Here is a 55,094-nt window from a genome sequence, read left to right as displayed (position 1 = left end):
CTGGTGCAGCACATGCTCGGGGTGCGCCACGGCGACAAATTCCACCGTGCTCATTTCCGTGCCCAGATAGCCTGGGATATTGAAGCCGCTGATTGCCAGGTCTGCCACGCCTTCGAGCAAGACTTCTTCGACACCCGACAATACTTCTTCGCGCAGCCGCACCCGACAGCCCCGGCTTTGCGGCATGAACGCGGTCAGGGCGCGGACAATGCGCGCGGTCGGGTAGGCGGCATCGACCACCAGGCCCACTTCGGCTTCCCAGCCTTGCTCCATGTGGTGGGCAAGGTCTTCCAGCTGGCTGGCCTGCTTGATCAATTGCCGCGAACGGCGCAGCAGCACGGCACCGGCTTCGGTCAGCACCGCCTTGCGCCCGTCGATGCGCAACAGCGGGACGCCGAGTTGCTCTTGCATGCGCGCCACGGTGTAGCTCACCGACGACTGCGAGCGGTGCGTGGCCTCGGCGGCCTGGGCAAAACCGCCGTGATCGACCACCGCCTGCAAGGTGCGCCATTGATCGAGGGTTACACGCGGGGCTTTCATCGGCTCGGACTCCAGTGTGGGGAGAGGGAAATGTCTGGGTTGTAGGCCGGCAGGTTAGTCCAATAGAACAGATTGTTCGATGGGTTTAAGCCGGTTTTTGCGCTTTTTTATCGATAGGTCGATGATTAAGCTGTGCTCCATCAACTCGACACTCATTTAGATAGATGGAGCACTTCACATGTCCCGCGTACTGATCATCGAAAGCAGCGCCCGCCAACAGGATTCGGTCTCCCGCCAACTGACCCGTCAGTTCATCGAACAGTGGAAAGCCGCGCACCCTGGCGATGCGATCACAGTACGTGACCTGGCGGTTAACCCGGTTCCGCACCTGGACGCGACCCTGCTGGGCGGCTGGATGAAGCCTGAAGATCAACGCGACGACACCGAACAGGCCGCGCTTGAGCGCTCCAACCTGCTGACCGATGAACTGCTGGCCGCCGACGTCGTAGTGCTGGCCGCGCCAATGTACAACTTCGCGATTCCCAGCACCCTCAAGGCCTGGTTCGACCATGTACTGCGTGCCGGCGTGACCTTCAAATACGGCGAAACCGGCCCGCAAGGCCTGCTGACCGGCAAACGCGCCTTTGTTCTGACCGCTCGCGGCGGCCTGTACACCGGCAGCAGCCTGGACCACCAGGAACCGTACCTGCGTCAGGTGCTGGGTTTTGTCGGCATCCACGACGTGACCTTCATCCACGCCGAAGGCCTGAACATGGGCGGCGAGTTCAGCGAGAAAGGCCTGAACCAGGCGCTGGCCAAACTGGCCGAAGTGGCTTGATGGGTTCCTGATTCAACGTAACGACTCCCTTTGGTACCTGTGCTCCTGGGTACGTAACCCGATCAATCGCCTGCTGGCGGTTGATCGGGTTTTTTGTTGCAAGGGCCAGTGATTGTTCATGGACAGCGCCTTGCCCAACCCGCTAAGGTCGCCTCCGTTCATCCGGGGGCACTCATGATTTATCTACTTATCGTCACGCTGATCCAGGCGTTTTCCTTCAGCCTGATCGGCGTTTATCTGGCCGGGCATGTCGACAGTTACATCGCCGTGCTGATCCGCGTGCTGCTGGCGGGGCTGGTGTTCATTCCCCTGACGCGCTGGCGTCAGGTCGAGCCCGGTTTCATGCGCGGCATGCTGTTGATCGGCGCCTTGCAGTTCGGCATCACCTACGTGTGCCTGTACCTGAGCTTTCGCGTGCTGACGGTGCCGGAGGTGCTGCTGTTCACCATTCTGACGCCGCTGCACGTGACCCTGATCGAAGACGCCATGAACCGGCGCTTCAATCCCTGGGCGCTAGTCGCGGCAATGGTAGCGGTGCTGGGCGCGGGAGTGATTCGCTACGACGGGCTGGACGGCGATTACCTGGGCGGCTTCCTGCTGCTGCAACTGGCTAACTTCACCTATGCCGCAGGGCAGGTGCTGTACAAGCATCTGGTCGCGCGCTATCCCAGTGACCTGCCGCATTACCGGCGTTTCGGCTACTTCTATCTGGGGGCGCTGGCGGTGGTGCTGCCGGCGTGCCTGGCGTTCGGCAACTTTCAACATCTGCCGGAGGCGCCGCAGCAGTGGCTGGTGCTGGTATTCCTGGGGCTGTGCTCCACCGCGCTGGGCATGTACTGGTGGAACAAAGGCGCCTGCCTGGTACACGGCGGCACCCTGGCGGTGATGAACAACCTGCATGTGCCGCTGGGGCTGTTGGTCAACCTGCTGATCTGGAACCAGCACGAGGACTACACCCGCTTGCTGATCGGCGGCGCAGTGATTGTCGGTTCGGTGTGGATCAGCCGCCTGGGCGTACGCCGCGAGCCGGTGGCGTCGCGGCTGTCCTGAAAGACAGCCGCGACTTGAAGCGCTATCAGCGATAGCGTTCCAGCCAGTGCGCGTACGGCGCCGGCAAGGTCCAGGAAGCCTTGTCGACCCCCAGCTCTTTAGCGGCAAAGTAGGCCCAGTGCGGATCGGCCAGGTGCGCGCGGCCTACGGACACCAGGTCCAGCTGGCCGGCCTGCACGGCTTCGTTGGCCAGTTGCGGGGTGCCAAAGCCCCACGCCGAGGTCACCGGGATACCGGCTTCGCGGCGTACTTGCTCGGCAATCGGCCCCATGAACGCAGGCCCCCACGGAATGTTGGTTTCAGCGATGGTGAAACCGACGCTGACGCTGAGCAGGTCCAGGCCGCCGGCCTTGAAGCGGCGCGCCAGTTCGATGGACTCGCTGAGGGTCTGCTCGTCGCGACCGTCGTATTCGATCACGCCGAAACGGGCGGTGAGCGGCAGGTTTTCCGGCCACACTTCACGCACCGCCGCCAGGGTTTCGAGCAGGAAGCGGCTGCGGTTGTCGAAGCTGCCGCCGTAGGCATCGGTGCGCTGGTTGCTGTGTTCCGAGAAGAAGCTCTGGCCCAGATAACCGTGGGCAAAGTGCAGCTCAATCCACTCAAAGCCGACATCGCGAGCGCGGCGGGCAGCGTCGACGAAGTCCTGTTTGACCTGAGCGATGTCATCCAGGGTCATGGCGCGTGGCACGTTAGGCAGGTGGTGACCGAAGGCGATGGCCGACGGCGCAATGGTCTGCCAGCCGCGTGGATCGCCTTGGGCGATATGGTCGTCACCTTCCCACGGGCGATTGGCGCTGGCTTTGCGACCGGCATGGGCGATCTGGATGCCCGGCACGGAGCCGGCGGCCTTGATGGCCTTGACCGCCGGAATGAACGCCTGGGCCTGCGCGTCGGTCCAGATACCGGCACAGCCCGGCGTGATACGCCCCTCAGGTGCTACGGCCGTGGCTTCGACCACCACCAGCCCCGCACCGCCGCGCGCCATGCTGGCCAGGTGCACGTGGTGCCAATCGTTGACCACGCCTTCTTCGGCGCTGTACTGGCACATAGGCGGGATGGCGATTCGATTGCGCAGGGTCACGTCTTTGAGCTTGAAGGGCTCGAACAGTGCAGACATGTAAAACTCCAGGGGTCAGGTTTGATTCGGTAGTTCGATAGTATTCGAAATATGGCGCGGATTGAACCCCCTCGTTATCATGGCGCCCATGAGAACCTTCAAACACCCCGCCATCCAGGACTTCGTCCTCGAACGCTTGCTCTATGCCTTGAGCGATCCGGTGCGCATGGACATCGTCCGCCATCTTGCCCGCGTCGATGAAGCCAGCTGCGGCGAACTGGACGGCGGTCGGCCCAAATCCAGCATGTCCCATCACTTTCGCGTGCTGCGCGATGCAGGGCTGGTGCACACGCGCAATATCGGCACCACGCACATGAATTCATTGCGCAAGGACGAATTGAGCGAGCGGTTTCCGGGGTTACTGGACGCGATTTTGAAGCAGCGATAAGGCCTCGGGCAGCGTGGCGTGCCTGACCTGAGTGCGCTGATCTGTATGAAGCTGATCTGTATGAAGACAGACGCGACCCTCTTGTCGAGGGCCGCCGTCATCAGGCTTCAGACACTCTTCAACTGCCACCGCCTGCACCGCCACCTGCGCCACCACCGCTCGAACCGCCGGTGCCGCCGCCACTTGTACCGCTACCACTGGTGCCGCCCATGCCGTCACCGCCATTGCTGGAGCCGCCCGCGCCGGTGGCGCCGCCAGGGCCTGCGCTGCCGGCATCAGTGGCGTTACCTGCGCCAGTGCTAGGGGCAGTGCTGCCGCTGCTGGTCCCGTCGGTATTGCCACCGTTATCAGTGGTCGAACTGGGGTTCATGGTGCCAGTCGGCGCACTTGGATTGACCGTGGTCCCCGGCGTCTGGGTACTCGAAGGGCTGGTGCTTGTGCCGTTCATGTTAGTGGCGGCAAAGCTCAGGGGGGTGAAAACGCCCAGGCATAACGCCAGGGCAAGGTGTTGAGGACGAATCGATTTCATGGTGAGACTCTCCTTGTTAATCACCTATGATTCGGCCGTTACCGTGGCCTGCGGTGCCGTGCAGGCGACGGATGGTCATGTATTTATATCGCGCCCGCCTATGAACCAATGCGCTGCAAATGACTCCATCCCAGCCTCAGGGACGTGACCATTGGCGTAATAAAGACCATGCAGATCAAACTTAAAGCGTTGTGCCGTTTTGCCGCCTTCGCTGTTATTGCATTGCCCCTGTCAGGCTGTGTGTCAGAGCTGATCAGTGCCAGACAACAGGCGATCGACCCGCCGTTGCAGATCACCATTCGGGTACTCGATGATGATGGCCAGCCCATTGCCGATACGGTCGCACTCGCCACACAGTCTCTTGATGTAGGAGAGAAACTGTTCTGTATGAACCTGTTTGGCGGGACCTGCAGAAAGTTCTGGAACATGCACGTTTTCAAAGGTGAAGTAGGCCCTGATGGTGAAGAGACGTTTACCGTGAAATACGCCACCCAGATGACTGTCCAAGTGGCCCTTCCTTGTGCTGACCCCAAGGGTTATCGCGGGTATTTCACCCGCCATATCAAATGGCAAGATCTTTCAACGCAGCGAGTCTTCATCATGGAACGTGATTGGGATCCTGCAAGAGGCTACTACGTCGGCTCTCTGCCTTGCGCCACAACAACTCCGCCGCTCAAGGGCTGGAATGATTATTTCTGATATAACTCCGTCCCCCCTTCTAGGGCGTGACCACTGGCGTGATAAAGACCATGAAGATCAAACTTAAAGCGTTGGGCCTCTTTGCCGCCTGTGTGGTTATCGCCGTGCCCCTGGCAGGCTGTGTGTCAGAGTTCATCAATGCCAGAAAGCAGGCGATCGACCCTCCTGCGCAGGTCACCCTTCGGGTACTCGATGAAAATGGCCAGCCCATTCCTGACACGATTGCGATGGTCAAACAGGATCTTGTGGTGGGGCAACAGCTGTTCTGTCTGGGCATACTCGGCACCCATTGCGACAAGTACCGCGACATTTACATTTTCAAGGGCGGTCTCGGCAGTGATGGCGAACAGCATGTTGAAGTGAAGTACGCCAGCTTACTGACTGTCATCGTGGCTCTTCCATGCCGTGATCCCCAAGAGAGTCGTCGGTATTTCAGTCGCCAGATTGAATGGAAGGCCGCTTCAAAAGAGCGGGTGTTAATCCTGAGTAATAATAAGGACCCGCAAAACGCAACGCGCGTCAGTTACTTACCCTGCTACAGCACGCCCACGCCCTTTGAAAGCGGGAGTGATTATTATTGATGCCTGTTGCCCTGGCGCCTGACCGGCGTCAGATAAGCCTGATGACAACTTTGCCCTTGGCCCTGCCTTGTTCCACATAGCTCAACGCTTCGGCTGTGGCGTCGAAAGGGAAGGTTCGGTCAATCACCGGTTTGATGATTCCAGACTCGACAAGCGCGGTGATTTTCTTCAGTTGTTCGCCGCTCGCCCGCATGAAAACAAAGGCGTATCTGACGCCTTGTTTGCGCGCTTTTCTGCGCACGCCGCGGCTTAACAGGCGCATCACCCAACCCAGTCCCCAGAACAGTTTTTGCTCCTGCGCAAACGCTGGCGTCGGTGGTCCCGAGATGGACACAAGCTGGCCTTCCGGTTTGAGAGTCCTGAGTGATTTTTCAAGTTCGACAGGACCGAGACTGTTCAGAACAACGTCGTAGTCGCGCAGGATGTCTTCGAAGTGTTGCTGCTTGTAGTCGATGACGACATCCGCGCCCAACGCTTTGACCCACTCCACATTAAGCGTGCTGGTGGTTGTCGCCACGAAGGCCCCCAAGTGCTTTGCAAGCTGGATGGCAACCGTGCCGACGCCACCGGAACCTGCGTGGATAAACACTTTCTGGCCCTTTTTCAATCGGGCTGTTTCAACCAGCGTCTGCCAGGCGGTCAGCGCAACCAGGGGCAGGGCGGCGGCTTGTTCCATGCTGATGTTTTCAGGTTTAAGCGCAACGGCGCTTTCCTCTATCGCAATGAACTCGGCAAACCCGCCGATGCGCCCTTGTGGCGGCCGGGCATACACTTCATCGCCCGGTTTGAAGTCGCGCACATTCGGCCCCACACCGACCACGACGCCGGCCAGGTCATTACCCATGATCAACGGCAATGCATACGGCAGGATCAGTTTGAATTCGCCTGTGCGAATCTTCGAATCCAGCAGGTTGACGCTTGCGGCATGCACTTGAATCAGGACGTCATTGGCGCCTGTTTCAGGCACCGGCAACTCGGCAATACGTCCTTGGGTTTTTCCGTAGCGGTCGATAACAAAGGCTTTCATCGTGATTCGGCTTGATAGCGCGGGGCAACAGTCGATTGCCGGATATCAGCCAGCAAGCCCTGGCGAGCAGCCTGCAGGGCATCCCAATGAGCGGCGTCTTGTAGCGGTGGAATGGTCACTGGTTCGCGACGATCAAACCCGGCCAGCGCTGCATCGACCAGATCGCTCACGTCCATGATTTCGCTCAAGGTGTTGATATCGATACCCGAGCGCTCCCAGATTTCCGTACGGGTGGCGGCTGGCAGAACGGCTTGCACGTAGACGCCTTTGGGCAAGAGCTCAAGGCTCAGCCCTTGCGACAGGAACAGCACAAACGCCTTGGTCGCACCGTAGACGCTCATGCCGAATTCCGGTGCCAGGCTCACGACCGAGCCAATGTTGATAATCGCGCCGTTCCCTGCTTGTGCAAGGCGCGGGGCGATGGCGCTGGCGAGTCGCACCAGTGCGGTGGTGTTGAGCGCGACCAGGTTGGCAACGCTGTCGGTGGATTGCTCGATGAAGTTGCCGGATTGAGCGGCCCCGGCGTTATTCACAAGGATGCCAATGCTGGCGTCATCACGCAGGCGAGCTTCGACGGTCGACAACTCACTGAGTTGCGTCAGGTTCGCCTGAATCACATCAACGACAACGCCGTGTTGTTCGCGCAGCCGCGAGGCAAGGATATCCAGGCGGTTCTGGTCGCGGGCAACCAGCACCAGATTGTGACCGCGCTGGGCAAAACGCTCGGCATAAACAGCGCCGATACCAGTCGAGGCGCCGGTGATAAGAACGGTTTGAAGAAGGCTCATGAATGGATGCTCTGGAGTGGTGGTCGGTAAGTGATTTGGCCTTATGATGTTGATCATCATCTAAAGTGTCAATCTTTTTGATTATGACTGACATCAAAAAAGGCTCGGACCGTTGTCTGACGCAGCGAAGAGGAGAGTGAGGAAAATGACCAAGACGCAATCGCTCGCCAACCGGACGCCTGGCGTACACATGGTTTCAGAGCGGTTTCATGAGCTTGGTCGGGATGGCGGGAGAAGGGCGGAACTGATGGAGACTGCGCATGCAATCGGCGCAGTCATGCGCGGATGAAGCGCCTTTGGCAGGTGAAATACCTGATGTTTGCTGTACCGGGATCCAGAGGCAGAACAAGTCAATCAGACGGGCGCCCTGCTCAAAGGACGCTTGAAGCCGGAAACAGGATGCGCCCCTGTAGGGCTAATGCCGATCAGTTAAGACGGTTTTCGCCGATATTTCGTCTGGCACCGAATCTGACAGATCGCGAACAGATAAGGAGCGAGCGTAGAGCTCGCGAAAGGGCCCGTGAAATCCACATATCCGCCGTGTCTGTACCATAGCATTCGCGAGCTTGCGCTCACTCCTGCGAGGCCGTGTTGTCTTTAACTGATCGGCATTACCCTTAACCCTGCCGCACCAGATGCGGCGCCTCAGCCTCGGTCTTCTCCAGCGTCACCTCAGGCGCCGGCAACGCCAGTCCGCCCACCGCAGGCTCCCTTCCCGACAGCCCCATGCGCATGTCCGCGCCGCTCGGCTGTTGATACAAGCTCAAGCCAAACTCCGGCAGCACCGCCAGCAGGTAGTCGAAGATATCGCCCTGAATCCGCTCGTAGTCAGCCCACACCACGGTGCGGCTGAAACAGTAGATTTCCAGCGGCACGCCGTGTTCGGTGGCGGCCATCTGGCGGACCATGCAGGTCATGTCCTGGTGCACTTCGGGGTGGTTTTTCAGGTAGGCCAGTGCGTAGGCGCGGAAGGTGCCGATATTGGTCATGCGCCGGCGGTTGGCCGATAGCGCTGCGACGTTGCCCTGAGCGTGGTTCCAGGATTTGAGTTCGGCCTGTTTGCGCAACATATAGTCGGTCAGCAGGCGCACGGTGGAGAACTTCTGTTCTTCTTCATCGTTGAGAAAGCGGATGCCGCTGGTGTCGATGAACAGGCTGCGCTTGATGCGCCGGCCGCCCGATTGCTGCATGCCGCGGTAGTTGCGAAACGACTCCGACATCAGTCGCCAGGTGGGAATCGAGACGATGGTTTTATCGAAATTCTGCACCTTGACGGTGTGCAGGGTGATGTCGACCACATCGCCGTCGGCGCCGACCTGCGGCACTTCGATCCAGTCGCCGACGCGCAGCATGTCGTTGCTGGTCAGTTGCACGCTGGCCACGAACGACAGCAGGGTGTCTTTGTAGACCAACAGAATCACCGCCGACATTGCACCCAGACCGGACAGCAACAGCAGCGGCGAACGGTCGATCAGGGTGGCGATGATAATGATCGTGGCGAAGATGTAGAGAATCATCTTGGCCAGTTGCACATAGCCTTTGATCGAGCGGGTTCGGGCGTGCACGGTGCGCGCGTAGATATCCAGCAGCGCATTGAGCGAGGCGCCGATGGCCAGGGTCATGAACAGGATGGTGAACGCCAGGGCGATATTGCCGATCACGTTCTTGCCGGCAGCGCTCAGGTCGGGCACCAGATTGAGGCCGAACTGGATGACCACCGACGGGATCATCTGCGCCAGGCGATGGAAAACCTTGTTGTGGCGCAGGTCGCTGATCCATTGCAGCGCGGGTTTGCGGCCCAGCGCCTTCATGCTGTAGATCAGCATGAAGCGCGCCAGACGGCCCAGCAGCAAGGCGGTGATCAGCAGCAGCGCCAGTGACAGGCCGGCATTGATCACGGGGTGCTTGTCGAGCAGATCCCAGAGTTTCTGCAGGCGCAGGGTAAGGGTTTGAATCTCCATTGCGGCAACACGATTCCGGTGGTGAAAGAAGGGTGACGATTAGAACATCCATAGCGCCTTGATGACAGGCGAGGGCCTGCAAGGTCATACAAACGTCATGATCGCTCAAGGTTTTGCCTTTTCAGGCAGGTGCGATATGGACTACTTTCTGGCCTGGATGCTCAAACCAGGGACTGTATTTTGTTCAACGTTCGACCTGCCTGTGTAATCACCCTTGCGTTACTGACGCTGACGTCTGCCAGTGCCGACGATCATTCCTCTGCGCCTGAGCAATTGCCACTGCCGCCCGAAATTGCCAGCGGCTATCGGTCAGACATGCTCGCCGTGCAGTCCTCGAAACACATGGCTGCCGCCGCCAACCCGCTGGCCACTGCGGCAGGCCTGCAAATGCTGCGTGCCGGCGGCAGCGCCATCGATGCGGCGGTGGCGATGCAGGCGGTGCTGACCCTGGTCGAGCCGCAATCGAGCGGCATTGGCGGCGGTGCTTTTCTGATGTATTCAGACGGGCAGTCGGAAGGGCAGCGAGTGCAGGCCTTCGATGGCCGTGAAACCGCCCCTGCCGGCGTCGACGAAAACCTGTTCCTACAGGCCGACGGCAAGCCGATGGCGTTCAACCAGGCGCGCATCGGCGGGCGTTCGGTGGGCGTGCCCGGCGTGCTCAGGGCCTTGAAACTGGCGCATGAGCAGCACGGCAAGCTGCCTTGGCGCGACTTGTTCGAGCCGGCCATCCGTCTGAGTCGCGAGGGCTTCCCGATTTCCCCGCGCCTGTATACGCAGCTCGCTGCCAGCCGCTTCATCAAGGACTCGCCCGAGATGGCGCGCTATTTTCTTGATGCCAATGGCGAGGCAAAACCGGTCGGCAGCCTGCTGAAAAACCCGGCGCTGGCCGAGACCTTCGAAGCTATTGCCAAGGACGGTCCCGATGCGTTCTATCGCGGCGCCATTGCCGAAGCGATCGTCAGCAAGGTTGGCAGTCATCGCAACCCCGGCACACTGAACCTTGCCGACCTTCAGGGTTATAAGGCCAAAGAGCGCACGCCGGTGTGCGCCGACTACAAGCGCTGGAAAATCTGCGGCATGCCGCCGCCGTCCTCGGGCGGCATTGCGGTGGTGCAGACGCTGGGCATCCTTGACGCGCTGCAGCGTCAGTCGCCGCGGTTTGATCTGGCGTCCATGCGGCCCACGGCCAGTGATTCTGCGGCGCGCCTTGAGCCTGCGGCAGAGGCGGTGCACCTGCTGGCCGAGGCGCAGCGCCTGGCGTTTGCCGACCGGGCGCTGTACCTGGCCGACAGCGATTTCATTCCGGTCAACGTACAAGGCTTGACCGACAGCGGCTATCTGGCCGGGCGTGCCGCCCTGATCGGCAACCAGAGCATGGGTCGGGCGCAGGCCGGGACACCGCCGGGGCTGAAGGTGGCCTACACACCTGACCGCTCGCCGCTGCGCATTTCGACCTCGCACCTGACCGCTGTCGACGATCAGGGCGGCGCGATTGCCATGACCACCTCGGTGGAGGCGGGGTTTGGCTCGCACATCATGGTCAACGGCTTTTTGCTGAACAATCAGTTGACCGATTTCTCGTTCATCCCGCGTGAGGCCGGTAAACCAGTCGCCAACCGCATCGAGCCCGGCAAGCGGCCGCTGTCGTCCATGGCGCCGACGCTGGTGTTCGACAAGGCCAGCGGCGAACTGCTGGCCACGGTCGGTTCACCTGGCGGCTCGCAGATCGTCGAGTACGTCAATAAGACCCTGATCGGCCTGCTGGACTGGCAGCTCGATCCGCAGGCGGCGGTCAACCTGCCCAACTTCGGCAGTCGCAATGTCGGCACGGAAGTGGAGGCCGAACTGATCAGCGACGGCGTGATCGAGCAACTCAAAGCCCGTGGCCACGACGTCAGGCCCATGCACATGACCAGCGGCACCCAGGTGATCATGCGCACCGCCAACGGCTGGTCAGGCGGCGCCGACCCGCGTCGCGAGGGCAGTGCGGCGGGGGATTGAAGGCACAATTCACGGCGGTTCGGGCAACAAAATCCACCTGCGGCACTAAAGAAACTCGGCCCCGAGGCTCGAAACCGTTACGATACGCGACTGTATTTTTGTATTCCGTCGAGGTAGCACCCGTGTTTTCCGAATTAGCCCTGCACGAACGCCTGCTCAAAGCTGTGGCCGAGTTGAAGTTTGTCGAGCCTACGCCTGTGCAGGCAGCGGCCATTCCCCTGGCCTTGCAAGGGCACGATCTGCGGGTGACGGCGCAAACCGGCAGCGGCAAGACCGCCGCTTTCGTACTGCCAATCCTCAATCGCCTGATCGGCCCTGCCCGTGTGCGGGTCGACATTCGTGCGCTGATCCTGCTGCCGACCCGCGAGCTGGCGCAGCAGACCCTCAAGGAAGTCGAGCGCTTCTCGCAGTTCACTTTCGTCAAGGCCGGCCTGATCACCGGTGGCGAAGACTTCAAGGTTCAGGCAGCGATGCTGCGCAAGGTGCCGGACATCCTCATCGGTACGCCGGGGCGCATGCTCGAGCACCTGAATGCCGGCAACCTGGACCTGAAACTGGTCGAAGTGCTGGTGCTCGACGAAGCCGACCGCATGCTCGACATGGGCTTTGCCGAAGACGTCGAGCGTCTGTCCCAAGAATGTGCCCAGCGCCAGCAGACCCTGCTGTTCTCGGCCACCACCGGCGGCGCCGGCCTGCGCGAAATGGCGCAGAAGGTTCTCAAGGACCCGCAGCACCTGCAGCTCAACCGGGTCAGCGAGCTGGCCACCGGTACGCGCCAGCAGATCGTGACGGCCGACCACAACGTACACAAAGAGCAGATCATCAACTGGCTGGTGGCCAACGAGACCTACCAGAAGGCGATCATCTTCACTAACACCAAGGCCATGGCCGACCGTCTGTACGGGCGTCTGGTCGCACAAGACCTCAAGGCCTTTGTGCTGCACGGCGACAAGGACCAGAAGGACCGCAAGGCCTCCATCGAGCGCTTCAAGCAGGGCGGCGCGAAGATTCTGGTCGCCACCGATGTCGCGGCCCGTGGCCTGGACATCGACGGCCTGGACCTGGTGATCAACTTCGACATGCCGCGCAGCGGCGATGACTACGTGCACCGTATCGGCCGCACCGGTCGTGCCGGTGGCGAAGGCCTGGCCATCTCGCTGATCTGCCATGGCGACTGGAACCTGATGTCGAGCATCGAGCGCTACCTCAAGCAGACGTTCGAGCGCCGCGTGATCAAGGAAGTCAAAGGCACCTACGGCGGACCTAAAAAGGTCAAGGCCTCGGGCAAGGCCGTTGGCGTGAAGAAGAAAAAGACCGACGCCAAGGGCGACAAGAAGAAAACCACCGCCAAAGGCCCGAACAAGCGCAAGACGGTCAACCGTCCAAAGCCTGATTCGCTGGTCAGCGAAGACGGCATGGCACCGCTGAAAAAGCGCAAGTCCCCGGCGCCTGCCGCTGAGTGATGTCGGGCGGCATACGCCGCCTGCCATCCGGCAACCCGCTTGAACGCCGCGCATTCCCCTCTGTCACAACCCATGAGGCCACCCATGACCGGACGTCATGGGGCCATTAATCCATGCGGGACGGAGGGTTTGCACCATGGCTTACAACTGGGACCTTATCGAACGACTGCTACACGAAGTACAGAATGGCGCCGACGAAGCATTCAAGCCGCGCCAGTACGCCACCGATCATGCCCAGGCTCAGGCCGTACAGGGCGAGCCGCAGGACAACCTCGACCAGCTCAAGGCCGAAGCCTCGCGGCTTGAAGCGTTACTGGTCGAACGTGGCTATATCGAATCCAGGCCTCAGGAAGAGGGCGGCACCGGCAGCAATTTCATCCTCACCCCGCGCGGTGCCAGCCTGTTGGCGATGATCGACAGCAGCATCCCCGGTAACGACCACCCGCGTCAGGTGCTGGATGAGCAGGCCGATGCCCTGGACCCTGCGACCTTCGACGAAGTCGCGACCAAACCACAAGTGGCCTGATCAGGAAGCGCGTGCGGCCTTCAGGCAATCCAGGTCGTTGAAGTCCTTGCGCATGTCATCGATACGCCGCAGCAGCCGTTGACGCTGCTCCGGCGTGCTTTGCGCATACACATCCACCACCAGATTGATCGCCGCCTGTTCGGTGCGGTCGTAGGCTTCGCGGTAATCCTGGGTCCAGAAGGTTTGCCGGTCTTGCAGCAAGGCGGTAATGCGCGGGGCGAAGTCGCTCTGGTTGCGTTGTTGCACGGCGGTCAGGAAGCGGCTCTGCCAGCTGGCGCGGTTAGCCAGCCAGGCCTGGTTCTGCTCGCCCAGTGACGCCGACCATTGCTGCACGCGGGCTTTCTGCACGGTATTGAGCGAGCCCATCCATGGCGACAGGCGTTTTTCCATGCGCTCGGCGCGCTCGGCGATCTGCTTGTCCAGCGGCTGGTTCAGGTATTGCTTCTGGCGCTTGGCCTGGTCGCGCTCGAACGCTTGCTGCATCTCCTGTACCTGGCGGTCGTCCAGCTTGCCCAGCAATTCCACGGCCGACGGCGTGACCTGCTGTGCAATGCGGGCGATGGCCTGTTCCGCTTCACGGGTGCGGGCCTGCAGCCCGGCGGCGGTCACCTGATCGTCGCGAACCATCTGCTCCAGGCCGTCGAGCCAGGTCAGGTAGCCGGGCAATTGCGTGCTGCAATGCCATTGCAGGTGCTGCTTGAGGCGTTCGTCGAGCCAGTCTTTCTGCTCGCCCCGCACCTTCAGATAGTCATTGAGCGACCACGGAATGATCATGTCCAGATTGCGGTAAGCAAGGCTCACCTGGCTGCAACCGGTCAGTAACGACACGGCGAGCAATAACGTAACGAGGGCTTTCGACAGGTACTCCATGACCGCTCCTTGATCGACTGGCTGTCCAATAGAGGGCAGCGCACACAAGGCAGTTCCATGGATCTCAGAACAGCGCGCGTACCGCCTTGATGGTGAAGGTCTGCTCGCAGCGCGGATTGTGTCCGCTGTAGACGTTGCAGCTGTCGCCCGACAGGCTCGAGCCGCTATAGATCAGGTTCATGTCGATGCCCAGCCAAGGCCGCGACAGCTTCAGCGACCAGTCGTTGAAGCCGCCGATCAGGCTGCCGTCGCTGGCGATCTGGGTGGTGTCGAACTGGTGAGTGGCGTACTGCATGCGCACGTTCATGCCCAGGCGCTCCAGGCTGCCGAGGTCGACGAACAACGTGCTGTTGCGCACCCCGACGTCGTCGCTGTAGGCAGCCCCCAGGCGACTGTCGAGTACGCGCAGGCCGGCGTAGAACTCGTGGCTGTCGATCTGGCTGGTTTCGGGGTAGCTGTAGCGAATCATCCCCAGTTCGTAACCCAGGGTCTGATCGAAGGGCTTCTTGAAGCCCATGTAGGAATCCAGTTCCAGATCGCTTTCAGGCACCAGGCCCATATTGGGCGACCACTGACCGATGTACAGGCCGCTCTCGTGGGTCAGGTCCAGACCGCCATGAAACGCTTCGGAGCCGCCGCTGGGCGCCACCAGGCCCTGGGCCATGGTGCGCGTCGGCGTGGTGCCGACTTTCAGGCTGAAATCGCCCAGGCTGCGCTCTAAAACCTGAGCAGCAGCGGGCTGACTAAGCAACAGGGCACCCAACAAGGGCGCCAGTGATCGAAAAACGAGCATGGCTCACTCCAGGAGAGGGCAAGGAGTGGAAAAAGAAAGCGGCAAGTTATGCGCTGCAAGCCTCAAGCTAGAGCCGTGCCAGCATACCGGCGAAATATTGCAGGGTATGACCGTTCGTCGATCCGCGTTTAAATCAGCGTTTAAATCAGCGTTTAAATCAGTGCGACGCAGTCATCTCGGTGCGGGGAATCACCAGGCCGCGAATCACCACCAGCGCCTGCTCGAACGACGGATAGCCGCTCTTGGCCACATCCAGTTCAGCGTACTGGTCGCGCCAGTAGGCGGCCTGTTTTTCGTCACGGGTCGTGAGTTGTTGCGAGAGCAGGGCGATCGCCAGTGGATGGCGATGCCTGGCCGCAGTTTCCAGCAGCGCGATGATGGGTTCTGGCTCGGCCTGTTCACGAATCAGCAGCACGGCCTGGTAAAACTGGGCCTCGCCCGAAGCATCGGTCAGGGCGGCGCGGCGCAGCATCGCCTCGGCCAGTTCGTAATTTTCGCGGTCGGCCTGGCTGATCAGCAGCTTGGCCTGGAGCATGTCGTTCTGGTACAGCAGTTGTCCTGCCCGGCACTGGTCCGAGGGTGCGTCGCCGGCGGCGGCCTGGTCGCGGCCGTATTGGCAAGGCGACGAAGCACAGCCGCTCAACCCGATCAATGCAGCCAACAGCATCCAGTTTTTCATCACACAATTCCGCCGAGGAGATTGCCGAAAGGTCGTGTGACCTTTGCTTCCTGTTTCCTGACCAGCAGATTAGCAGCCTGTACGGGAAAGTCGCCAGCGCAGTGCCATACTGCGTGGCCATCAGATGCGCAGAATGGCACCTCAATGAAAATCGCCTGGCAAAACCGGTTAGAATGCGCGTCACGCAATCAGGGTATCGGCACATGGCTTTAATCGGGCGCTTCAACAGCTTGCAAATCGTCAAGCACACCAACTTCGGTCTGTATCTGGACGGCGGCGCGGACGGCGAAATCCTCCTGCCTAACCGCTACATCCCGAAGGACACGCCCACCGAGGTCGATGACTGGCTGAACGTCTTCATCTACCTGGACAGCGACGACAAGCTGATTGCCACGACCTTGAAGCCCAAGGTTCAGGTCGGCGGCTTTGCCAGCCTCAAGGCGGTGCAGGTCAACAATATCGGGGTGTTCCTCGACTGGGGCCTGCCCAAGGACCTGCTGCTGCCGTTCTCTGAAGAAAAGCGCCAGATGGAAGCCGGTGAGTATTGTGTGGTCCACGTGTATCTGGACAAACACACCAAACGTATCACCGCCACCTCGCGGCTGGACCGCTATCTGGACAAGACCCCGGCCAACTACAGCGCAGGGCAAGCGGTCGACCTGTTGGTGGTCGAGGCCACCGACATGGGCTTCAAGGCGATCATCGATAACCGCCACTGGGGCCTGATCCACAAGAACGAAGTGTTCAAGTTCCTGCGTCCGGGCATGCAAGAGAAAGGCTTCATCAAGCAAGTGCGCGATGACGGCAAGATCAGCCTCAGCCTGCAACCGGTGGGCAGCGAGGCGGCCGACGGCTTGTCGGGGCAGATCCTGGCGCGCCTGCGCGACAATCAGGGCGTATTGCCGGTCAACGACAAGAGCGACCCGAAGGTCATCAGCGATCTGTTCGGCGTCAGCAAGGGCAACTTCAAGAAAGCCATTGGCGGCTTGTACAAGCAGGGCCTGATCGTGATTCATCCAGACCGTATCGAGCTGGTGTAAAGCGCTTCACTGCAAGAGCGCGTCGATCTCCCGGGTCAGGCGTTGCAAGGGCAGGGTGCCATTGAGCACCTGAGCCTCTGCCAGCGGCTGATCGGCGCGGCGCAGCAGCAGCGCCGGCACGGCACGCAGGCCCAGGTCATTGGCCAGGCCTTCATCGGCCAGTACGCTGGCGCTGTATTGTTCCTGTAGCAGAGCCTCTTGCAGCGCATGTGAATCCAGCCCGGCCTTGTCGGCCAGTCGCAGCAGGATGTCTGTCTCGCCGATGTTTTGGCCCTGCTCGAAAAACGCTCTGAACACCGCCCGGTTGAACGCCTCGAAACCGCCGTGGGCGCGCGCAAAGGTCGCCGCTTCCAGCGCTTTGCGGCTGTGCGGTTGTACCGGCGGAATCTTCATGTGCAACTGACGCTTGTCGGCCATGGGCAACACCGCCCGTGACCAGGTCATGCGCAGGTGTTCGGCGCACGGGTCTGGCGTATCAAGGGGCTCGGGGCGCAGTTCGAATGCGTGCCAGGACCATTGGATGGAGGTGCCGTAAAGCGTCTGGAGCTGTTCGAGCACCGGCAATTGCAGGTAGCTGAAAGGGCAGACGTAATCACTCCATACGTCGACCCTGAGGGTATTAGGCGTACCGATGTTCATGGGTAAGGCTCCGTGGCGGCTCCTTACGAGTGACTGCCTTGTTCCGGGAAAAGTCCGGTTATTTGCAAGATTGTGTTACGAACGGCACGGGCGGCGCTTTCACACCTGCACAAACACCGCAAATCCGAGCTGAGTGCCTGACGGGCGCAAATCCTTGAGGTAGGAGTCACGGTCCGCGCTCAGCTCCAGGCTGATGGTCGCCTTGCGCTTGCCCTCGTTGCGCACTTCAAGCCCGGCAATACGGGCGCGCAGGAACGAGGTTGGCACCTTCACATGCAACAACTGCTCAGGCTCTGGCGTGTGCAGCAGCAGGTTCAGCCATTCGAGGCTTTTCAACTGGCTGACGGGCAGGTCGAACCACCAGATATTGCGCCGTGGGTCGAGCACGGCAAAGTAGCTGTTGTCGGCGTTCAGCACGGTGCCTGCCTGTTTCTGGTTCTCGGCAAGTTGCTGGTTACGGCGATCAATGGCCTGCTTTTTATCGAGCTTCATAAGGTTTTCCGGAAAATTCATACAATCTGTGCGGGCCCAAGCGCCCGTCGCTGGCGCGTATTGTGGCATAAGCGCCTGCATGAAGTTGTCGCCGTCAGCGGATGAACGGAAAACGGATCGTGCAAATAATTGAAACTCTGTGCGAAGGCCTCGGGTCCATGATTTTGTCGGCTTCATAACGACATCCTTCTTACGATGCGGGCCCAGCGGCCCAGGAGAGTCCTCATGAGCAGCACCAGCGATAAAGCCAAAGGCCTGGCCAACGAAGCGATCGGCAATGTCAAACAGGGCGTCGGTAAAGTGACTGACAACGACAAACTGCGCGCCGAAGGCAAAGCCCAGGAAATCAAGGGTGAAGGCCAGCAGATCAAAGGCAAGGCTAAAGACGAGATCAAGAAAAGCGTTGATCGTTAATACAGCCGGTCGTATACACCAACCGTCACGGCCGCGTGCAGGCGCCGTGACGGTTACCCTTGCTTGAAACCTTTTGCTGTTATTCAAGTCCATGTGTGCGCTGAAGCTGAATCAGGATGCAAGCGTCCCGACTCAGATAATGCCCGGGCCTTGATCAAGACAACGCCAATCGTCGTGAAGACGTAAAGTATCCGGGTCTGTTCGCGAAAGGAGACGCCATGAATTTTCCCCACATGCACAATTTGTCATTCAGCAAAGTGATGGTCCGTACCGTCAGCGAGTTCATCGATGACGAAATGTCGACCTACGCCTCAGCCCTGGCTTATCAGGCACTGTTTTCGCTGTTCCCCTTCCTGCTGTTCCTGATTGCCCTGATCGGTTTCCTGCACCTGCCGGATTTCTTTTCCTGGCTGCGTTTGCAGTCCGAACTGGTGTTGCCGCCCCAGGCGCTGGAGCAGGTCAACCCGGTGATCGATCAGTTGCAGCAATCCAAAGGCGGGCTGTTGTCGATCGGTATCGTCGTCGCGCTGTGGACCGCCTCGGCGGCGGTGCGCTTGATGATGAGCGCCATGAACGCCGCTTATGACGTGGTTGAAGGCCGCCCGCTCTGGAAGCGTCTGCCACTGTCGATTTTCTACACCATCGGTATCGCCGGCATGTTGCTGGCCGCCGCTGCGTTGATGGTTACCGGCCCTCAGGTCATGAACTGGTTCGCAGCCCATCTGGGCATCGAGGAGTTCATCGTCACCTTGTGGACGATCATGCGCTGGCCGTTGATCATCCTGCTGATGATGATTGCCGTGGCCCTGATCTATTACGTCATGCCGGACGTCAAACAAGAGTTTCGCTTCATTACTCCAGGTTCGGTATTGGCGGTGGTGGTGTGGATTATCGCCTCGCTGGGCTTTGCCTATTACGTCAAGACCTTTGCCGACTACAACGCTATGTACGGCAGCATCGGGGCAATCATTGTGCTGTTGCTGTTTTTCTATATCTCGGCGGCCGTGCTGCTGTTGGGTGCAGAGATGAATGCGGTGATCGAGCACATGTCCCAGGAAGGCAAGGACAGTGGCGAGAAAGTGCCTGGCGACGGCGGCTTAGAGGCTTCCAGCCCTGAAGAGCCAGGAGTGGGCGGCGCGCACACGCAACCGCATGCCTGAGCCTGCAATCGACGCCCGGAATGTGTCAGGATTGCGCTTTGTCTTACAGGATGTTGCCTGATGATCCGCGAGATTCTGAAAATGGGCGATCCGCGTTTATTGCGTATCGCCCCGCCCGTTCCTGAACATCTGTTCGGCAGTCAAGAACTGCAAACCCTGATCGATGACATGTTCGAGACCATGCAAAGCGTGGGCGGCGTAGGCCTAGCCGCGCCGCAGATCGGTGTCGACCTGCAACTGGTGATCTTCGGCTTCGAGCGCAGCGAGCGTTATCCGCAAGCCGAAGCGGTGCCGCGCACCATTCTGCTCAATCCCTTGATCACGCCACTTGAGCCGACCCTTGAAGCCGGCTGGGAAGGCTGCCTGTCGGTGCCCGGCCTGCGTGGGCTGGTCGAGCGTTATGACCGTATTCGCTATGAGGGCTTCGACCCGCAAGGTCAGCCGATCCTGCGTGTTGCTCAGGGCTTTCATGCCCGGGTGGTGCAGCATGAGTGCGATCACCTGATCGGCCGGCTGTACCCGTCGCGGATTACCGATTACAGCAAATTCGGATTTACCGAAGTGCTGTTTCCAGACCTTGACCCCAACGCCGACGACTGACCTGTTGCAAGGACGCTGCAGATGCGGGCACAAACGCCGCTGATCCTGTCGACCCGGCGCCTCTGCTTGCGCGCCTTTCATCCCGACGATTTGCCTGAACTGTCAGCCATGCTTGCCGACCCGCAGGTCATGCAGTATTCGGTGCGCGGGGTCATGAGCGCTGCGGCCAGCGCCGAGTTCATGCAGCATTGCCGTGACGCCTTGCCGCGCGAGGGTTTTGCGCCGCTGGCGATGATCGAGCAGGCCAGTGGCCGGTTGGCCGGGTTCTGCGGGTTGAGCCTGGAAACCTTCGAGAATATTCCCGAGGTCATGCTCGGTTACCGGCTGTGCCCGGCGTTCTGGGCGCAGGGGCTGGCCACTGAAGCGGTGCGGGCGGTGTTGGCGCATGGCTTTGACGTGCTGGAGCTGGGCTCGGTGATCGCCGTGGTCCAGCCCGAAAATCGGGCCTCGGTACAGGTGCTGCACAAGGTCGGTTTCAGTGGCTACCTCACGGCGATGTATCACGGCATGGGCGTACGCATTTACCGGCTCAACCGTGATGAGTGGCTGAACAGGCGTTGCTGAGAACGGCATGTTCGGGCTGGATGCGACCTTGTGCATGTCAATGCGTCGCATTGGCTGCTAGCGTCAGGTCTACAGCCAGTCAATCAGCCGGGAGGAGCAATGAAAGACTGCACTGCAGCGTTCTTGCCCGGTGTGCTACTGGTGCTGGCCGTCCTGAGCGGTTCGCTGCCGGCGCGTGCGGGCGAGGTCGACGATACCGCGCTGGCCTTTGTCCGGGAGCGGCAACTGGGCGATGGCCTAGGCTGGCTGGGCTATCAGGTGGCGTCGCGCACCGTGACCTTTACCGATCTGGTCGAGCGCCTGGGCAAGACCCAGGCGCAGACGCTGGTGCAAGCCGAACTCAAACGCCTGCAACCGCAGTATCAAGGGCAATGGGAGCGTAATCTGGCGGCCGCGTATGCCCATTCATTCAGCGTCGACGAGCTGCGCCTGCTCAATCAGGGGCAAGGTTCGACGGCGCTCAAGAGTCGCTTCAAAGTGCGTAACAACGAAGTCGGCCAGGAAATGAAAACCAGCTCTTCGCAGCTGTTGTCCGAGTTTGTGGCGCAAGCGCTGACTAACGCGCAGAAGACCCCGACACCCTGATTTTTTATATTTGACGAGAGAGTTCCAATGGACCCATTCATGCAAGCTGCCATCGATGAGGCGCAACAAGGCCTGGCCGAGGGCGGTATTCCGATCGGCTCGGTCATTGTCCATAACGGCCAGATCATCGGTCGTGGCCACAACCGGCGGATTCAGGAGGGCAGTGCCATCAAGCATGGCGAGATGGATGCCCTGGAAAATGCCGGCCGCCAGCCGGCCAGCGTCTACCGCGATGCGGTGCTGTACACCACCTTGTCGCCTTGCTCGATGTGCAGCGGGGCGATCTTGCTGTACGGCATTCGCAAGGTGATCGTCGGCGAAAACCAGACGTTCATGGGCGAAGAGCAGCTTCTGCGCAGCCGCGGTGTGCAGGTCGATGTGCTTGGCGATGCCACGTGCGAGCACATGATGCGCGACTTCATCGCCAGTCAGCCGCAGCTGTGGAACGAAGACATCGGCGAGTGAGCCTCACTCGCGGCTGATCAAGATCGCCACGCCGAACAGCGCCACTTCATGCAGCGCGCCGTCGCGCTCGGTCAGGCGCAATGGCGCGGTGCCGCCCGGCATCGTCACCAGCACTTCACCGGCCACCACCAGCCCGGCGGCCCATGCCGCACAGGCCACCGCGCTGGCGCTGGTGCCGCTGGATGCGGTGGGCCCTTCGCCGCGCTCGAACACCCGCGCTTCAAGCTGGCCCGGCGCCGTACGGCAGGCCCATTGCAAATTCACCCCGGCGGGGCAGGGCTCGCCCGCGCCAAACTCGCCTTGGGCAAACGCAATGCGGGTCAGCGCCTGATTCAGTTCGGGCTCATGCAGTTGCGCAAATGTCGGCAACTGTCCTGCGTCGGTCAGCAAGGTCACGCAATGCGGATTACCGACCCGCACAAAGACACTGTGCGCCCAGGCGCGATGGAGGGCGGCCAGAGACAGCACCCGCGTGGCCGGTCGCTGGTTGAATTCAACCGTTTCGACGCAGGATGCCTGCGCCTGCACGGCCTTCGGGCCGAAATGCGGTGTACCCAGGGTCAGCCAGAAGCCTTGATCGCCTTGCCGTGTGGCGGGCTCGATCACCGTGTTGACGGGTGAATCCGCCTGCCCGCCCGCATGGTGAACGCGCAGGGTAAAGGTGGCATCAGGGGCAAGGCCGCTCTCGGTCAGCGCCTGGGCAAAAATGGTCAGGCCATTGCCGCTGCGCTCGGCCAGAGTTGCGTCGGTGTTGACGATCAGCAGGTCGAACGGGGCCTGATCCTGAAAAGGACCGATCAACAGCCCGTCGCTGCGATGTGCCTTGGCCCCGGCTGGCTGTTGCCCGGCCGGCCAGTTGCACACCGCCTCGATGGCAGCTGCGGCCCAGTGTTTGTGTTCGCGTGCCGCCATGGCGGCATCAAGGTCGATCGGCACGCCTTGGGTGCGCAAAGCCTGGGGTGTGATAACGGCATAGCGATTGCCGCGGGCGTCGAAAATTCGGGTCATGTTGAAGCCTTCATCAAAAACAGGGCAACGTGCCATGCATTTTGCACTGTCTGGTGCGGTGAACGATGCTAATCTCGGCGCATTGTCGTGGCTGCGCATTCCGTTGTGCGCGGCTCTGGGGCGGGAGCTAAGGATGCCGGTGCAACAACGCAACAATGTGCATGTGATAGGCGACGGGCCTGTGACGCTGATCTTTGGCCATGGATTTGGCTGTGACCAGCGCATGTGGCGGTTCGTGGCGCCGTCTTTTGCCAACCGTTACCGGGTGGTCCTGTACGACCTGGTGGGCAGTGGCGGTTCGGACCTGTCAGCGTATTTTCGGCACAAGTACGAGCGCCTTGATGGCTATGCCCGGGATTTGCTCGAGATTATCGAAGCGTTCGGCCAGGGGCCTGTGGTGCTGATCGGGCATTCGGTCAGTTCCATGATCGGCGTGCTGGCCGACCGCATGGCGCCTGGGCGCATCAGCGGCCACATCATGGTCGGCCCGTCGCCACGCTACATCGACGACGAAAGCTATGTGGGCGGTTTCAGCCGCGCTGATATCGATTCCCTGCTCGACACCCTCGACAGCAACTATCTGGGCTGGTCGAGCAGCATGGCGCCGTCGATCATGGGCGCCCCTGACCAGCCAGAACTGGGCCAGGAGCTGGCCAACAGTTTTTGCCGCAGCAACCCCGAGATCGCCCGGCATTTTGCCCGGGTCACGTTCATGTCCGATAACCGCAACGATGTGCAGGGCCTGACGACGCCTGCGCTGATCCTGCAATGCAGCGATGACCTGATCGCGCCGGTCGAGGTCGGCGATTACCTGCATGCAGTGATGCCGGGCAGCGTGTTGCGCCTGATCGAGAATATCGGCCATTGCCCGCACATGAGTGCGCCACAGGCCTGTACCGAAGCCATCGAAGAATTCTTGCAGCCTTTTGGACACACCCCTGATGCCGCTTGAGCTACCTGACAGTGACACGCTGTTCGATGAAGCCCCCTGCGGTCTGCTGCTGACCCAGGGCAATGGCAGCATCGTGCGCGTCAACGGTACGTTTTGCCGCTGGCTGGGCCGTGAGCCCGAAGCGTTGTCGGGCTTGCGCTTCCAGAACCTGCTGACCATGGGCGGCAAGATTTTCAGCCAGACCCACTGGTTTCCGATGCTGCAGATGCAGGGCTCGGTGTCGGAGGTCAAGCTTGACCTGCTGCATGCCGATGGCCATCAGGTGCCGATGATGCTCAATGCCGTGCGCCGCGAGCACGGTGGCGTCTTCTATCACGAGTTGGCGCTGTTCGTGGCCGAAGAGCGCAACCAGTACGAGCGCCAGTTACTGGAAGCGCGGCAGTTGGCCGAAGAACTGCTGCAACAGCAACTCAGCACGCAAAAAGAGTTGAGCCTGGCGCAGAACCGCCTGCGTCTGGCGCATGCCGAGGCGCAGATTCGCGCCAATTTTGCCGAGCAGATGGTCGGCATCGTCAGCCACGACATGCGCAACCCGCTGTCGGCGATCAAGATGGCCGCCGACCTGTTGCATCGTGGCCCGCTCGATGAGCGACAGAGCCGGGTGGCGGGGCATATCTCGCAATCGGTCGACCGCGCAGGCCGCTTGATCGCCGATTTGCTGGACTTTACCCAGGCCCGGGTCGGGCAGGGCCTTTCGGTCAATTTGCAAAGCATTGACCTGCATGCGGTAGCCGAGCGCAGCATCGAGGAGTTGCGCATGGCCTTTCCCGATCGCACGCTGCTGCACGTGTGTGAGGGCGAAGGGGCGTGCAATGCCGATGCCGACCGCTTGTTCCAGGTGATCGGTAACCTGGTGGGCAATGCGTTCAGTTATGGCGCTGCCGGCGGCGTGGTGACTGTGACCTCGGCCTTCGATGCCAAAGGCAGCTACCTTGCGGTGCATAACCATGGCGGGTTGATAGCGCCGGAACGTTTTGAAGAATTGTTCGAGCCGCTGGTGCGGGGCGACACCCATGACTTCAGCCGCAGCGTAGGGCTGGGACTGTTTATCGTCCGCGAAATCATGCGTGCCCATCTGGGCGATGTGACTGTGCAATCGAGTGTCGAACACGGCACAACCTTTACCGCCCGCCTGCCGCGAGCCTTCTGAACGGCGCTCGCGGACCAGTCTTGTTACAAACTCCCTCCCTTCAATATTTGCCTGAGGGCCTGTGCGGGTCGAACCTGTACGGGCAATCGTCCTCAAAGGCGTGAGCCTTTACCTTTTATTGGGTAGGAAAATGATCAATCGTCTTGTGCAATGCCTCGCCATGGCCCTGCTGCTGGCGGGGGCTGCGTCTGCCAGCGCCCAGTCCGCGACCGCTACCGATCGCGGTGCCAACAGCAATCCCTATAACAGCCCGATCAAACGCGCCAACCCCAATAGCCGCCAGGGCACCGCGCCGGCGACGCCGCCGGTGCGCGGGCCGAGCACGGCGCCCACGCCACGCCCGCCAACGCTGGAAAACGGCGGTATCGGCAACGGTTATCCCACCCGGCAACAAGCCCCCGTTCGGCCGACCATCGACCCGCGCCCCAGCGCGCCGGTGCGCGGCAACTGAGTTTTACCGACCTTTACGTCCATGCATAAGGAATCGCCCATGTTGAGAAAAACCCTGATCGCAACGCTGTGCGCCGGCGCGTTTGCCAGCTTGCCACTGCTGGCTTCGGCCGACGGCTTGCCCAAGCCCAAGGAGTACAAGAGCGAGCTGGGCAGGGTGACGGTGACTGAACTGGCCGGCAGCCTGGATCACCCTTGGGCCCTGGCCTTTCTGCCGGACAAGAAAGGCATTCTGATCACCGAGCGCACAGGCGACCTGCTGCTGGTTGGCGTTGACGGCAAGCTGTCCAAACCCATCTCTGGCGTGCCACAGGTCTGGGCCAACGGGCAGGGCGGTTTACTCGATGTGATGCTGTCGCCCGACTTTGCCAATGACCGCATGGTCTACCTGGCCTATTCCGAAGGCGATGGCAAGACGGCTGCCGAAGGCGACAAGGCCGGCACGGCGGTCGGTCGCGGGCGGTTGTCGGCAGACCTGAGCACGCTGGAAGACTTCAACGTGATCTTCCGCCAGCAACCCAAGTTGTCGGTGGGCAACCACTTCGGTGCGCGGCTGGTGTTCGATCGTCAGGGCTATCTGTTCATCGCGCTGGGTGAAAACAACGACCGCCCGACGGCCCAGGACCTGGACAAGCTGCAAGGCAAAGTGGTGCGCATCTTCCCCGACGGCAAGGTGCCTGAAGACAACCCGTTTGTCGGTCGCGAAAACGTGGCCCCGGAAATCTGGAGTTTCGGCCACCGCAACCCGCAGGGCGCGGCGCTCAACCCATGGAGTGGCACGGTATGGCTGAACGAGCACGGGCCTAAAGGCGGCGACGAGATCAATATTGTCGAGCGCGCACAAAACTTCGGCTGGCCACTGGCAACCCACGGCGTCAACTATTCGGGCCAGCCGATTCCTGAAGCCAAAGGCAAGCTGGTCGAGGGCACCAAGGCGCCGTTTCATGTCTGGGAAGTTTCGCCGGGTGTCAGTGGCATGGCGTTCTATGACGACGGCCGCTTCAAGGCCTGGGACCACAACGTATTTGTGGGCGCCTTGAAAACCGAAGAGTTGATTCGCCTGCAGTTCGAAGGCGACAAGATTGTGCATGAAGAGCGCTTGCTGGGGGATCGCAAAGAGCGCATCCGCGATGTACGTCAGGGACCGGATGGTTATCTGTATCTGCTGACCGATGACGACAAGGGCAAGTTGCTGAAGGTGGGCCTGGAATAACGTAGGAAATATTGCATTGATTAAATTTCGCGGCTAAAGCCACGCCCATGCAGGCGCTGCTTTAGCCGCGAAGCATCAATTAACGGTCTTCTTTATCCAGCAACACGGCGCCGGTCTTGGCATCGACGTGGTAATCCCACTCTTTCTTGTTGGCATCACGCAGTTCGATTTCATAGACATATTGGCCGCTGGCCTTGTGGTCCAGTTCGGTGTCATGAATGGTAAAGCCGGGGTGCGCTTTCAGCGCTTGTTCATTGAACTGTTGCAGGTCACCGATGGTGCCGGCCTTTTGCAGGCCTGCAATTTCATCGGGGCGTACATCGGCCTGGGCAACACCGGCAGCAGTGGTCAGGGCAATAGCGGCAAACAGGGCAGGCATCAGTTTCATGAGGGTCTTCCTTTATCAGGTAGGGAATCTGTGTGTATAGATACACGTTCAACCGAGGGGTTCAGTTGTTTCGTTGAAGCCAGATTATCCACGCTGACTTAATTCACCCTTAAAAGCGGATTCGTGACGTTGTAGTTGTTTTTTATTCAACGCGCAGCGCCAAGGGTTGTAAAACCGCTGGCATAAACGTACAAGGTTGCCCCCCGCCGATTCCAGGAGTAACCGCCTCATGAGTACGCCGCACCGACTGGCCTGGCCCTTGTTGCCATTGGGCATGGCTGTCGCCGCCCCTGCGTGGGCAGCGGAGCCGGTGAAACTCGACGCCACGCAGATCAGCGGCGCAGCCACTCAGCCGGCCGCCGACGCTTATCAGGCCAGCCGCGCCGCTGTGGCAGGGCCTGGCGATGCGCCGTTGCTCGACACGCCGGCCTCGGTGTCGGTGTTCACCGAGGCCTTGCTTCAGGACCGTCAGGCCAGGCTGCTCAGCGAAGTGCTGCGCAACGACGCCTCGGTGGGCGAGGCCTATGCGCCGGTGGGTTACTACGAAAACTTCCTGGTGCGCGGCTTCTCGCTCAACGCCGGCAACAGCTATCGCATCAACGGCCGCAGCATTGCCGGCGAGCAGAACGTGGCGCTGGAGAACAAGCAGCAGGTCGAATTGCTCAAGGGCGTTTCCGGCTTGCAGGGCGGTGTTGCCGAGCCGGGCGGGGTGATCAATTACCAGACCAAGCGCGCCGAGGACGTACGCTCGGTCACCGTGGCCACCAATGAACATGGCGAGCGCTACATTGCCACCGACGTCGGCGGCTGGTTCGGCACCGAGCGCCAGTTTGGTCTGCGCGCCAACCTGGCCCATGAAGACATCCGCTCTTATGTCGAGCACGCCGACGGCCAGCGCGATTTCGCCTCGCTGGCCTTCGACTGGGCCATCAGCGAGCGCGCCACTCTGCAACTGGATGCCGAATACCAGACCCGCGAACAGCGCTCCGTTCCCGGCTATCAGTTGCTCGGCGGCAACCAGCTTCCCCATGACGCCTCGCCGCGCAAGCGCCTGGGTCATCAAAGCTGGTCGAATCCGGTGGGCATCGACTCGCTGAACCTCGGCGGGCGCTTCGAGTACCGCTTCAACGACGCCTGGACCGGCAGCCTCAGCGCCTCGCGCAGCCGCGTGGTGATCGACGACTACAGCTCGTTTGCCTGGGGTTGCTACGGCGCGGCCAGTTGCGCGAGTGCGGCGGTGCCGAACTATTTCAGTCCCGAGGGCGACTACGACATCTATGACTTCCGCAGCCCGGATGACACCCGGCGTAACGACGAAGTCGAAGCGGCGCTGACCGGACGCTTTGCCACCGGCGCGCTCGACCATGAACTGACCGTGGGTACCAGTGCGTTCCGGCGCACGGTCGATACCCGTGGCACCTTCAACGAGTGGGTGGGCTCGGGCAATATCGACCAGGCTCCGGAAGAATTTGCCCCGGCCGATCTCGCCCTGCCGCACACCGAGCGGCGGCTGGACAGTCGCCAGTACGGGCTGTTCTTCACTGACCGCATTCGTTTCGACGAGCACTGGCAGGTGGTGGCCGGCGGGCGTCAGGTGTACCTCGACGAACAAGCCTGGAGCGAAACCGGCGGCGACATTCGCCACACCCGGCGTTCGCTGTTCCTGCCGCAGGCGGCGCTGATCTACAAGCCGCTGGAAAACCTGTCGCTGTACACCCGCTACAGCAAGGGCTTGTCATTGGGCGGCACGGCGGCGTGGTTCACTAATAACGCCGGCGAAATCCTTGCACCGACCGTGTCGCGTCAGCTCGAAGCCGGGATCAAATACGACCTGCAACGCCTGAGCCTGACCGCGGCGCTGTTCCAGATTCGCAAGGCTTACCAGTACTCGCAGCCTCAGGACGACGGCACCTTTACCTATGTGCAGCAGGGCGAGCAGAAAAACCTTGGCCTGGAACTGGGCGCCAATGGCTGGGTGACCGAGCGCTTGCAGATTTCCGCCAGCGCCGCAGCCATCCGCGCGCGGGTTCAAGGCAGCGGCACTGAAGCCTATGAAGGCCATCAGGCACTCAACGTGCCCAAGTACCGCGCCAGCCTGCAAGCCGATTACAGCCTGCCGATCAAGGGCCTGGCGGTACTGGGCGGCGTGCAGTACAGCGCCAGCAAATACGCTGACCGTGTGGGCGATGTGCAGGTCAACGACTATGCGCTGTTCAATGTCGGCGGGCGCTACAGCACACGGCTGGGCGGCTATGACACGGTCTGGCGGCTGAGCGTCGACAACCTGTTCGACAAACGCTACTGGCGCGATGTCGGTGAGTACCTGGGCGACGACTACCTGTTCCCCGGCGCACCACGCACGGCACGCTTGTCGGCGTCGGTGAATTTCTGACAGGAACGGCCGGCGGTCGGCAGGATTCGCCGGTCATTTCCTTGTCATCAAATTGCCATCTTTGCCTGATTCAATCCCGTTCACAGGGACGTGTCACCGACTTCACGACGGCGCATGCCAAGACCTCGCGCCGTCCATTCCTGTGAGATTGCCTGCCGCTATGTACAAATCCCTGAGACTTCAGATTCTCGCTTTGCTGGGCGTCAGTCTGGCGTTGTTGCTGGTCATTGCCCTGGCCTGTTTCCACCTGCTGTCCAATAACGTGCGCGACTATCGCGGGTTGCTCGACGGGCCGCTGCGCGCGTCGCAATTGATCGATGAAGCCAACCTGCAATTCAAGATTCAGGTTCAGGAATGGAAAAACGTGCTGTTGCGCGGCAAGGTCGTGGCCGACCGCGACCGCTACTGGGCGCAGTTCGAGAAGCAGGAACAAGAGGTGCAGGCCGCACTGGGCAAGCTCGGCGCGTGGCCGGGCATCGATGCCGCCAGCAAGAGCCAGGTCGAGCGCCTGCGTCAGGAACACCGCACGTTGGGCGATGCCTACCGCAAGGGTCGCGATGCCTTTATCGCGGCAGGCGGCGATCCGGTGGCCGGCGACCTGGCGGTCAAGGGCGTGGACCGTGCGGCCAGCGAGCAGATGAGTGCGCTGGTCGATGCCTTGCGTCAACAAAGCCAGGCGCAATCGCAACGCATCAGCGAAGCCGCCAGCCAGACGATTTTGCTGGGCGCGCTGATCATGCTGGCCTCGGCGCTGCTGGTCGGGTTGTTCACGCTGTGGCGGGTCAACCGCAACATTGTTGCCCCGGTGCGCATGCTGATCGACTATGTCGCGCAATTGAGCGAAGGCAAGTTCAGTGAGCGGGTCAATGTTAGCCGTCGCGATGAACTGGGGCGTCTGGCGGTGGCCGCCAACCTGTTGCGCGATTTTCTCTCGCAGACCTTTATCAGCCTGCGCAGTGGCACTGCCGATCTGGACGGCGCCAGCGTCGAACTCAAGAGCATTGCCGGCATCATGGCCAAAGGCACCGGCGAACAATTCGAGCGCACCGATCAGGTGGCCACGGCGATGCACGAGATGTCCGCGACCGCCCAGGAGGTCGCGCGCCATGCCGCCGAAGCCGCCAACGCCGCCGACGAAGCCGACCGTTGCTCACGCGAAGGCGAGCAGGTCATGGGCGCGACGATTACCGCGATCAACCTGATGCGCACTGAGATCGGCAACACCGCCACCGTGATTCGCCGCCTTGAAAGCGACAGCGAGCGTATCGGCAAGGTACTGGAAGTGATTCGCGGCATCGCCGAGCAGACCAACCTGCTGGCGCTGAACGCGGCCATCGAAGCGGCACGGGCCGGAGACGCCGGGCGCGGATTTGCCGTGGTCGCGGACGAAGTCCGAACCCTGGCGCAGCGCACCGCCTCGTCCACCGCCGAGATCAACCAGATCATCAATTCGGTGCAGACCGGCGCGGTGGATGCTGCCCACGCCATCGAAAGCGGCCAGGCCCGCAGCCAGGAAAGCGTCGACCAGGTGGCGCTGGCGAGTCAGTCATTGCAACGGATCACCACGGCCGTGGAATCGATTCGCGACATGAACCACCAGATTGCAACGGCCGCCGAAGAACAGACCTCGGTGGCCGAAGACATCTCACGCAACCTGACCCAGATCAGCGCCATCGCCACCATCAACCAGGACAACATCCAGCGCACCCAAGTGGCCAGCGATGCCCTGCACGACCTGTCGATCGGCCTGAACAAAGTGACTGCCGGATTAACCCCATAACCGATTGCCAACACCGCTCCCGTGGGAGGGAGCGCCAGCTCGCGAATGCGAAGGTGCAGTCACCGCAAATGTGCTGATTTCACTGGCCCTTTCGCGAGCTGGCGCTCGCTCCTACGAGGTTTGTGTCGTGCTCAGTATCAAGGCCGGAATGCGCGAAGCCTTGGAGGCTGACGCGCATGTGGCTTGAGAACACAACACAGTTGCTACGAGATTTGCGGCGTTATCCCACTTTGCTCACTTCGAACTGCCCCACCAGTTTCTGCAGTTTGTTGGCGTTCAGGCGCACGATCTCGGCGCTGTTTTGCAGGCCGGTGACGGTCTGGCGCATTTCGCCGCTGGCCAGGTCGACCCGTTCGATGGTCTTGCCATAGTCCATGCTGCGTTCGCTCAGTTGCTGGATGATGGTGATCATGCTTTCCACCTCCTGATGCAACTGGGCGTTTTCGCTGGAGGCGTCGACGCTGGTGCGCAGGTGGTTGTCGACGTCCTGCACGCCGCTTTCCATGAACGCCACCGCTTCGCGGGTCTCGTTTTGCAGGCCTTCGACCATCTGCCGGATCTCGTCGGCGGCGCCGGCGGTGCGTACCGCCAGTGAGCGCACTTCATCGGCCACCACCGCAAAGCCACGACCGTGCTCGCCGGCACGCGCAGCTTCGATGGCGGCGTTCAGTGCCAGCAGGTTGGTCTGGTTGGTGATGTTGGTAATCAGGCCGATGATGGTGCCGATCTGCCCCATGCGCGCATCCAGCGACTGCACGCTGGACGCCGAGCGCTCGACCACATCGCGAATCGACTGGGTGCCGACCCGCGCCGCCTCGAACTGTTCGCGGGCGCGGCGCACCACGTCATCCATGGCCAGGCGGGTCTGCTCGGCGGTCATCGACGCTTGCTGGATCTCGCCCAGTTGCCCTTCGACGATGTTCATCATGCGGTTCACCGCCTCAGTCACCTCGGTCGAGGTGTGGCTGGCTTGCTGACTGCTGCCCAGCATCTGCGCGTTGGTCTTGCCCATGCTGTGCGACGCCTGGATCACCTGGCCGACCACCGCATCGAGGCGGTCGATAAAGCTGTTGATCCAGCGGCCCATGTCACCGGTTTCATCGTTGGCCATGCGTGAGGCATCCAGGCGCTGGCGCAGGTTGCCTTCGCCCTCGGCAATCGTACGGATCACCTCGGTCATGTCGTTCAGGCGCGCGGCCAGGCGTTTGGGTCCCAAGGCACAGAATGTCGTGGCGGTGATGATCACGGCCAGCACCTGCAGGCCCTCGATCATCCAGGTGTTCAGGCCGCTGTAGTTCTGCAACGCATAATTGAAGGCGAACAGCCCGCCCAGTGTCGCCAGATACGGCTTCATCAACCCATGACTGAGCGAGCGGCGGCGGTAGACCTCTTCAAGGTCGGCTTCGCACATCATGCCCCAGCGATCGACGGAGCCTGGCAATTGGAAGGTCACGCCTTTGCCGATCACCGGAATGTGCCGGTAATCGGCGTAGCCCGGATAGGTGACGAACAGGTTCGAGCCCTGGCGAATGGTTTCACGCACGCCGGGGTGCAATTGCCCGGTGGCCGGGTCGGTAAAGCGCAATTCCAGTTCGGTGTGCTGGTTGATGCGCACGGTGCCCCAGTCGGTCTTGACCCCGCTCTTGAGGTTGTCGCCGTGGGTGAAGGCGTTGTCTTCGAAACGCGAACGCGACAGCGCGGTGCCCGGCGCGATGTTCGGCTCGAACACCGCCTTGGCCATGAACAGGTAGTTGTCGCCGGACTCGGGGTACACATGCCCGGCCTCGCGCTGGATCAGGTCACCCAGCACATCGTTGGGCACCCGGCCGCACAGGCAGCCCAATACACGACCGTCGTGCACCAGCGGCTGATAGAACATCAGCGTCACTTCATCGTGAAAGCGCGACGAAGACGGGCCGATCTTCAAGGTCAACGGGTCGTTGTACGGGCCATGCAAAAACGGCTTTTCCAGACCGCGTGCCAAGGCTCCGCTGTATTCATGGCGGCCGCTGCGCTGGGCCCAGGTCGAACTCAGCACCACGCCGCTCGGGTCGACGACAAACAGTTCGGAAAAGTCCCGCGCCTGGCTGAGCTTGGTCTGTAGCAGGCTGGCATCGAGGTGATCGAGCGCATTGCCGCGCAACTGTGTGCTCAGTTCCTTGAGGTGATCCCAATACTCCTGAGCCCAGTGTTGCAGCAGGCGCACGCGGGTTTCGGCGATGGATTCAAAGGTGCGTTCGACCACTGGATAAAACGAGCGGTTAAGCCTGCACGAGCGGCCCAGAGCCAGCTTTCCGGTTTTGCCCAGCCAGGGCAGCCAATGCTTTTCAGCAGAAGAGAGGTGCATGGATTCGCTGTATAGGGTCATGCCAATACCTTTTTAGCCAAACATCAGATAGCCATCACTACGCAAACTCCGCGCCAGACGCTTCGCTTCAGATTGATTACAGTTGTGTGATGACTAACCAGTCACCTGTCGCAGGGATGAAACAGGCCGCAAAGGCTGGGTCTTGACCGTTCGTCGGGGTAAAGAAGCCTGCCTTTATGAAGCTCCATCGCCGAATTTGGTCGGGTTGCTACTAATTGAAAGGGTGAGGACCAGAAGGCACGTATTTGGTGCGCGTTTATAGGGCGTGCCTTGAAGTAGAGCGTTCGTTGCGATGGCGGTGGGAAAATCTCATCAGCAAATGTCGCTTTTAGAGATGCAAAAAATATTCTTGTGAGGAAATAGGAAGTGTTCGCACTTATCTGGTGCGATTTTTTGTTGTGATTTGCCAAAGGGTGATGATGGCGGTGCGGGCCAGCTTTGCTATTCTTCGCGCCTTTCGAGCGCCGGGCGCTCTTTACTGCCACGTTTCGAGGTGCCCAATGACGGCCACTGTTCGACCACGTCCCCAACCCTTTTCCCGCTCCGACTACCGGACCCTGGGCCTTGCGGCGCTCGGTGGAGCGCTGGAAATCTACGACTTCATCATCTTTGTCTTCTTTGCCCTGACCCTGAGCCAGCTGTTCTTCCCGCCCGAGATGCCCGAATGGCTGCGCCTGCTGCAAAGCTTCGGCATCTTTGTCACCGGCTATCTGGCCCGGCCGCTGGGCGGCATCCTGATGGCGCATTTTGCCGACCGGCTGGGGCGCAAGCGGGTGTTCAGCTTGAGCATCCTGATGATGGCCCTGCCATGCCTGCTGATCGGCCTGATGCCGACCTACGCGCAAATCGGCTATTGGGCACCGTTGCTGCTGCTGGGGCTGCGTATTCTGCAAGGCGCAGCGGTGGGCGGCGAAGTGCCCAGCGCCTGGGTATTTGTCGCCGAGCACGCGCCCGATGGCCATCGTGGCTATGCGCTGGGCGTGTTGCAGGCCGGCCTGACGTTTGGCTACCTGCTCGGCGCCCTGACGGCCACGTGGCTGGCGCGGGTCTACACCCCGGCAGAAATTCTCGATTACGCCTGGCGCATTCCTTTTCTGCTGGGCGGGGTATTCGGCGTCGTCGGGGTGTGGCTGCGCCGCTGGCTGAGCGAGACCCCGGTGTTCATGGCCTTGCACGCCCAGCGCGAGGACATGAAGCGCCTGCCGCTGGGCCAGGTGCTGCGCGAGCATCGCCAGGCGCTGCTGCCGGCGGCGCTGTTGACCTGCGTGCTGACCTCGGCGGTGGTGGTGCTGGTGGTGATCACGCCGACGGTCATGCAGCAACGCTTCGGTTTTACCGCCAGCCACACCTTTGCCCTCAGCGCGCTGGGCATCGTGTTTCTGAACATCGGCTGCGTGCTGGCCGGCCTGTTGGTCGACCGCATCGGCGCCTGGCGCAGCGTGCTGCTGTACAGCCTGTTGCTGCCGGTGGGCATCGGCTTGCTGTACGCCAGCCTGATCGAACAATGGCTGACGCCGGGCATTGCCTACGCCCTGGCGGGCCTGTGCTGCGGCATTGTCGGCGTGGTGCCCTCGGTGATGGTCGGTCTGTTTCCGGCGCGCATCCGCGTCTCGGGCATTTCGTTCACCTACAACATTGCCTATGCGCTCTGGGCCAGTATCACGCCGCTGTTGTTGATCGGCCTGATGCCCTGGAGTCCTTGGGTGTGCGTGGCCTACTGCATGGTGATGGGCATGGTCGGCGTGTTCGCAGCGGTGGTGTTCGGCGCCCGGCAGAACCTGCTCATCAAGGCGGGCACCGTCTGATGGTGTAACTAAATGGATCCAAATGTAACGGGTTGATTGTAATTGATCAGGCGCAAGTTTATCTTGCGCCTGATGCGTTTCTAGTGCGTGAAAAACTCTGCGGTTATCAACTCTGTACACGTAATGTGTGTTGAATAAGTGGCTGTGTGGGATTTGGATATTAAAGTTTGAGGATGTATCTCTGTTGTTTGTAGGAATTATCTACTTCAATAAATAACAGACAGGTTCATTCGTCTGGCGTGAGTGAAACTGCAGAGCAACATGAAGATCATTCAGGGAAGGGAGTGGTTGCAGATTAATAAGATAGCGGGCACGTCAAACCAGGGAAGCGACAAAAAAACAGAGGAAGCATCATGTGCGTGACGATCAGGGAGCGGCAGGTGTTGAGGTTGCTGTTGCAGGGGCGGACCAACAAGGAAATCGCCGAACAGCTGAGCATCAGCGGCTATACGGTGCGCGATCATGTCTCGTCGTTGCTGCGCAAGTGCCGGGTCAAGAGCCGCACCGAACTGGTCGGGCATTGCACGGGCGGTGTTCTGACACCACCTTTTGACTGACCCCCTACATCTGTCGGATTGTGCAGTGACGTAATTCTTAGATAATCGTCTTATTACCCGTTTGCTCAACGCCTGACGCCGACCTGTCGTGCTATGCGCGAGGCAGGTATGACTCAACATAATCACAAGGAAGTCACGATGCCGACAAGCCGTAAAGGGTGTTCAGGGGTGCCCTGCAAAGCGTTGTCGTGAACTTTTATCTCGCTGACAAGGAGTTAATTCATGGCCGTAAGTCTTGATCAACACCCACAACCTTCTGCCGCTTCGATGTATGAAGTGTCGGAAGCTGATTGCCTGCAAGCGTTTCGCAAGTTGTCGCAGCGTCAGGCCAGGATGTCCCAGGCAAAGCTGAACGAGTTGCACGACCGCCTGCTCGGTCCCAAGGGTGTCTTTGTGCGGCTGGGTCGTGAGCTTGAGCGACTGGGGCGTCAGGCGCCCTTGCTCAAGGACATGGAAACCCTGTGCGGGCCTGCGCGTCGTACCCTGGCCGACAAGGTCTTGAGTTATGCATTGGGCTATCACAACCGCCGCAGCGCTTCCTGGAACCCTTTTCGTGCGGCCAGTCGCGAACGCCTTTGCTGGATGATCTATGACAAGAACGCGCCGTTCATTCTGGTCGAGCGCTATGTGGCGCTACTGGCCTTGCACCAGCGCGACGGCATGTTCTTCTCCCGCTTGATCGAGACCACGCGCGGCAGCGTAGAACGGCGCATCATGTTTTGTGGCCTGCTGGAACATCATGACGCGCTGCTGCCGGTCGAGCGCAGCGTTTACCCGCCCAGCTACCGCATCGCGCAACAAAGCCATCTGGACCATGAAGAAGCCATCTATGGCCCGCTGAACCTCGGCGAGCCGGTGTTGGCGCTGCTTGAGGCGCGGGGCCCGAAAAGGCTGCTCAAGTACGTCATGACCCAGCTGGAGCCGGGCACCATGCACTAGAGGTCAAACTATCTGCAGCACCAGCGGCTGACTGTCGGGCTTGTCCACCGAGGCGCCGACCACCCGGTTGCGCCCACTGCTCTTGGCGGTGTACAGCGCCTGATCGGCGGCGTGCAGCCACATGGAAGCATCGGTGATATGGCTCTCGAAGGCGGCGATGCCGATACTCAGGCTCACTTTGAGCCCGGGGATTCGGGCATCGCAGTGGTTGTCCACGACCTGGCGCAGGCGATCAAGAATGTCGACCGCCTGGTACAGGTGAGTGCCGGGCAGTATCAGACCGAATTCATCGCCGCCGTAGCGGCCGGCCAGGTCGGTGTCGCGAATGTTGTCGCGCAGCGCCTGGCTGAGGTGCTTGAGCACCGAGTCGCCGACAAGGTGGCCGTAGCGGTCATTGATGGCCTTGAAATGGTCGATGTCGATCAGCGCCACGCAGCACGGACGGTGCAGGCTGCGGCCCTTGCTGAACTCCATTTGCAGCAGGTCTTTCCAGGAGCCGTGGTTGATCAGCCCGGTAAGGCTGTCGGTGCGGCTCAGCCGGCTGAGAATCCGTTTGTGCTCGGCCAGCTTGCGCGCGACCTTGTAGCCCATCCAGCCGACAAAAATCGGGTAGATCACCAGCAGCGGCAGGCAGGCGTAAATCTCCAGCGGGGTGCTGACCAACTGAACGAGCGGCGACACGACAATAAAGCACAGCAGTGCGCCGAGTAGATTGGCCAGAAGGCCCAGGCTCATCAGGCGCAGCCCGTTGGCGGCGATATTCTGCATGGCCATCATTGCCAGAATGGCAACGCTCGGCAGCACGTTGAACCCCATCAAGGCGACCCATACGCCACCGGCAAACGAGTCGCAGAGCATATTGCGCAGTTCGGCCTTGTACGGGTTGGCACTGTGCCGCGCCCATTGCCAGGCCAGGTGTGGCCAGACAAACGCATGCAGCACCAGTAAGGCCCAGACCCAGTGAGCCGGCGGCAGAGGATAAAGCGCCGTTGCCACACACAGCGAACCGACAGCCAGGCCAATGGCGCGCGGCAGATAAATGCGCCGCGCAAATGACAATCCCTTGCCCTGACGAATATCCCCTTTTTGATTTTCCATAATTCCTACCGGATGTTCCGTACTGCCCGGTCAGAAAAAGACTGCCTGACCGCCAGACGGAGTTTCGCCTGTGGTCAAGGGCATGGGAAGAGCGTTCGGCCATTATTATGGAACTATCAGATAAATAACCGGTCGCGGCTTTGAAAATTCATCAATGATTCATCCAGGGCTGCTTGAAAAGTGCGTTCTAGCCGTCTTACTTGCCAATCACGATCTTGACCGCCGCTTCATGCGCGGCAGGGTCCTTGGCGCTGGAAATCACATTCAGCACCGCCGAACGTTTGCCCGAGGCCGCCAGCAATGTCGTGCTCAATACCTCGGCGCCACCCAGCGTTGCCGAAGCATCCAGCTGGCGCACGCCCAGGCCATTGTCCTTGACGATGCGCTGCTCGCCCAGGCGCTGCACATTCTGGTAACTGGTGCCTTGCTGGGTCAGGGCGGCGGCGGTCAATTCGTCGAGCACCTGGGCGTCGTCGTCACTGGCCTCGACGCCTACGGGAATGGGCGTTTCGGTGACGATCAGCACACGTTTTTCGGCCTGATGGGTATACATCGCGCCGCTCACGCCCTCGGCCCGCGCCTTGGCATCGACCTCCGGCATCTCATCCTTGATATAGCCGGCAGGCAAGGTGAACGCCAGCTTGCCGCCCAACAACGAAACCTTGAGGCTGGCGGTGGCGGCCTTGGCAGGCTTGCCCCGCGTTTCGGCCTGCACCGCCACAGGCACCAGCGTGGTGCTCAGCAGAAGGGCCAGCAGAGCGGAGTTGAAACGCGGGATAGGCATCGTAAAAACCTTGATCGGTGGGTGCAGAAGGGCGCGCAGTTTGCCTGAATGGGGCGTGGGCTGCCTGTGGCGAGGTCATAAATTTTCGGTTGTCACCACATCGAACGGCAGCAGCCGCACGTGCGTGCCAGCGCCTTCCTGATGACCGGACACAGCTTCGATCAATGCCTCGATCAATCGTTCACGCGGGTGCGAGAGCACCACATCCGCTACTTCATCGATCAATGCTGCGCGGGTGGTTTCGGTCAGGTCCGTGCAAATCACCACCACCTCGCGCTGGCGTCCACTTTCCTGCAGCGCCTGCACCACGCCTTCGATGCCGCCGCCGCTGACATACAGGCCGCGCAAATCCGCATGGGCTGCCAGCAAGGTGCGCGTCACTTCATAAGCACGGTCCGGGCGCTCCAGCGTCAGTTCAGTTTCCAGCACCGTAAAACCTGCACCGCGTTCACGAAACCATGAGCGAAAGCTGATCTCGCACAGTTCCTGACACAAGAAGCGGTGGTCGCCGATCAGAATCCCGACTTTGCCCGTCGTGTGGCTCATGCGTGAAATCGCCCACGCGGCGGTGCGCCCGGCCTTGCGGTTGTCGATGCCGATATAGCCGGCGCGGCGCGCGGCGGTCACATCGGTGACCAGCGAAAACACCGGCACGCCTTGGCGGCTCAACGTGTCGATGGCCTGGTTGATCGCCGGATGATCCAGGGTTACCAGCGCGATGGCGTCATTGCGGCTGCCCAGTTCCAGCAACAGGGCGGCGATCTCGTGCGGCGACTCGTGTTCCAGCGTCAGCACCTCCGGTTCGCCCGCGATGTACTCGGATCGAGCCGCCTGCGTGCGGATGACCTTCTCCAGTTCTTGATAGAACGTTGATACCTGCCTGAGCAATACAAACGCCAGGCGCTTTGCCGGGACGCGCGGCCTGGAAGGCGCCGCCGCTTCTGTAAGTTCCTCGAAGATCTTGAACTTCTCCAACGAAAAACCCAGCTCAAGCGCCGCATTCAGGACCTTTTCCTCGGTGTTCTTGCGTACCGCCGCGCGTCGGTTAAGCACGCGGTCCACCGTCGCGACACCCACGCCAGCCACCCGGGCGACATCCATCATGGTTGGAGAATGACTTGACATCAAAAAATACCTCAATATTATCCGCTATACCTATCTTGATTAAATCATAAAAAGATAGGTTCTATCATCTGTGTGTAGGTAATTTCTTTCTTGAAGCCCAGCCGGGCTTTGCCTGAGGGTACCTGCGCAAAGTGAAAGGAAGCTATCAAAAAACTATCGCAATTGCATCAAGCGAGCGGCTGCAAGGCAGCGACGGTTCAATCACAACAACAAGAGGTCAAGCGATGATCAACGGTGAAAAGATTCTTCAGCAACCCCTGCGCTGGGCCATGATCGGCGGCGGCCGGTTGGGACAGGTCGGCTACAAGCACCGCACCGGTGCGCTGCGTGACAACACCGCTTACCAACTGGTGGCGGGAGCTTTCGACATCGACCCGGCGCGTGGCCTGGATTTCGGCGTCAACCTGGGCGTGGCGCCAGAGCGCTGCTATCCCGACTACCGCGCCCTGTTGCAAGCCGAAGCGGCACGACCTGATGGCGTGCAAGTGGTGTCGGTGGCAACCCCCAACGGCACGCATTTCGAAATCACCAAGGCCGCCTTGCAAGCCGGCCTGCATGTGATCTGCGAAAAACCGCTGTTCTTCACCGTTGAAGAGGGCGAAGAAATCCGCGCTCTGGCGCACAGCAAAGGCTTGATTGTCGGTGTGACCTACGGGTTCTCCGGTTACCCGCTGCTGATGCAGATGCGCGCGATGGTGGCGCGGGGCGACCTGGGCGACATCCGCATCGTCGACTTGCAATACACCCACGGCTTCAGCGCCACCGACAGCGCCGACAAGCAGGTCGAAGCGCAGAAATGGCGTATCGACCCCAAAGTCGCCGGCCCGTCGTTCGTGCTCGGCGACCTGTCGACCCACACCTATTACATGTCGCGGCTGATTCTGCCGCACCTGAACATCACCGAAGTGCTTTGCGACCGGCAGAGTTTTATCAAGGCCCGCGCCCCGCTGGAAGACAACGCCCGCTGCCTGATGCACTACGACAACGGCGCGGTCGGCACGCTCTGGGCCTCGGCCGTCAACGCCGGCAGCATGGACGGCCACCGTATTCGCATCGTTGGTGCCAGGGCCAGCCTGGAATGGTGGGAAAACCACCCCAACGAGCTGCGCTATGAAGTGCAGGGCCAGCCCGCGCAGATCCTCAACCACGGCATGCCGTACCTGGACGACGACTGCAACGCCTACAACCGTCTCGGCGCGCTGCACACCGAAGGGCTGTCGGAGTCGTGGGGCAACATCTACCTGAAGATTGCCCAGGCCATCGACGCGCGCATTCGTGGCGACGAGGCGGCACTGGCCGCGCTGGTGTACCCCGACATCGAGGCCGGCATCGACGGCATTCGCTGGATTCAGAGCTGCGTGCGCTCGGCAGACGCCGGCGCGACCTGGGTTGCTTTCCAATAACAACAAACCAAAGGCCTCCAACCATGAAACTCTCTTACGTCACCGACAGCCTCGGGCACTTGCCTTTCGAACAGATGCTCGACACCGTGGGCGAGCTGGGCATCAGCGCCGTGGAAATGACCACCGGCGGCTGGTCTTCGGCGCCGCACCTGCGCCTCAATGAATTGCTTGAAAGCGCCGAAAAACGCCGCCAGTTCCGTCACGCGCTGGACAGCCGCGGCATCGAGCTGTGCGCGCTGAACGTCTCCGGCAACCCGCTGGACCCCGGCAAGCTGGGCGCCACCCACCGCGATGTCACCGAGCGCACCATGGAGCTGGCCGAAGAACTGGGCGTCAACAAGGTCATCATGATGAGCGGCCTGCCGCCGGCCACCGCCGAAGACAAGGTGCCCAACTGGATCTGCTACACCGTCAGCTGGCCGCCGGTGCTCAAGACCTACCTCAACTACCAGTGGAACGACGTCGCCATTCCGTACTGGGACAAACTGGTGGCCAAGGCGACCCGCCACGGTGTCGACAAGATCGCCCTGGAAAACTTCAGCAGCATGCTGGTCTATAACCCCGAAACCCTGTTCCGCCTGCGCGATGCGGTGGGCCCGGTGGTCGGCCTGAACCTGGACCCCAGCCACCTGTTCTGGATGGGCGCCGACCCCATCGCCTCGGCCCGCGCCCTGGGCCCGGCGATTCACCATGTGCACGGCAAGGACTCGCGCCTGGAGCGCGGCCTGGTCGACATCAACGGCCTGCTGGAAACCAAGGAAGTCACCGACACCGTGTCCCGCGCCTGGAACTATGTCGCGGTGGGCTGCGGCCACGATCTGCAATGGTGGCGCGAATTCTTCTCGGTGATCCGTATGCTCGGCTACGACGGCCACGTCTCGCTGGAAATGGAAGACCTGACCATGAGTGTCGAAGCCGGTATCCGCACTTCGGTGGATGCGCTCAAGCAGAGTTTGAGCATGTAAGCCATTCCGTGGGAGCGGCTTGGCCGCTCCCACGGACTGCTCCGCCGCTATCCAATTCGATGATCCGCGCCAATAACAACAAAAGGACACCATCATGCGAATGTTTTACCTGCTGCTCACCACCTGGCTATTGCTGCTGGGTAATCCCGCCCAGGCGCAATACCGCATCGGCGTCAGCATCGCCAAGGTTGACGATAACTTCATGACCTGGGTGCGCCGTGCGCTGGAAGACGCCGGCAAGAAAGACGACGTGCGCCTGCAGGTCGAAGACGCCCAGGGCGATGTCGTGCGCCAGCTCAATCAGGTACACGGCTTCATCAACCAGAACGTTGACGCCATCATCGTACTGCTGGTCGACACCGCTGGCGCCAGCAATATCACCCGCGCCGCCACCGCCGCGAAGATCCCGCTGGTGTACGTCAACCGCCGCCCCGACGAACAACAACTGCCGGCCGGCGTCGTTGCCGTCTCATCCAACGACACTGAAGCGGGGCAACTGCAAATGCGCTACCTAGCCGAAAAAATGGGCGGCAAAGGCAACCTGGCAATCATCCTCGGCGACCTGGTCCACAACTCCACCCGTGGCCGTACCCAAGGCGTGAAAGATGTGCTCAAGGACTACCCGAACATCAAGGTGGTCGAAGAGCAGGGCGCCGAATGGCAGCGCGACAAAGGCATGGACCTGACCAGCAACTGGCTGCTGGCCGGGGCGAAATTCGATGCCATCGCCGCCAACAACGACGAAATGGCCATCGGCGCGGCCATGGCCCTGCAACAGGCCGGCAAGGCCAAGGGTGAAGTGGCGGTGATGGGCGTCGACGGCCTGCCCGACGGCCAGGCTGCCATCAAGCGCGGCCTGCTGGCGGGCTCGGTATTCCAGAACCCCATGGGCCAGGCCGACAGCGCCATGCAGGCGGCGGTGAAGATGATCAAGGGCCAGGCCGTGGAGGCCAATGTCTGGGTGCCGTATACATTGATCACTCCCGATAATCTGGCGACGTATCAGCAGCTATTTAAATAGCGTGCGCGATAAACACGCTTCTGCGCAGTCGCCGGGAGCGTGTTTAAAGCGTTCTTGTTCTGCGCCTCCTCAAGAAAGCCAATGGCGCGCCGATTCCCTCCAACTGGCGTGACTTGCTCGCCGGGGTTTCTTCGCTACGCTTGATTTGCAAGTACGGTCTGGCAGCCACAGGCCGTGCTCATCGGGCTATCGCGCCGATATGCCAAACCTTCAAGCGTGCCAGGAAATTTTCAGTTTCATCAGGAGAGGTTGCAGTCGATGCGTTTGAATATGCCCGTCACCCAGAACGAAAGAACGTTTCCTGCCCACGAGCGGCTTATTTCCACCACCGATCTCAACAGCCACGTCACCTACTGCAACGACGCCTTCGCCGCCATCAGCGGCTTTACCCGCGAAGAACTGATCAACCAGCCGCACAACCTGGTGCGCCACCCGGACATGCCGGCCTCGGTGTTCGCGCACATGTGGGAAACCATCAAGCAGGGCAAGCCCTGGATGGGCATCGTCAAGAACCGCTCCAAGAACGGCGACTTCTACTGGGTCAGCGCCTACGTCACCGCCGTGTATGAAAACGGCCGCATCGTCGGTTACGAGTCGGTGCGCTCGCTGCCCACCCGCGACCAGGTACGCCGCGCCGAAGCCTTGTATGCCCGCTTGCGCGCCGGCAAATCCGCCGTGTCGACCAGCAGTAGCGCGGCCTACCACCTGCTGCGCCAGCTGCCGATGATCCTCGCCGCCCTGTTTCTGGTCGTCGGTAATTACCTGCTGGATGACACGCCGTTTCTGGCGCTGATGCTGGTGGTCATGCTCGGGCTGGGCATCTACCTCGAAGCGCGGCACCGGCGCAGCCTGCAGAAAACCCTCGACGAACACCCCAAATCGTTTACCAGCGCGCTGGTGGCCCTGACCTACAGCGACAACCGCGGCCCGCAAGCGCAACTGGACCTGGCCATGCTCAGCGGCGAAGCCCGCCTGCAAACCGCCCTCACGCGGCTGGTCGACACCGGCGAAAGCGTCAAGCAACGCGCCGGCCAGTCGGCGCAACTGTCCGTGCAGCAAGCCCGCTCGCTCGATCAACAGCGCAACGAAACCGACCAGTCGGCCACCGCCATCAATCAAATGGCCGCGACCATTCAGGAAGTGACGCACAACGTCCAAAACACCGCCCACGCCGCCGAAGAGGCCGACAAACTCGCCCAGCAAGGGCGCAACCTGGCCGACGAAAGCCTGCTGGCGATCCGGCACATGGCCAACTCGGTCAGCGAAATCGGCAACGCCGTTGGCGAGCTGGCCAACGCCACCCAATCGATCGGCAGCGTGGTCGACGTCATCACCTCCATCGCCCAGCAAACCAACCTGCTGGCCCTCAACGCCGCCATCGAAGCCGCCCGCGCCGGTGAACAGGGCAGAGGCTTTGCCGTGGTCGCCGACGAAGTCCGCAGCCTGGCCTCGCGCACCCAGTCGTCCACCGAAGAAATCCAGAAAATCATCACCTCCCTGCGCGACGGTGCCGACCGCGCCGTCGCCACCGCCAGCCGTGGCGGACAAATCTCGCAAGAAAGCGTGGCCAGCGTGGAAGCGGTGCAACAAGCCCTGGACGGCATTAGCCAGGCCGTAACACGCATCACCGGCATGAGCCAGCAAATGGCCTCGGCGTCGGAAGAGCAAAGCCATGTGGCCGAAAACATCAGCCAGCAGATCACGCGGATTGCGCAGCTGTGCGATCAGAGCGCGGGGCAGGCGGAGCAGGGGTCGGTGATCAGCAGTGAGCTGGAAGAGATGGCGCAGTACCTGCACAGCTTGGCGGAGCGGTTTAGTCGCTAAACCAGACAGCAAAGAAACGTGTTGCGACAGGGTGGCACCTGTAGCACTAATGCCGATCAGTTAAGACGGTTTCGCCGATATTTCGTCTGGTACCGGATCTGTAGGAGCGAGCGTAGAGCTCGCGAAAGGGCCGGTAAAATCAGCACATTTATGGTGGCTGTACCTCAGCATTCGCGAGCTAAGGGGGCGGCCATCCGCCTCACTCTACGAGACCGTGTTGTACCTTAACTGATCGGCATCAACCCGTAGGACCGGCTTCAGCCGGGAATCAGGCGCCGCCGATTTGCGCAAGCGCTACGCTCGGTCACGGGCAAAACGAATCGCCGCCCGACTGCCTACCGCCCGACACACCCCCGCCACCAAGCCCCACCACCCTTGCCACCCTCCGGCACCGGCAACACCTGCGGCACATCCCGCAACCTGATCCACGGCTCGCTCTGCCAATGCAGCAAACTCATCGACACGCCCGGAAACTGCAACACACTCAACACCGGCGCCTGCTCCGGCATCGACGGCTGCGCATCCCGCAGCACCGCCACCACCTCATTGGTAATCCACTGCCGCAGGCTGCGATGCTCGGGATGGTGATGATGCACCAGCAGCACATACACGCCCGACTCGCTGATCATCAACTCCTGCTCACACTCGCCATGGCTTTCCAGCCAGAGCGTACGGCGCTGGTCCGGGTCGAGTTTGAAGGTGGTGCGTTCGTTTAAAGGCCAGGCGATGAGCTTGCTGAGATCGCGGGCGCAGAACCAGACCTGGTTTTCCAGGAGGAGGACGCGGAGCTGGCGGGTGTGGCGGATGAAGATGTGGGGGATGGAGCTGGATTGATCGTTTTTCATGATGGACCTCTACGTTTAAGAGAGCGGTGCTGATGACCAACGTAGAGAGGGGTGAAGAAATCCCAACGGCGCAACCCAAGGCTCATTCCACTAATGTAGGAAGAAGCCTTGGGTTGCGATTTCTACGTTGGGTGTTTCTTAGGCACCGGTGGCAGAGGATACGGAACGCAAGCGGGTTCAGGAATGCGGGAGCAGCTGAGATTCATGTAGGAAATATCAGCTGGATCGGTAATGCCTATGTATTTCTGAGCAACTTAGCCACATCGCTCACAGTGATTTTCGCAGCTGCCAACGTGATCTTAGAGCTTCTACACTTGGACGATCTACCAGAAGGTCGGGAAGCCGTATTACGGTGTCCGCTAACGATGCATACTCACTGTGTTTGAGTTCAACTTTTAGGCTCAATTGAAAAGTGTCGGGATCAATCCATAGGAGCCCGAGATCAAATAGCGTATGGATGTCTGCACGAAGCAACAAACCATTATTGACTACGTTCGTTTGCTCGCCCATATATGGAGCAATATGTGCGGCCTCCAGCAAAGCCTCAACTTTACAGCCGGTGACAGCACATTGACTTGAGTAGGCTTTCAACAGTTTTTTACGGAACGCGCTTTGACCTTGGCGACGAACAATGGTTGCGAGTGTGCGCTTGCGCGCATCTACCACATTCGTAGGATCAAAAGTTTCTTGAAGTTCTAGCTCGGCTTCAATACTGGCTATAGTGGGGAGTTGGGGTGGTTCACGATGCAAGATAAACTGAGTTGGGCCTGACCCCTTATGAGATTGATAAAGGAATCGACCTTCAAATCTGAAGCCTGCACCAGGGTGTTCATACTTTTTCTTGCGATAAAAAACTATGAGCTCTAGGCCGCGCTCAATATGCTCCTTAATCAGTTTGTCGGTCATTCCTTTAAGCTGGCCATCCATGTAGAGCACGTCACCCTCTAAAAGATCCTCATATTGAGTGCGATCTGGCGTTTTGTGCTCTGTTACGAAAAGCCAAACAGAATTAAAATTCGCTGGTTTGAAGATGCCTGTGTTGAGGCTAGACGCGGTGATATGGAAAAGATTTCGAAGATCATCACGGGTGTAAACCTTTCCGGCTTCCAATTGCTGCGATGCAAAAGCCGTAGGAGAAATTTTCTGTGAGATTTCCTGAGTCACTGCGCAGTCCTTTTCCGTCAAGTCTGTAGGAAAATGGATAGTGCAGCAGCCTCCACGACGATGCCACTTCTTTTAAGATCAAAACGCCATGATGAATTGGCATGCTTGAGTAGAGATTTTTCGTCAGAGCAATCCCAATCTCCCGTAGTCCTCGTCCTTTTCTAGCCAACCCTTATCCAGCGGCCCAGACATTCATGCAGTCTCCCCAGACCCACGAACTCGGACCCGCTCTTATGCAATCCACCAAATCCCAATACCAAGGCCATTTCGGCATTGTCTTCACGGCGACTGCATTCACTGTCACTCCCGAGGATCGCCCCCATCTCCGAGAAATCTTTCTCTGCGAACTCGGCGCCGGATGTCGCCAGGCCTACGATCTGATTGTCGAACTCTATGACCGCATGCAAGCCGGCAAGCGTCCGTGTGAAATCCTGATCCGTATCTCCAAACCTTTGCTCCGAGAACAGGCCGACTCACTCAATAGCCAACGAATTACAGTTTCCAGATTAATGGGAAGTGCCGCCGGAGGTGCGATCAAGCCAATTAATAGCGCAGCGGCGTTGATCGCAGGTGGGGCGACCACTTACCAGGCCCAGAACACTCTGCGCAGTTATCACGCCGGTGATGTGATTTTCTCGGTGCAAGCGTCGGTCAGCGGTGGCATTGGTCCGCAACGTTCGCTTAAGTCGATTTTGATCAAACCTGAAGGCGGTGCTTGATGGATAACCTGGTCTTCGGTTTTGCGGTGACGCTTTCTTTCACTTTGGTCTACGGGCTCAAGCAGCGTCTGTACCGTAAATGGCTGGGTATTGTGTTGGTGGTGATTGGCTTGGCAGGTTCGTTTGCGGTCATGCCGTCATCGAGCGGATTCGATCCGTTCAACCTCTTTCTGGTGATGTGGCTGACGGGGTTGACTCTGTTTTTTGAGCGCGACCGCCATGTCAATCGTGGTTGAACGTGTTCTCCATCGGATGTGTCAGCGATTGAACGTTTCAGCGTTGCGCAAAATTCTATGAGCGCTTCGCACTCAATCGCGGGCAGAGCCCCCTCCCACGGGTTTTATGCCAGGCTTGAAGTCCGCTCTGACCCATTTATTCCCCCTCAAACCACCCCTTCAACCGATCCCGAAAACTCTGTATCAACGGCTCCCTCGACCGTCCCCTTCGCAAAGCCAACGAAAACGGTGCCTGATACCCAAACGTCGTCGGCAGCAACACCTTCAACCGCTTCTGATCCGCCCAGAACTGCGCGTAGTGTTCCGGCAGATACCCGATATACGCGCCCGACAACACCAGTATCAGTTGCGCCTCCATCGATTCCACGGTCGCCGCGCTGTGTTTGAAGCCGTGACGCGCTAACTCTGCCTGGCTCCAGTACCCGCGCCCGACCATCCGTTGCTGGGTGATCACCTCAGCCGGAATCCGCCGTTGCTCGAATAACTCATGCCGGTCACTGCAATACAGCCAGTGTTGTTCGCGGTACAGCGCCTGGTACATCAGCCCGTTCATGCGCACGGAGAAGGCGCCAATCGCCAGGTCCAGGCGGTTTTCCTGTACGCCCAGTTGCAGTTGCGCGGGGCTGAGGACGGAGAGGTGCAGGTGTACGGCGGGGTGTTCTTTGCTGTAGGCGCCGATGACGTCGGCCAGCGGCAGGGCCGGGTCGCTGACGGTGGAGTCGAGCACGCCGAGGTTGAGGGTGCCGCGCAGTTCGCCTTTGAGGGCGGCGCTGTAGCGTTCGAAGCCTTCGAGTTCGGCGAGCAGGCGCAGGGTTTCCTGGTGGAACAGTTCGCCTTTGCTGGTCAGGCTGAAGCCGCCGCGGCCGCGGTGGCAGAGCACCAGGCCGAGTTGGGTTTCGAGCTGGCTCATGTAGGTGCTGATGGCGGAGGTGGAGAGGTTGAGTTCCTGCTGCGCTGCGGCGAAGCCCTGATGGCGTACTACGCAGGCGAAGATGCGCAGCAGTTTGAGGTCGGGCAGGGCAGAGGACATGAGGGCTCCGGGGTGGTTTGGTTCTTGTTGGGTGTGTTGCGCTTGCAGGTATTTGTGAAACGCTGAAATTTTTACGACTGCTGGCGCAGCCGATCGCGGCTGAAGCCGCTCCTACGAGGCAGGGCTGAATGTGCCACTAGTGTATCCGCGGATAGTTTAGAAATCTCTGAACTGATTATTTGCTGGCAGCGATTCTTCTGGCTGCGGGGCGTCACCAGAATGGGGTCACTTCAATGACAACAAGGTGAGGCCACCCCGTGGACACGACTTTCCACCAGCCCTTGGGCGGCAATGAGATGCCTCGTTTCGGCGGCATCGCCACCATGCTGCGCTTGCCTCATATCCAGGCCGCCGAAGAACTCGATCGGCTGGATGCAGCGTTTATCGGTATTCCGCTCGACATCGGCACCTCGCTGCGTTCCGGCACCCGTTTCGGGCCACGGCAGATTCGCGCCGAGTCGGTGATGATCCGTCCTTACAACATGGCCACCGGTGCCGCGCCGTTCGATTCGTTGAACGTGGCCGACATTGGCGATGTGCCGATCAATACCTTCAACCTGCTGGATGCCGTGCGCATCATCGAGCAGGAATACGACCGGATTCTGGGCCACGGCATCGTGCCGCTGACGCTGGGCGGCGATCACACGCTGACGCTGCCGATCCTGCGCGCCATTCACAAGAAGCACGGCAAGGTCGGGCTGGTGCATATCGATGCGCATGCCGACGTCAACGATCATATGTTCGGCGAGAAGATCGCCCACGGCACTACGTTCCGCCGTGCGCAGGAAGAAGGCTTGCTCGACAGCGACCGTGTGGTGCAGATCGGTCTGCGCGCTCAGGGTTATACCGCCGAGGATTTCAACTGGAGCCGCAAGCAGGGTTTCCGTGTGGTGCAGGCCGAGGAGTGCTGGCACAAGTCGCTGACGCCGCTGATGGCCGAAGTGCGCGAGAAGGTCGGTGGCGGGCCGGTGTACTTGTCTTTCGACATCGACGGCATCGACCCGGCCTGGGCGCCGGGCACCGGGACGCCGGAGGTCGGCGGGCTGACCACGATCCAGGCGCTGGAGATCATTCGCGGTTGTCAGGGGCTGGACTTGATCGGTTGCGATCTGGTCGAGGTGTCGCCGCCGTATGACACCACCGGCAATACCTCGCTGCTGGGCGCCAACCTGCTGTACGAAATGCTCTGTGTGCTGCCCGGCGTTATCCGTCGATGAGCCGCGAAACAGAGGTTCTCGAGGCGGCTGCGGCGCTGGTCGCGGCCTTTGCCAGCAACGACACGGCGCGCTATTTCGACTGTTTCAGTCCTGACGCCAGTTTTGTCTTTCATACCCTGGCCAAGCCGCTGAATTCGCGGGCCGAGTATGAAGCGTTGTGGCAGCAATGGCAGGTCGACGGCTTTGCGGTGCTGGGCTGCGAGTCGAGCAACGCTTACGTCAATGTGCAGGGTGATGCCGCGATTTTCATGCATGACGTAGCGACCCATGTGCGTATCGGTACCGAAGAACTGCGCTTGAAAGAGCGTGAGACGATTGTGTTTCGCTATGAGGGCGAGCGCTGGCTGGCCTGGCATGAGCATCTGTCGGAAGTGACGGGCTAACCGTCGCGACATTATAAAAAATAGCAGTAACCCTCCGCCCGGGGTCAACGGGCGGCCATAAAGGGTCAGCGTGCCTGCGCTGGCCTTACAACAACCGTGACAGGCGCTGGAGCAACACATGAGCCATTCGACGCGTATCGAAACCTTTGGTGTCGAGCAGATACCCGACAACCAACGTGACGCTTCCCCTATCGATCTGTTTCGCCTGATCTTCGGTGGTGCCAATACCTTTGCCACGGCGGTGCTGGGCAGTTTTCCGGTGTTGTTCGGGCTGTCGTTCCAGGCCGGGGTCTGGGCGATTCTTCTGGGCGTGGCGGTGGGCGCGCTGATTCTCGCGCCGATGGGCCTGTTCGGCGCCATCAACGGCACCAACAACGCGGTGTCGTCCGGGGCGCACTTCGGCGTCCACGGGCGCATCATCGGCTCGTTTCTGTCTCTGCTGACGGCAGTGGCGTTCTTTTCCCTCTCGGTCTGGAGCTCTGGCGACGCGCTGGTCGGCGGCGCTCGGCGCTTGGTAGGCCTGCCGGAAACCGACTTCAGCCTGGGCCTGGCCTACGGGCTGTTCGCGGTGTTGGTGCTGATCGTCTGCATCTTCGGTTTTCGCTTCATGCTGTGGGTCAACAAGATTGCGGTGTGGGCGTCGAGCCTGCTGTTTCTGCTGGGCATCCTGGCGTTTGCCGGTCCGTTCGATGCGGGCTATGCCGGCAGCGTCAATCTGCAACAACCGGGCTTCTGGGCGGCGTTCATCGGTGCAGCGTTGCTGGCGATGAGCAACCCGGTGTCGTTCGGCGCCTTTCTCGGCGACTGGTCGCGCTACATTCCGCGTGACACCGCCAAGACCCGCATCATGCTCGCGGTGCTGGCGGCGCAAGCCGGCACGCTGATTCCTTTCCTGTTCGGCCTGTGCACCGCGACGCTGGTCGCGACTCAGGCGCCGCAATACATCGAGGCAAATAACTATGTCGGCGGCCTGCTGGCGATTTCTCCGAGCTGGTTCTTCCTGCCGGTGTGCCTGATTGCGGTGATAGGCGGCCTGTCGACCGGCACCACGGCGTTGTATGGCACCGGGCTGGACATGTCGAGCATGTTCCCGCGTTTGCTCAGCCGCGCCGGCGCCACGCTGTTGATCGGTGTGGCGGCGATTGCGTTTATCTTCATTGGCCGCTTCACCTTCAACCTGGTGCAGAGCGTGTCGACCTTCGCGGTGTTAATCATTACCTGTACCAGCCCGTGGATGGTGGTGATGATCCTTGGCCTGATCAGCCGTCGCGGCTTTTATCACGCCGATGACTTGCAGGTGTTCACCCGTGGCCAGCGCGGCGGGCGCTACTGGTTCCACCATGGCTGGAACTGGCGCGGTCTGGGCGCGTGGATTCCGAGTGCGGCGGTGGGCCTGTGCTTTGTCAATCTGCCGGGGCAGTTTGTCGGGCCGCTGGGCGAGCTGGCGGGCGGTATCGACATCAGTTTGCCGATCACGCTGGGCCTTGCCGCGTTGCTGTACCTGACTTTGCTGCGCACGTTTCCGGAGCCGGCTTCGGTGTACGGCCCCAAGGGCGCGCACCCGATGCTGGGCCGCAAGGCCATGAGCAATGTCACTCAACCGGCTACCGCCCATTTGTGATCCGTGCTGTGCCCAAACGGGCACAGGCGGCGAGGTTTGCCCATGAAACTGGAAATCTTTCGTACGCTGTGGGGCTATCGCGGCACCTGGCAACAGGCGCTGATCGAGGCGCGTGCCGCAGGCTTCGATGGCTTTGAGGCACGCATCCCCGAAGACGCGACCGAGCGCGCGGCGTTCGCGGCGTTCTTGCGTGATAACCGCGTGCCGTACATCGCCATTCTGTTTACCTCGACGCCGGTGCTGCCGTTGCAGTCGGCGACGCCGGCCGAGCACCTGACGGACTTTGCCCGCAAGCTGCAACTGGCCGCCGAACTGGAACCACGCTTCGTCAATGTGCTGGCCGGCAACGACCGCTGGCCGCTGGCTCAACAGGTCGACTTTTTCGCCGAGGCGCTGGAGATCGCAAAACGCAGCGGCCTGACCTGCAGCTTTGAAACCCATCGCGCGCGCTCGCTGTTCAATCCGTGGCTGACCCTGCAATTGATCGAGCAAGTGCCCGACCTGCGCTTCACCAGCGATATCAGCCATTGGGTGGTGACCTGCGAGCGCCTGCTCGACGATCCCGCCGATGACCTCAGCGCCTTTGTCGAGCGCGTGCACCACATTCAGGCCCGGGTCGGCTATGACCAGGGCCCGCAAGTGCCGCATCCGGGCGCGCCGGAATACGCCGCTGCGCTGGCCTTTCATCAGCAGCACTGGCAAGCCATCTGGCGTTCGCAACAGGCCCGCGGCTACACCGGCACCACGCTGACGCCGGAGTTCGGTCCCGACGGTTACCTGCATCACTTGCCGTTCACCGATGTGCCGGTGGCCGATCTGTGGGGCCTGAACGCCTGGATGGGCCGCACCGAGCGCGAACATTTCACTGTCTTTTCCAACCGTCCAGAGAGCCTGCTGCCATGAGTGAACGTTCTGCTTTCACCCGCATTCCCGTGGTCGATATCCACGGTCTGTTCAGCGAACGCCTGGAAGATCGCCAGGCGGTGGCCCAGGCCCTCGGCGAGGCGGCCCGGCATGTGGGCTTTCTGTACATCACCGGCCACGGCATTGCACCGGAACTGATCGATAACCTGCACCGCGCCGCCGAGCAGTATTTCGCCCAGCCGCTGGACGCCAAGATGCAGCACTACATCGGCGCCTCCGAGAGCCACAAGGGCTTCGTGCCTGAAGGCGAGGAGGTGTATGGCACCGGCAAGCCGGACCATAAAGAGGCGTTCGATATCGGTTTTGAAGTGCCCGCCGACAACCCGCTGGTGCTCGCCGGCACGCCGCTGCTGGGGCCGAACAACTGGCCAACCCTGCCGGGTTTTCAGACGGCGGTGCAGGCCTACTACAAGGCGGTGTTTGCTCTGGGGCATCAGCTGTTTCGCGGCTTTGCCCTGGCGCTGGGCCTGGATGAACATGCCTTCGACGACATGGCCTGCTTTCCGCCGTCCAAGCTGCGCCTGATCCATTACCCGTTCGATGGCGACGCACAGGATGCACCGGGCATCGGCGCGCACACCGACTACGAGTGCTTCACCATTCTCAAGGCCGATCAGCCGGGCCTTGAGGTGATGAACGAGCAGGGCGAGTGGATCGATGCGCCGCCGGTAGACGGTGCCTTCGTGGTCAATATCGGCGACATGCTCGAGGTGATGACCGCCGGCGCCTTTGTCGCCACCGCGCACCGGGTGCGCAAGGTCAAGCAGGAGCGTTATTCGTTTCCGCTGTTCTATGCCTGCGACTACCACACCCAGATCAAACCGCTGCCGCCGTTCGCGGCCGGCGAGCAGAACTACGCGCCCATCGCCATTGGCGAGCACATGTGGGCCCAGGCTTTGCAGACGTATCAGTACCTTCGCCAGCGTGTCGCCGACGGGCAGATTGCCTTGCCGCAGCACGCCAGAAAGCCTTCAAGCTTCGGGCACCTGAAAAACCAGAGCGTGACTTCGTGATCTGCCTTTTCCCTCAATCTGGAATGACGACTATGCCAAACACCACGTTTTCGCGCCTTGCCACTTCTGTGCTCATGGGCGCTGCCCTGTTCGCCGGCAGCGTGCAGGCCGCGCCCACCGCCACGCCCGGTACGCTGAAGGTCGGCATGGAGATTTCTTACCCGCCGTTCGAGTCCTACGACGGCGACAAGGTGGTGGGCTTTGACCCTGAGGTGTCGACCGCGCTGGCCAAGCAGTTGGGCGACCTGAAGGTCGAGTTCGTCGACACCCGCTTTCCGAACCTGATCCTGGGCCTGAACGCCAACCGCTTCGACACCATCATTTCCGGCATGTACATCACCGACGAGCGCACCAAGCAGGCCGACGCGATTCCGTACGCGCAAGTCGGCGCAGCGATCATGGTGCGCAGCGACAGCACCGCCAAACCGCAGCAGCCTGAAGACTTGTGCGGCCTGAAAGTCGGCTTGCAGCAGGGCACCAACTGGGTCAACCAGCTCAAGGCGGTGTCGGCCGATTACTGCACCAAGCAGAACAAGGGCGAGATCGCCATCAGCGAATTTCCGACCACCGCAGAAGCCTCGCAGGCCTTGATGTCCGGCAATATCCAGGCGCACCTGGAAATCTCGGCGGCGGCAAAAATGATCGTCGACAAGGCCCGTGGCCGGATCGTGATCAGCTCGGAAAAATCCCTGTACCCGCAGACCCTCGGCATTTATGTGAAGAAGGGCAACACCGAGTTGCTGGGGAAACTGCGTGGTGTGGTTGAAACCTACAAGCAGAGCGGCGAGTACAGCGAACTGCTGAAGAAGTACAACCTGGACCCCGCCTGACACCCCCCGTGGGGGGGGGGGGGGGGGGGGGGGGGGGGGGTTTTTTGGGTTTTGTGTTGGGCTTTTCACATGGCTGGGGGGCGCGCCCCGCCGGGGGGCCCGCCCCCCCCCGCTCCTACAGGTTACGTGCCAGCCCTGAGC

At 60.7% G+C, this 55,094-nt stretch carries 54 protein-coding genes and 4 pseudogenes (1 of these 58 running past the window's edge); 38 read left to right on the top strand and 20 right to left on the bottom strand.

Annotation, left to right across the window (positions count from 1 at the left end; translation table 11 throughout):
- Positions 1-540 carry the 5' portion of a LysR family transcriptional regulator gene (locus ACYAS9_RS17755; RefSeq protein ID WP_463569578.1) on the bottom strand. It extends 384 nt beyond the left edge of the window, so only the first 540 of its 924 coding nucleotides appear in the window; it begins with the start codon at positions 538-540; the stop codon falls past the left edge of the window.
- A 178-nt stretch (positions 541-718) separates the two neighbouring features.
- Here ACYAS9_RS17755 and ACYAS9_RS17750 point away from each other — a divergent pair, with 178 nt between their 5' ends.
- Positions 719-1,318, top strand: coding sequence for an FMN-dependent NADH-azoreductase (locus tag ACYAS9_RS17750; protein WP_463569577.1), 600 nt, complete (start codon positions 719-721; stop codon positions 1,316-1,318).
- Between the two features lie 174 nt (positions 1,319-1,492).
- A complete protein-coding gene (locus ACYAS9_RS17745; RefSeq protein ID WP_463569576.1) occupies positions 1,493-2,368 on the top strand; it encodes a carboxylate/amino acid/amine transporter in 876 nt (291 codons plus the stop codon).
- 25 nt (positions 2,369-2,393) lie between these two features.
- Here the strand turns inward: ACYAS9_RS17745 and ACYAS9_RS17740 are convergent, their stop codons facing one another.
- The gene (locus ACYAS9_RS17740; protein WP_463569575.1) at positions 2,394-3,485 is read right to left on the bottom strand and encodes an NADH:flavin oxidoreductase/NADH oxidase; all 1,092 of its coding nucleotides are present in this window, start codon (positions 3,483-3,485) and stop codon (positions 2,394-2,396) included.
- Between the two features lie 88 nt (positions 3,486-3,573).
- On the opposite strand from ACYAS9_RS17740, the gene ACYAS9_RS17735 reads away from it, so the two are divergent.
- On the top strand, positions 3,574-3,873 hold the full coding sequence (locus ACYAS9_RS17735) for an ArsR/SmtB family transcription factor (protein ID WP_459749355.1): 300 nt from the start codon (positions 3,574-3,576) through the stop codon (positions 3,871-3,873).
- A gap of 118 nt (positions 3,874-3,991) precedes the next feature.
- Here the strand turns inward: ACYAS9_RS17735 and ACYAS9_RS17730 are convergent, their stop codons facing one another.
- Positions 3,992-4,402 carry a hypothetical protein gene (locus ACYAS9_RS17730; protein WP_463569574.1) on the bottom strand — a complete coding sequence of 137 codons (411 nt, stop codon included), beginning with the start codon at positions 4,400-4,402 and terminating at the stop codon, positions 3,992-3,994.
- A gap of 168 nt (positions 4,403-4,570) precedes the next feature.
- Between ACYAS9_RS17730 and ACYAS9_RS17725 the strand changes: the two genes are divergently transcribed.
- Together ACYAS9_RS17725 and ACYAS9_RS17720 are read left to right on the top strand one after the other, a co-directional pair.
- The gene (locus ACYAS9_RS17725) at positions 4,571-5,101 is read left to right on the top strand and encodes a hypothetical protein (protein WP_463569573.1); all 531 of its coding nucleotides are present in this window, start codon (positions 4,571-4,573) and stop codon (positions 5,099-5,101) included.
- A 50-nt stretch (positions 5,102-5,151) separates the two neighbouring features.
- Positions 5,152-5,682, top strand: coding sequence for a hypothetical protein (locus ACYAS9_RS17720; RefSeq protein WP_463569572.1), 531 nt, complete (start codon positions 5,152-5,154; stop codon positions 5,680-5,682).
- Positions 5,683-5,710: 28 nt separating this feature from the next.
- Here ACYAS9_RS17720 and ACYAS9_RS17715 read toward each other — a convergent pair whose 3' ends face one another.
- The 3 genes from ACYAS9_RS17715 to ACYAS9_RS17705 form a co-directional block, all read right to left on the bottom strand.
- Positions 5,711-6,709: an NADP-dependent oxidoreductase gene (locus ACYAS9_RS17715; protein ID WP_463569571.1), complete on the bottom strand. Its 999-nt coding sequence runs from the start codon at positions 6,707-6,709 to the stop codon at positions 5,711-5,713.
- Complete coding sequence (locus tag ACYAS9_RS17710) at positions 6,706-7,497, bottom strand: SDR family NAD(P)-dependent oxidoreductase (protein WP_463569570.1); 792 nt, start codon at positions 7,495-7,497, stop codon at positions 6,706-6,708. Before ACYAS9_RS17710 ends, ACYAS9_RS17715 begins: the two co-directional genes overlap by 4 nt.
- 617 nt (positions 7,498-8,114) lie before the next feature.
- Positions 8,115-9,458 (bottom strand): mechanosensitive ion channel family protein, encoded by a 1,344-nt coding sequence (locus ACYAS9_RS17705; protein WP_463569569.1) that lies wholly within the window; start codon positions 9,456-9,458, stop codon positions 8,115-8,117.
- A gap of 180 nt (positions 9,459-9,638) precedes the next feature.
- On the opposite strand from ACYAS9_RS17705, the gene ggt reads away from it, so the two are divergent.
- The 3 genes from ggt (at position 9,639) to ACYAS9_RS17690 (ending at position 13,448) form a co-directional block, all read left to right on the top strand.
- On the top strand, positions 9,639-11,459 hold the full coding sequence (gene ggt, locus ACYAS9_RS17700; protein ID WP_463569568.1) for a gamma-glutamyltransferase: 1,821 nt from the start codon (positions 9,639-9,641) through the stop codon (positions 11,457-11,459).
- 122 nt (positions 11,460-11,581) lie between these two features.
- On the top strand, positions 11,582-12,922 hold the full coding sequence (locus tag ACYAS9_RS17695) for a DEAD/DEAH box helicase (protein ID WP_463569567.1): 1,341 nt from the start codon (positions 11,582-11,584) through the stop codon (positions 12,920-12,922).
- Between the two features lie 136 nt (positions 12,923-13,058).
- A complete protein-coding gene (locus ACYAS9_RS17690; RefSeq protein ID WP_463569566.1) occupies positions 13,059-13,448 on the top strand; it encodes a transcriptional regulator in 390 nt (129 codons plus the stop codon).
- Here the strand turns inward: ACYAS9_RS17690 and ACYAS9_RS17685 are convergent, their stop codons facing one another.
- From ACYAS9_RS17685 to ACYAS9_RS17675, 3 genes are all read right to left on the bottom strand, one after another.
- Positions 13,449-14,318 carry a DUF6279 family lipoprotein gene (locus ACYAS9_RS17685; RefSeq protein WP_463569565.1) on the bottom strand — a complete coding sequence of 290 codons (870 nt, stop codon included), beginning with the start codon at positions 14,316-14,318 and terminating at the stop codon, positions 13,449-13,451.
- Between the two features lie 64 nt (positions 14,319-14,382).
- Positions 14,383-15,111, bottom strand: coding sequence for a TorF family putative porin (locus ACYAS9_RS17680; RefSeq protein WP_463569564.1), 729 nt, complete (start codon positions 15,109-15,111; stop codon positions 14,383-14,385).
- A 157-nt stretch (positions 15,112-15,268) separates the two neighbouring features.
- Positions 15,269-15,790, bottom strand: a complete 522-nt coding sequence (locus tag ACYAS9_RS17675) for a hypothetical protein (protein WP_463569563.1) — start codon at positions 15,788-15,790, stop codon at positions 15,269-15,271.
- Between the two features lie 203 nt (positions 15,791-15,993).
- On the opposite strand from ACYAS9_RS17675, the gene ACYAS9_RS17670 reads away from it, so the two are divergent.
- Positions 15,994-16,830, top strand: coding sequence for a CvfB family protein (locus ACYAS9_RS17670; RefSeq protein ID WP_463569562.1), 837 nt, complete (start codon positions 15,994-15,996; stop codon positions 16,828-16,830).
- Between the two features lie 6 nt (positions 16,831-16,836).
- Here the strand turns inward: ACYAS9_RS17670 and ACYAS9_RS17665 are convergent, their stop codons facing one another.
- Together ACYAS9_RS17665 and ACYAS9_RS17660 are read right to left on the bottom strand one after the other, a co-directional pair.
- On the bottom strand, positions 16,837-17,469 hold the full coding sequence (locus tag ACYAS9_RS17665) for a DsbA family oxidoreductase (protein ID WP_463569561.1): 633 nt from the start codon (positions 17,467-17,469) through the stop codon (positions 16,837-16,839).
- A 99-nt stretch (positions 17,470-17,568) separates the two neighbouring features.
- Positions 17,569-17,961 carry a hypothetical protein gene (locus ACYAS9_RS17660; RefSeq protein WP_463569560.1) on the bottom strand — a complete coding sequence of 131 codons (393 nt, stop codon included), beginning with the start codon at positions 17,959-17,961 and terminating at the stop codon, positions 17,569-17,571.
- 225 nt (positions 17,962-18,186) lie between these two features.
- On the opposite strand from ACYAS9_RS17660, the gene ACYAS9_RS17655 reads away from it, so the two are divergent.
- The 6 genes from ACYAS9_RS17655 to ACYAS9_RS17630 all read left to right on the top strand — a co-directional run bounded on the left by ACYAS9_RS17655 (position 18,187) and on the right by ACYAS9_RS17630 (position 21,749).
- Entirely contained in the window at positions 18,187-18,375 is a 189-nt protein-coding gene (locus ACYAS9_RS17655; RefSeq protein ID WP_463569559.1) for a CsbD family protein, read from the top strand.
- A gap of 218 nt (positions 18,376-18,593) precedes the next feature.
- The gene (locus tag ACYAS9_RS17650) at positions 18,594-19,535 is read left to right on the top strand and encodes a YihY/virulence factor BrkB family protein (RefSeq protein WP_463569558.1); all 942 of its coding nucleotides are present in this window, start codon (positions 18,594-18,596) and stop codon (positions 19,533-19,535) included.
- A 60-nt stretch (positions 19,536-19,595) separates the two neighbouring features.
- Positions 19,596-20,135, top strand: a complete 540-nt coding sequence (gene def / locus ACYAS9_RS17645) for a peptide deformylase (RefSeq protein WP_463569557.1) — start codon at positions 19,596-19,598, stop codon at positions 20,133-20,135.
- 21 nt (positions 20,136-20,156) lie between these two features.
- Entirely contained in the window at positions 20,157-20,699 is a 543-nt protein-coding gene (locus ACYAS9_RS17640) for a GNAT family N-acetyltransferase (protein ID WP_463569556.1), read from the top strand.
- Between the two features lie 99 nt (positions 20,700-20,798).
- Positions 20,799-21,284, top strand: coding sequence for a hypothetical protein (locus ACYAS9_RS17635; RefSeq protein ID WP_463569555.1), 486 nt, complete (start codon positions 20,799-20,801; stop codon positions 21,282-21,284).
- Between the two features lie 27 nt (positions 21,285-21,311).
- Positions 21,312-21,749, top strand: a complete 438-nt coding sequence (locus ACYAS9_RS17630) for a nucleoside deaminase (protein WP_463569554.1) — start codon at positions 21,312-21,314, stop codon at positions 21,747-21,749.
- Positions 21,750-21,752: 3 nt separating this feature from the next.
- Here the strand turns inward: ACYAS9_RS17630 and ACYAS9_RS17625 are convergent, their stop codons facing one another.
- A complete protein-coding gene (locus ACYAS9_RS17625) occupies positions 21,753-22,757 on the bottom strand; it encodes a diaminopimelate epimerase (RefSeq protein WP_463569553.1) in 1,005 nt (334 codons plus the stop codon).
- A 133-nt stretch (positions 22,758-22,890) separates the two neighbouring features.
- Between ACYAS9_RS17625 and ACYAS9_RS17620 the strand changes: the two genes are divergently transcribed.
- The 4 genes from ACYAS9_RS17620 to ACYAS9_RS17605 all read left to right on the top strand — a co-directional run bounded on the left by ACYAS9_RS17620 (position 22,891) and on the right by ACYAS9_RS17605 (position 26,522).
- Positions 22,891-23,709 carry an alpha/beta fold hydrolase gene (locus ACYAS9_RS17620; RefSeq protein WP_463569552.1) on the top strand — a complete coding sequence of 273 codons (819 nt, stop codon included), beginning with the start codon at positions 22,891-22,893 and terminating at the stop codon, positions 23,707-23,709.
- Entirely contained in the window at positions 23,699-24,859 is a 1,161-nt protein-coding gene (locus ACYAS9_RS17615; protein WP_463569551.1) for a PAS domain-containing sensor histidine kinase, read from the top strand. The genes ACYAS9_RS17620 and ACYAS9_RS17615 overlap by 11 nt, the downstream gene beginning before the upstream one ends.
- Positions 24,860-24,992: 133 nt before the next feature.
- The gene (locus ACYAS9_RS17610; protein ID WP_463569607.1) at positions 24,993-25,310 is read left to right on the top strand and encodes a hypothetical protein; all 318 of its coding nucleotides are present in this window, start codon (positions 24,993-24,995) and stop codon (positions 25,308-25,310) included.
- A 39-nt stretch (positions 25,311-25,349) separates the two neighbouring features.
- Entirely contained in the window at positions 25,350-26,522 is a 1,173-nt protein-coding gene (locus tag ACYAS9_RS17605; protein ID WP_463569550.1) for a PQQ-dependent sugar dehydrogenase, read from the top strand.
- A 79-nt stretch (positions 26,523-26,601) separates the two neighbouring features.
- Here ACYAS9_RS17605 and ACYAS9_RS17600 read toward each other — a convergent pair whose 3' ends face one another.
- The gene (locus tag ACYAS9_RS17600; protein ID WP_463569549.1) at positions 26,602-26,910 is read right to left on the bottom strand and encodes a PepSY domain-containing protein; all 309 of its coding nucleotides are present in this window, start codon (positions 26,908-26,910) and stop codon (positions 26,602-26,604) included.
- 229 nt (positions 26,911-27,139) lie between these two features.
- Here ACYAS9_RS17600 and ACYAS9_RS17595 point away from each other — a divergent pair, with 229 nt between their 5' ends.
- The 3 genes and pseudogenes from ACYAS9_RS17595 (at position 27,140) to ACYAS9_RS17585 (ending at position 31,082) form a co-directional block, all read left to right on the top strand.
- Entirely contained in the window at positions 27,140-29,302 is a 2,163-nt protein-coding gene (locus tag ACYAS9_RS17595; RefSeq protein ID WP_463569548.1) for a TonB-dependent siderophore receptor, read from the top strand.
- 160 nt (positions 29,303-29,462) lie between these two features.
- Positions 29,463-30,149: pseudogene (locus ACYAS9_RS17590) on the top strand (methyl-accepting chemotaxis protein); the annotation flags it as partial.
- 165 nt (positions 30,150-30,314) lie between these two features.
- Positions 30,315-31,082, top strand: a complete 768-nt coding sequence (locus ACYAS9_RS17585; RefSeq protein ID WP_463569606.1) for a methyl-accepting chemotaxis protein — start codon at positions 30,315-30,317, stop codon at positions 31,080-31,082.
- 220 nt (positions 31,083-31,302) lie between these two features.
- Here the strand turns inward: ACYAS9_RS17585 and ACYAS9_RS17580 are convergent, their stop codons facing one another.
- Entirely contained in the window at positions 31,303-31,935 is a 633-nt protein-coding gene (locus tag ACYAS9_RS17580) for a methyl-accepting chemotaxis protein (RefSeq protein ID WP_463569605.1), read from the bottom strand.
- 2,015 nt (positions 31,936-33,950) lie between these two features.
- Between ACYAS9_RS17580 and ACYAS9_RS17575 the strand changes: the two genes are divergently transcribed.
- The 3 genes and pseudogenes from ACYAS9_RS17575 to ACYAS9_RS17565 all read left to right on the top strand — a co-directional run bounded on the left by ACYAS9_RS17575 (position 33,951) and on the right by ACYAS9_RS17565 (position 36,751).
- Positions 33,951-35,255, top strand: coding sequence for an MFS transporter (locus ACYAS9_RS17575; protein ID WP_463569547.1), 1,305 nt, complete (start codon positions 33,951-33,953; stop codon positions 35,253-35,255).
- Positions 35,256-35,608: 353 nt separating this feature from the next.
- Positions 35,609-35,846, top strand: a pseudogene (locus ACYAS9_RS17570) (LuxR C-terminal-related transcriptional regulator).
- A 188-nt stretch (positions 35,847-36,034) separates the two neighbouring features.
- A complete protein-coding gene (locus ACYAS9_RS17565) occupies positions 36,035-36,751 on the top strand; it encodes a hypothetical protein (RefSeq protein WP_463569546.1) in 717 nt (238 codons plus the stop codon).
- Positions 36,752-36,754: 3 nt separating this feature from the next.
- Here ACYAS9_RS17565 and ACYAS9_RS17560 read toward each other — a convergent pair whose 3' ends face one another.
- The 3 genes from ACYAS9_RS17560 to ACYAS9_RS17550 form a co-directional block, all read right to left on the bottom strand.
- Positions 36,755-37,849, bottom strand: coding sequence for a diguanylate cyclase (locus ACYAS9_RS17560; RefSeq protein WP_463569545.1), 1,095 nt, complete (start codon positions 37,847-37,849; stop codon positions 36,755-36,757).
- A gap of 196 nt (positions 37,850-38,045) precedes the next feature.
- Entirely contained in the window at positions 38,046-38,633 is a 588-nt protein-coding gene (locus ACYAS9_RS17555; RefSeq protein WP_463569544.1) for a DcrB/PsbP domain-containing protein, read from the bottom strand.
- 75 nt (positions 38,634-38,708) lie between these two features.
- Positions 38,709-39,758, bottom strand: coding sequence for a LacI family DNA-binding transcriptional regulator (locus ACYAS9_RS17550; protein WP_463569543.1), 1,050 nt, complete (start codon positions 39,756-39,758; stop codon positions 38,709-38,711).
- Positions 39,759-39,982: 224 nt separating this feature from the next.
- Between ACYAS9_RS17550 and ACYAS9_RS17545 the strand changes: the two genes are divergently transcribed.
- The 5 genes and pseudogenes from ACYAS9_RS17545 to ACYAS9_RS17525 all read left to right on the top strand — a co-directional run.
- Positions 39,983-41,161 (top strand): Gfo/Idh/MocA family protein, encoded by a 1,179-nt coding sequence (locus tag ACYAS9_RS17545; protein WP_463569542.1) that lies wholly within the window; start codon positions 39,983-39,985, stop codon positions 41,159-41,161.
- Positions 41,162-41,184: 23 nt separating this feature from the next.
- Positions 41,185-42,126: a sugar phosphate isomerase/epimerase family protein gene (locus ACYAS9_RS17540; RefSeq protein ID WP_463569541.1), complete on the top strand. Its 942-nt coding sequence runs from the start codon at positions 41,185-41,187 to the stop codon at positions 42,124-42,126.
- 94 nt (positions 42,127-42,220) lie between these two features.
- A complete protein-coding gene (locus tag ACYAS9_RS17535) occupies positions 42,221-43,147 on the top strand; it encodes a sugar ABC transporter substrate-binding protein (protein WP_463569540.1) in 927 nt (308 codons plus the stop codon).
- A gap of 258 nt (positions 43,148-43,405) precedes the next feature.
- Positions 43,406-43,687: pseudogene (locus tag ACYAS9_RS17530) on the top strand (PAS domain-containing protein); the annotation flags it as partial.
- A gap of 321 nt (positions 43,688-44,008) precedes the next feature.
- A pseudogene (locus tag ACYAS9_RS17525) lies at positions 44,009-44,971 on the top strand (methyl-accepting chemotaxis protein); the annotation flags it as partial.
- A gap of 335 nt (positions 44,972-45,306) precedes the next feature.
- Here the strand turns inward: ACYAS9_RS17525 and ACYAS9_RS17520 are convergent.
- Positions 45,307-45,816, bottom strand: coding sequence for a BRO-N domain-containing protein (locus ACYAS9_RS17520; RefSeq protein ID WP_463569539.1), 510 nt, complete (start codon positions 45,814-45,816; stop codon positions 45,307-45,309).
- A 267-nt stretch (positions 45,817-46,083) separates the two neighbouring features.
- Positions 46,084-46,980 (bottom strand): HNH endonuclease, encoded by an 897-nt coding sequence (locus ACYAS9_RS17515; RefSeq protein ID WP_463569538.1) that lies wholly within the window; start codon positions 46,978-46,980, stop codon positions 46,084-46,086.
- A 233-nt stretch (positions 46,981-47,213) separates the two neighbouring features.
- On the opposite strand from ACYAS9_RS17515, the gene ACYAS9_RS17510 reads away from it, so the two are divergent.
- On the top strand, positions 47,214-47,699 hold the full coding sequence (locus tag ACYAS9_RS17510; RefSeq protein WP_463569537.1) for a hypothetical protein: 486 nt from the start codon (positions 47,214-47,216) through the stop codon (positions 47,697-47,699).
- Positions 47,699-47,935: a hypothetical protein gene (locus tag ACYAS9_RS17505; RefSeq protein WP_463569536.1), complete on the top strand. Its 237-nt coding sequence runs from the start codon at positions 47,699-47,701 to the stop codon at positions 47,933-47,935. Before ACYAS9_RS17510 ends, ACYAS9_RS17505 begins: the two co-directional genes overlap by 1 nt.
- 136 nt (positions 47,936-48,071) lie before the next feature.
- Here ACYAS9_RS17505 and ACYAS9_RS17500 read toward each other — a convergent pair whose 3' ends face one another.
- Positions 48,072-48,965 (bottom strand): LysR family transcriptional regulator, encoded by an 894-nt coding sequence (locus ACYAS9_RS17500; protein WP_463569535.1) that lies wholly within the window; start codon positions 48,963-48,965, stop codon positions 48,072-48,074.
- 257 nt (positions 48,966-49,222) lie between these two features.
- Between ACYAS9_RS17500 and speB the strand changes: the two genes are divergently transcribed.
- The 6 genes from speB to ACYAS9_RS17470 all read left to right on the top strand — a co-directional run bounded on the left by speB (position 49,223) and on the right by ACYAS9_RS17470 (position 54,953).
- Positions 49,223-50,182 (top strand): agmatinase, encoded by a 960-nt coding sequence (gene speB, locus ACYAS9_RS17495; protein WP_459749309.1) that lies wholly within the window; start codon positions 49,223-49,225, stop codon positions 50,180-50,182.
- Entirely contained in the window at positions 50,179-50,565 is a 387-nt protein-coding gene (locus tag ACYAS9_RS17490) for a nuclear transport factor 2 family protein (protein WP_463569534.1), read from the top strand. Before speB ends, ACYAS9_RS17490 begins: the two co-directional genes overlap by 4 nt.
- A gap of 118 nt (positions 50,566-50,683) precedes the next feature.
- Positions 50,684-52,186: a purine-cytosine permease family protein gene (locus ACYAS9_RS17485; protein WP_463569533.1), complete on the top strand. Its 1,503-nt coding sequence runs from the start codon at positions 50,684-50,686 to the stop codon at positions 52,184-52,186.
- A 42-nt stretch (positions 52,187-52,228) separates the two neighbouring features.
- Positions 52,229-53,089: a sugar phosphate isomerase/epimerase family protein gene (locus tag ACYAS9_RS17480; RefSeq protein WP_463569532.1), complete on the top strand. Its 861-nt coding sequence runs from the start codon at positions 52,229-52,231 to the stop codon at positions 53,087-53,089.
- Complete coding sequence (locus ACYAS9_RS17475) at positions 53,086-54,123, top strand: isopenicillin N synthase family dioxygenase (RefSeq protein ID WP_463569531.1); 1,038 nt, start codon at positions 53,086-53,088, stop codon at positions 54,121-54,123. Before ACYAS9_RS17480 ends, ACYAS9_RS17475 begins: the two co-directional genes overlap by 4 nt.
- Before the next feature lie 32 nt (positions 54,124-54,155).
- Positions 54,156-54,953 (top strand): ABC transporter substrate-binding protein, encoded by a 798-nt coding sequence (locus ACYAS9_RS17470; protein WP_463569530.1) that lies wholly within the window; start codon positions 54,156-54,158, stop codon positions 54,951-54,953.
- Positions 54,954-55,094: the final 141 nt, after the last annotated feature.

This window comes from Pseudomonas sp. HP_08, from assembly GCF_055284095.1.
The sequence above is the reverse complement of the archived record's forward strand: the minus strand, read 5'-3'. Positions and strand labels throughout refer to the sequence as shown.

Excerpts from the sequence above, each read along its gene's own strand:
- ACYAS9_RS17685 (WP_463569565.1), bottom strand. The coding sequence starts at position 14,318 with ATGGAGTACCTGTCGAAAGCCCTCGTTACGTTATTGCTCGCCGTGTCG.
- ACYAS9_RS17575 (WP_463569547.1), top strand. The coding sequence starts at position 33,951 with ATGACGGCCACTGTTCGACCACGTCCCCAACCCTTTTCCCGCTCCGAC.
- ACYAS9_RS17730 (WP_463569574.1), bottom strand. The coding sequence starts at position 4,402 with ATGAAATCGATTCGTCCTCAACACCTTGCCCTGGCGTTATGCCTGGGC.
- ACYAS9_RS17615 (WP_463569551.1), top strand. The coding sequence starts at position 23,699 with ATGCCGCTTGAGCTACCTGACAGTGACACGCTGTTCGATGAAGCCCCC.
- ACYAS9_RS17710 (WP_463569570.1), bottom strand. The coding sequence starts at position 7,497 with ATGAGCCTTCTTCAAACCGTTCTTATCACCGGCGCCTCGACTGGTATC.
- ACYAS9_RS17500 (WP_463569535.1), bottom strand. The coding sequence starts at position 48,965 with ATGTCCTCTGCCCTGCCCGACCTCAAACTGCTGCGCATCTTCGCCTGC.
- ACYAS9_RS17670 (WP_463569562.1), top strand. The coding sequence starts at position 15,994 with ATGGCTTTAATCGGGCGCTTCAACAGCTTGCAAATCGTCAAGCACACC.
- ACYAS9_RS17665 (WP_463569561.1), bottom strand. The coding sequence starts at position 17,469 with ATGAACATCGGTACGCCTAATACCCTCAGGGTCGACGTATGGAGTGAT.
- ACYAS9_RS17580 (WP_463569605.1), bottom strand. The coding sequence starts at position 31,935 with ATGGATGACGTGGTGCGCCGCGCCCGCGAACAGTTCGAGGCGGCGCGG.
- ACYAS9_RS17675 (WP_463569563.1), bottom strand. The coding sequence starts at position 15,790 with ATGAAAAACTGGATGCTGTTGGCTGCATTGATCGGGTTGAGCGGCTGT.
- ACYAS9_RS17620 (WP_463569552.1), top strand. The coding sequence starts at position 22,891 with ATGCCGGTGCAACAACGCAACAATGTGCATGTGATAGGCGACGGGCCT.
- ACYAS9_RS17725 (WP_463569573.1), top strand. The coding sequence starts at position 4,571 with ATGCAGATCAAACTTAAAGCGTTGTGCCGTTTTGCCGCCTTCGCTGTT.
- ACYAS9_RS17565 (WP_463569546.1), top strand. The coding sequence starts at position 36,035 with ATGGCCGTAAGTCTTGATCAACACCCACAACCTTCTGCCGCTTCGATG.
- ACYAS9_RS17745 (WP_463569576.1), top strand. The coding sequence starts at position 1,493 with ATGATTTATCTACTTATCGTCACGCTGATCCAGGCGTTTTCCTTCAGC.
- ACYAS9_RS17660 (WP_463569560.1), bottom strand. The coding sequence starts at position 17,961 with ATGAAGCTCGATAAAAAGCAGGCCATTGATCGCCGTAACCAGCAACTT.
- ACYAS9_RS17595 (WP_463569548.1), top strand. The coding sequence starts at position 27,140 with ATGAGTACGCCGCACCGACTGGCCTGGCCCTTGTTGCCATTGGGCATG.
- ACYAS9_RS17705 (WP_463569569.1), bottom strand. The coding sequence starts at position 9,458 with ATGGAGATTCAAACCCTTACCCTGCGCCTGCAGAAACTCTGGGATCTG.
- ACYAS9_RS17650 (WP_463569558.1), top strand. The coding sequence starts at position 18,594 with ATGAATTTTCCCCACATGCACAATTTGTCATTCAGCAAAGTGATGGTC.
- ACYAS9_RS17535 (WP_463569540.1), top strand. The coding sequence starts at position 42,221 with ATGCGAATGTTTTACCTGCTGCTCACCACCTGGCTATTGCTGCTGGGT.
- ACYAS9_RS17485 (WP_463569533.1), top strand. The coding sequence starts at position 50,684 with ATGAGCCATTCGACGCGTATCGAAACCTTTGGTGTCGAGCAGATACCC.
- ACYAS9_RS17655 (WP_463569559.1), top strand. The coding sequence starts at position 18,187 with ATGAGCAGCACCAGCGATAAAGCCAAAGGCCTGGCCAACGAAGCGATC.
- ACYAS9_RS17585 (WP_463569606.1), top strand. The coding sequence starts at position 30,315 with ATGGCCAAAGGCACCGGCGAACAATTCGAGCGCACCGATCAGGTGGCC.
- ACYAS9_RS17690 (WP_463569566.1), top strand. The coding sequence starts at position 13,059 with ATGGCTTACAACTGGGACCTTATCGAACGACTGCTACACGAAGTACAG.
- ACYAS9_RS17540 (WP_463569541.1), top strand. The coding sequence starts at position 41,185 with ATGAAACTCTCTTACGTCACCGACAGCCTCGGGCACTTGCCTTTCGAA.
- ACYAS9_RS17550 (WP_463569543.1), bottom strand. The coding sequence starts at position 39,758 with ATGTCAAGTCATTCTCCAACCATGATGGATGTCGCCCGGGTGGCTGGC.
- ACYAS9_RS17560 (WP_463569545.1), bottom strand. The coding sequence starts at position 37,849 with ATGGAAAATCAAAAAGGGGATATTCGTCAGGGCAAGGGATTGTCATTT.
- ACYAS9_RS17490 (WP_463569534.1), top strand. The coding sequence starts at position 50,179 with ATGAGCCGCGAAACAGAGGTTCTCGAGGCGGCTGCGGCGCTGGTCGCG.
- ACYAS9_RS17605 (WP_463569550.1), top strand. The coding sequence starts at position 25,350 with ATGTTGAGAAAAACCCTGATCGCAACGCTGTGCGCCGGCGCGTTTGCC.
- def (WP_463569557.1), top strand. The coding sequence starts at position 19,596 with ATGATCCGCGAGATTCTGAAAATGGGCGATCCGCGTTTATTGCGTATC.
- ACYAS9_RS17600 (WP_463569549.1), bottom strand. The coding sequence starts at position 26,910 with ATGAAACTGATGCCTGCCCTGTTTGCCGCTATTGCCCTGACCACTGCT.
- ACYAS9_RS17735 (WP_459749355.1), top strand. The coding sequence starts at position 3,574 with ATGAGAACCTTCAAACACCCCGCCATCCAGGACTTCGTCCTCGAACGC.
- ACYAS9_RS17545 (WP_463569542.1), top strand. The coding sequence starts at position 39,983 with ATGATCAACGGTGAAAAGATTCTTCAGCAACCCCTGCGCTGGGCCATG.
- ACYAS9_RS17720 (WP_463569572.1), top strand. The coding sequence starts at position 5,152 with ATGAAGATCAAACTTAAAGCGTTGGGCCTCTTTGCCGCCTGTGTGGTT.
- ACYAS9_RS17625 (WP_463569553.1), bottom strand. The coding sequence starts at position 22,757 with ATGACCCGAATTTTCGACGCCCGCGGCAATCGCTATGCCGTTATCACA.
- ACYAS9_RS17555 (WP_463569544.1), bottom strand. The coding sequence starts at position 38,633 with ATGCCTATCCCGCGTTTCAACTCCGCTCTGCTGGCCCTTCTGCTGAGC.
- ACYAS9_RS17635 (WP_463569555.1), top strand. The coding sequence starts at position 20,799 with ATGAAAGACTGCACTGCAGCGTTCTTGCCCGGTGTGCTACTGGTGCTG.
- ACYAS9_RS17640 (WP_463569556.1), top strand. The coding sequence starts at position 20,157 with ATGCGGGCACAAACGCCGCTGATCCTGTCGACCCGGCGCCTCTGCTTG.
- ACYAS9_RS17480 (WP_463569532.1), top strand. The coding sequence starts at position 52,229 with ATGAAACTGGAAATCTTTCGTACGCTGTGGGGCTATCGCGGCACCTGG.
- ACYAS9_RS17630 (WP_463569554.1), top strand. The coding sequence starts at position 21,312 with ATGGACCCATTCATGCAAGCTGCCATCGATGAGGCGCAACAAGGCCTG.
- ACYAS9_RS17510 (WP_463569537.1), top strand. The coding sequence starts at position 47,214 with ATGCAATCCACCAAATCCCAATACCAAGGCCATTTCGGCATTGTCTTC.
- ACYAS9_RS17750 (WP_463569577.1), top strand. The coding sequence starts at position 719 with ATGTCCCGCGTACTGATCATCGAAAGCAGCGCCCGCCAACAGGATTCG.
- ACYAS9_RS17475 (WP_463569531.1), top strand. The coding sequence starts at position 53,086 with ATGAGTGAACGTTCTGCTTTCACCCGCATTCCCGTGGTCGATATCCAC.
- ACYAS9_RS17715 (WP_463569571.1), bottom strand. The coding sequence starts at position 6,709 with ATGAAAGCCTTTGTTATCGACCGCTACGGAAAAACCCAAGGACGTATT.
- ACYAS9_RS17470 (WP_463569530.1), top strand. The coding sequence starts at position 54,156 with ATGCCAAACACCACGTTTTCGCGCCTTGCCACTTCTGTGCTCATGGGC.
- ACYAS9_RS17520 (WP_463569539.1), bottom strand. The coding sequence starts at position 45,816 with ATGAAAAACGATCAATCCAGCTCCATCCCCCACATCTTCATCCGCCAC.
- ACYAS9_RS17740 (WP_463569575.1), bottom strand. The coding sequence starts at position 3,485 with ATGTCTGCACTGTTCGAGCCCTTCAAGCTCAAAGACGTGACCCTGCGC.
- ACYAS9_RS17680 (WP_463569564.1), bottom strand. The coding sequence starts at position 15,111 with ATGCTCGTTTTTCGATCACTGGCGCCCTTGTTGGGTGCCCTGTTGCTT.
- ACYAS9_RS17505 (WP_463569536.1), top strand. The coding sequence starts at position 47,699 with ATGGATAACCTGGTCTTCGGTTTTGCGGTGACGCTTTCTTTCACTTTG.